General features: G+C 69.0%; 50 protein-coding genes and 1 pseudogene (2 of these 51 running past the window's edge). 28 read left to right on the top strand and 23 right to left on the bottom strand.

The window, feature by feature from the left end:
* The 6 genes from AC1G9L_RS10245 to AC1G9L_RS10220 form a co-directional block, all read left to right on the top strand.
* Positions 1-374 carry the final stretch of an amino acid permease gene (locus AC1G9L_RS10245; RefSeq protein WP_019802502.1) on the top strand. Its footprint begins 1,099 nt before the window's first position, so 374 of the gene's 1,473 nt are visible here — the last part of the coding sequence; the start codon falls outside the window, past its left edge; the stop codon is at positions 372-374.
* Positions 375-459: 85 nt separating this feature from the next.
* A complete protein-coding gene (locus AC1G9L_RS10240) occupies positions 460-1,893 on the top strand; it encodes an amino acid permease (protein WP_019802501.1) in 1,434 nt (477 codons plus the stop codon).
* A 260-nt stretch (positions 1,894-2,153) separates the two neighbouring features.
* On the top strand, positions 2,154-2,795 hold the full coding sequence (locus AC1G9L_RS10235) for a methylthioribulose 1-phosphate dehydratase (protein WP_019802500.1): 642 nt from the start codon (positions 2,154-2,156) through the stop codon (positions 2,793-2,795).
* Positions 2,796-2,889: 94 nt separating this feature from the next.
* Complete coding sequence (locus AC1G9L_RS10230) at positions 2,890-3,456, top strand: 1,2-dihydroxy-3-keto-5-methylthiopentene dioxygenase (protein WP_010340791.1); 567 nt, start codon at positions 2,890-2,892, stop codon at positions 3,454-3,456.
* Positions 3,457-3,459: 3 nt separating this feature from the next.
* Positions 3,460-4,191, top strand: coding sequence for an acireductone synthase (mtnC, locus tag AC1G9L_RS10225; RefSeq protein WP_481070926.1), 732 nt, complete (start codon positions 3,460-3,462; stop codon positions 4,189-4,191).
* A complete protein-coding gene (locus AC1G9L_RS10220; protein ID WP_481070924.1) occupies positions 4,167-5,282 on the top strand; it encodes a C13 family peptidase in 1,116 nt (371 codons plus the stop codon). The genes mtnC and AC1G9L_RS10220 overlap by 25 nt, the downstream gene beginning before the upstream one ends.
* A gap of 439 nt (positions 5,283-5,721) precedes the next feature.
* On the opposite strand, the gene zipA is transcribed toward AC1G9L_RS10220, so the two are convergent.
* From zipA to AC1G9L_RS10190, 6 genes are all read right to left on the bottom strand, one after another.
* Positions 5,722-6,459, bottom strand: coding sequence for a cell division protein ZipA (gene zipA, locus AC1G9L_RS10215; protein ID WP_010342533.1), 738 nt, complete (start codon positions 6,457-6,459; stop codon positions 5,722-5,724).
* Between the two features lie 111 nt (positions 6,460-6,570).
* Positions 6,571-10,074, bottom strand: coding sequence for a chromosome segregation protein SMC (gene smc, locus AC1G9L_RS10210; protein ID WP_481070922.1), 3,504 nt, complete (start codon positions 10,072-10,074; stop codon positions 6,571-6,573).
* A gap of 319 nt (positions 10,075-10,393) precedes the next feature.
* Positions 10,394-10,843, bottom strand: coding sequence for a 50S ribosomal protein L9 (gene rplI / locus AC1G9L_RS10205; protein ID WP_010342531.1), 450 nt, complete (start codon positions 10,841-10,843; stop codon positions 10,394-10,396).
* 191 nt (positions 10,844-11,034) lie between these two features.
* Positions 11,035-11,265, bottom strand: a complete 231-nt coding sequence (rpsR, locus tag AC1G9L_RS10200) for a 30S ribosomal protein S18 (RefSeq protein WP_002804494.1) — start codon at positions 11,263-11,265, stop codon at positions 11,035-11,037.
* Between the two features lie 11 nt (positions 11,266-11,276).
* Positions 11,277-11,711, bottom strand: a complete 435-nt coding sequence (gene rpsF, locus AC1G9L_RS10195; RefSeq protein ID WP_010342529.1) for a 30S ribosomal protein S6 — start codon at positions 11,709-11,711, stop codon at positions 11,277-11,279.
* Positions 11,712-12,205: 494 nt separating this feature from the next.
* Positions 12,206-12,553, bottom strand: a complete 348-nt coding sequence (locus AC1G9L_RS10190; RefSeq protein WP_010342528.1) for a HesB/IscA family protein — start codon at positions 12,551-12,553, stop codon at positions 12,206-12,208.
* A 133-nt stretch (positions 12,554-12,686) separates the two neighbouring features.
* On the opposite strand from AC1G9L_RS10190, the gene asnS reads away from it, so the two are divergent.
* Genes asnS through AC1G9L_RS10165 form a run of 5 tightly spaced genes read left to right on the top strand, consistent with a single transcriptional unit; the run spans position 12,687 to position 15,702 of the window.
* Positions 12,687-14,081, top strand: coding sequence for an asparagine--tRNA ligase (asnS, locus tag AC1G9L_RS10185; RefSeq protein ID WP_019800122.1), 1,395 nt, complete (start codon positions 12,687-12,689; stop codon positions 14,079-14,081).
* 2 nt (positions 14,082-14,083) lie between these two features.
* A complete protein-coding gene (locus tag AC1G9L_RS10180; RefSeq protein WP_019800123.1) occupies positions 14,084-14,461 on the top strand; it encodes a hypothetical protein in 378 nt (125 codons plus the stop codon).
* Positions 14,458-14,763, top strand: a complete 306-nt coding sequence (locus AC1G9L_RS10175; RefSeq protein WP_019800124.1) for a hypothetical protein — start codon at positions 14,458-14,460, stop codon at positions 14,761-14,763. Before AC1G9L_RS10180 ends, AC1G9L_RS10175 begins: the two co-directional genes overlap by 4 nt.
* The gene (locus tag AC1G9L_RS10170) at positions 14,760-15,074 is read left to right on the top strand and encodes a hypothetical protein (RefSeq protein ID WP_019800125.1); all 315 of its coding nucleotides are present in this window, start codon (positions 14,760-14,762) and stop codon (positions 15,072-15,074) included. Before AC1G9L_RS10175 ends, AC1G9L_RS10170 begins: the two co-directional genes overlap by 4 nt.
* A gap of 7 nt (positions 15,075-15,081) precedes the next feature.
* On the top strand, positions 15,082-15,702 hold the full coding sequence (locus AC1G9L_RS10165) for an FMN-binding negative transcriptional regulator (protein ID WP_019800126.1): 621 nt from the start codon (positions 15,082-15,084) through the stop codon (positions 15,700-15,702).
* Between the two features lie 76 nt (positions 15,703-15,778).
* Here AC1G9L_RS10165 and AC1G9L_RS10160 read toward each other — a convergent pair whose 3' ends face one another.
* Entirely contained in the window at positions 15,779-16,489 is a 711-nt protein-coding gene (locus AC1G9L_RS10160; protein ID WP_019800574.1) for a response regulator, read from the bottom strand.
* Between AC1G9L_RS10160 and AC1G9L_RS10155 the strand changes: the two genes are divergently transcribed.
* The gene (locus AC1G9L_RS10155; RefSeq protein ID WP_209244803.1) at positions 16,482-16,682 is read left to right on the top strand and encodes a hypothetical protein; all 201 of its coding nucleotides are present in this window, start codon (positions 16,482-16,484) and stop codon (positions 16,680-16,682) included. The genes AC1G9L_RS10160 and AC1G9L_RS10155 overlap by 8 nt on opposite strands.
* A 301-nt stretch (positions 16,683-16,983) precedes the next feature.
* Here the strand turns inward: AC1G9L_RS10155 and AC1G9L_RS10150 are convergent, their stop codons facing one another.
* The 8 genes from AC1G9L_RS10150 to AC1G9L_RS10115 all read right to left on the bottom strand — a co-directional run bounded on the left by AC1G9L_RS10150 (position 16,984) and on the right by AC1G9L_RS10115 (position 21,704).
* Positions 16,984-17,901: a hypothetical protein gene (locus tag AC1G9L_RS10150; protein WP_481071093.1), complete on the bottom strand. Its 918-nt coding sequence runs from the start codon at positions 17,899-17,901 to the stop codon at positions 16,984-16,986.
* Between the two features lie 171 nt (positions 17,902-18,072).
* Positions 18,073-18,870, bottom strand: a complete 798-nt coding sequence (locus AC1G9L_RS10145; protein WP_481070919.1) for a hypothetical protein — start codon at positions 18,868-18,870, stop codon at positions 18,073-18,075.
* 43 nt (positions 18,871-18,913) lie between these two features.
* Complete coding sequence (locus AC1G9L_RS10140) at positions 18,914-19,102, bottom strand: hypothetical protein (RefSeq protein ID WP_019800578.1); 189 nt, start codon at positions 19,100-19,102, stop codon at positions 18,914-18,916.
* Positions 19,095-19,553, bottom strand: a complete 459-nt coding sequence (locus AC1G9L_RS10135; RefSeq protein ID WP_019800579.1) for a hypothetical protein — start codon at positions 19,551-19,553, stop codon at positions 19,095-19,097. The genes AC1G9L_RS10140 and AC1G9L_RS10135 overlap by 8 nt, the downstream gene beginning before the upstream one ends.
* Positions 19,553-19,813, bottom strand: a complete 261-nt coding sequence (locus tag AC1G9L_RS10130; RefSeq protein WP_019800580.1) for a hypothetical protein — start codon at positions 19,811-19,813, stop codon at positions 19,553-19,555. The genes AC1G9L_RS10135 and AC1G9L_RS10130 overlap by 1 nt, the downstream gene beginning before the upstream one ends.
* Before the next feature lie 46 nt (positions 19,814-19,859).
* Positions 19,860-20,486, bottom strand: coding sequence for a DUF2589 domain-containing protein (locus tag AC1G9L_RS10125; protein WP_010342517.1), 627 nt, complete (start codon positions 20,484-20,486; stop codon positions 19,860-19,862).
* A gap of 12 nt (positions 20,487-20,498) precedes the next feature.
* The gene (locus AC1G9L_RS10120) at positions 20,499-21,077 is read right to left on the bottom strand and encodes a DUF2589 domain-containing protein (protein ID WP_209230850.1); all 579 of its coding nucleotides are present in this window, start codon (positions 21,075-21,077) and stop codon (positions 20,499-20,501) included.
* A gap of 87 nt (positions 21,078-21,164) precedes the next feature.
* On the bottom strand, positions 21,165-21,704 hold the full coding sequence (locus AC1G9L_RS10115; protein WP_019800583.1) for a glycoside hydrolase family 108 protein: 540 nt from the start codon (positions 21,702-21,704) through the stop codon (positions 21,165-21,167).
* Positions 21,705-21,897: 193 nt separating this feature from the next.
* Here AC1G9L_RS10115 and can point away from each other — a divergent pair, with 193 nt between their 5' ends.
* The 9 genes and pseudogenes from can (at position 21,898) to AC1G9L_RS10070 (ending at position 31,920) form a co-directional block, all read left to right on the top strand.
* Entirely contained in the window at positions 21,898-22,560 is a 663-nt protein-coding gene (can, locus tag AC1G9L_RS10110; RefSeq protein ID WP_010342513.1) for a carbonate dehydratase, read from the top strand.
* 38 nt (positions 22,561-22,598) lie between these two features.
* A complete protein-coding gene (locus tag AC1G9L_RS10105; protein ID WP_010342512.1) occupies positions 22,599-23,120 on the top strand; it encodes a 3-hydroxyanthranilate 3,4-dioxygenase in 522 nt (173 codons plus the stop codon).
* A 31-nt stretch (positions 23,121-23,151) separates the two neighbouring features.
* Positions 23,152-25,296, top strand: coding sequence for an FUSC family protein (locus tag AC1G9L_RS10100; protein WP_481070916.1), 2,145 nt, complete (start codon positions 23,152-23,154; stop codon positions 25,294-25,296).
* 124 nt (positions 25,297-25,420) lie between these two features.
* On the top strand, positions 25,421-26,692 hold the full coding sequence (gene kynU / locus AC1G9L_RS10095) for a kynureninase (RefSeq protein ID WP_481070914.1): 1,272 nt from the start codon (positions 25,421-25,423) through the stop codon (positions 26,690-26,692).
* A 46-nt stretch (positions 26,693-26,738) separates the two neighbouring features.
* Entirely contained in the window at positions 26,739-28,103 is a 1,365-nt protein-coding gene (locus AC1G9L_RS10090) for an FAD-dependent monooxygenase (RefSeq protein WP_019802557.1), read from the top strand.
* A 334-nt stretch (positions 28,104-28,437) separates the two neighbouring features.
* Positions 28,438-29,103: pseudogene (locus tag AC1G9L_RS10085) on the top strand (DUF6708 domain-containing protein).
* Positions 29,104-29,157: 54 nt separating this feature from the next.
* Positions 29,158-30,597, top strand: coding sequence for an exodeoxyribonuclease I (gene sbcB, locus AC1G9L_RS10080; protein ID WP_019802559.1), 1,440 nt, complete (start codon positions 29,158-29,160; stop codon positions 30,595-30,597).
* Positions 30,594-31,280 carry a TIGR02453 family protein gene (locus AC1G9L_RS10075; protein ID WP_019802560.1) on the top strand — a complete coding sequence of 229 codons (687 nt, stop codon included), beginning with the start codon at positions 30,594-30,596 and terminating at the stop codon, positions 31,278-31,280. The genes sbcB and AC1G9L_RS10075 overlap by 4 nt, the downstream gene beginning before the upstream one ends.
* A 103-nt stretch (positions 31,281-31,383) precedes the next feature.
* Positions 31,384-31,920, top strand: a complete 537-nt coding sequence (locus AC1G9L_RS10070; RefSeq protein WP_019802561.1) for a DUF2939 domain-containing protein — start codon at positions 31,384-31,386, stop codon at positions 31,918-31,920.
* A 437-nt stretch (positions 31,921-32,357) separates the two neighbouring features.
* On the opposite strand, the gene AC1G9L_RS10065 is transcribed toward AC1G9L_RS10070, so the two are convergent.
* The 5 genes from AC1G9L_RS10065 to AC1G9L_RS10045 all read right to left on the bottom strand — a co-directional run bounded on the left by AC1G9L_RS10065 (position 32,358) and on the right by AC1G9L_RS10045 (position 41,288).
* Positions 32,358-33,170, bottom strand: coding sequence for a fused MFS/spermidine synthase (locus tag AC1G9L_RS10065; protein WP_481070912.1), 813 nt, complete (start codon positions 33,168-33,170; stop codon positions 32,358-32,360).
* A complete protein-coding gene (locus tag AC1G9L_RS10060; RefSeq protein ID WP_019800111.1) occupies positions 33,167-34,132 on the bottom strand; it encodes a 5'-nucleotidase in 966 nt (321 codons plus the stop codon). Before AC1G9L_RS10060 ends, AC1G9L_RS10065 begins: the two co-directional genes overlap by 4 nt.
* Positions 34,133-34,268: 136 nt before the next feature.
* On the bottom strand, positions 34,269-35,039 hold the full coding sequence (locus AC1G9L_RS10055; RefSeq protein WP_481071091.1) for an NAD kinase: 771 nt from the start codon (positions 35,037-35,039) through the stop codon (positions 34,269-34,271).
* A 225-nt stretch (positions 35,040-35,264) separates the two neighbouring features.
* Positions 35,265-36,158 (bottom strand): hypothetical protein, encoded by an 894-nt coding sequence (locus AC1G9L_RS10050; protein WP_481070910.1) that lies wholly within the window; start codon positions 36,156-36,158, stop codon positions 35,265-35,267.
* Between the two features lie 12 nt (positions 36,159-36,170).
* Positions 36,171-41,288 (bottom strand): NAD-glutamate dehydrogenase, encoded by a 5,118-nt coding sequence (locus tag AC1G9L_RS10045; protein ID WP_481070908.1) that lies wholly within the window; start codon positions 41,286-41,288, stop codon positions 36,171-36,173.
* Positions 41,289-41,529: 241 nt separating this feature from the next.
* Here AC1G9L_RS10045 and AC1G9L_RS10040 point away from each other — a divergent pair, with 241 nt between their 5' ends.
* Genes AC1G9L_RS10040 through AC1G9L_RS10030 form a run of 3 tightly spaced genes read left to right on the top strand, consistent with a single transcriptional unit; the run spans position 41,530 to position 46,649 of the window.
* Positions 41,530-42,183, top strand: coding sequence for a TetR/AcrR family transcriptional regulator (locus AC1G9L_RS10040; RefSeq protein WP_010342499.1), 654 nt, complete (start codon positions 41,530-41,532; stop codon positions 42,181-42,183).
* Positions 42,180-43,463, top strand: coding sequence for an efflux RND transporter periplasmic adaptor subunit (locus AC1G9L_RS10035; protein WP_104609489.1), 1,284 nt, complete (start codon positions 42,180-42,182; stop codon positions 43,461-43,463). Before AC1G9L_RS10040 ends, AC1G9L_RS10035 begins: the two co-directional genes overlap by 4 nt.
* A 12-nt stretch (positions 43,464-43,475) precedes the next feature.
* On the top strand, positions 43,476-46,649 hold the full coding sequence (locus tag AC1G9L_RS10030; RefSeq protein ID WP_010341461.1) for an efflux RND transporter permease subunit: 3,174 nt from the start codon (positions 43,476-43,478) through the stop codon (positions 46,647-46,649).
* Between the two features lie 336 nt (positions 46,650-46,985).
* Here the strand turns inward: AC1G9L_RS10030 and AC1G9L_RS10025 are convergent, their stop codons facing one another.
* Positions 46,986-48,134, bottom strand: a complete 1,149-nt coding sequence (locus tag AC1G9L_RS10025; RefSeq protein ID WP_481070906.1) for an acyl-CoA dehydrogenase family protein — start codon at positions 48,132-48,134, stop codon at positions 46,986-46,988.
* Between the two features lie 126 nt (positions 48,135-48,260).
* Here AC1G9L_RS10025 and AC1G9L_RS10020 point away from each other — a divergent pair, with 126 nt between their 5' ends.
* From AC1G9L_RS10020 to AC1G9L_RS10005, 4 genes are all read left to right on the top strand, one after another.
* Complete coding sequence (locus AC1G9L_RS10020; protein ID WP_019801113.1) at positions 48,261-49,250, top strand: metalloregulator ArsR/SmtB family transcription factor; 990 nt, start codon at positions 48,261-48,263, stop codon at positions 49,248-49,250.
* Entirely contained in the window at positions 49,247-50,392 is a 1,146-nt protein-coding gene (locus AC1G9L_RS10015; RefSeq protein ID WP_481070904.1) for a homocysteine S-methyltransferase family protein, read from the top strand. The genes AC1G9L_RS10020 and AC1G9L_RS10015 overlap by 4 nt, the downstream gene beginning before the upstream one ends.
* Positions 50,393-50,465: 73 nt before the next feature.
* On the top strand, positions 50,466-53,228 hold the full coding sequence (gene metH, locus AC1G9L_RS10010) for a methionine synthase (protein WP_019801030.1): 2,763 nt from the start codon (positions 50,466-50,468) through the stop codon (positions 53,226-53,228).
* A gap of 73 nt (positions 53,229-53,301) precedes the next feature.
* Positions 53,302-54,219: an NAD-dependent epimerase/dehydratase family protein gene (locus AC1G9L_RS10005; RefSeq protein ID WP_481070903.1), complete on the top strand. Its 918-nt coding sequence runs from the start codon at positions 53,302-53,304 to the stop codon at positions 54,217-54,219.
* 400 nt (positions 54,220-54,619) lie between these two features.
* On the opposite strand, the gene AC1G9L_RS10000 is transcribed toward AC1G9L_RS10005, so the two are convergent.
* Positions 54,620-55,468, bottom strand: coding sequence for a transporter (locus AC1G9L_RS10000; protein ID WP_481070901.1), 849 nt, complete (start codon positions 55,466-55,468; stop codon positions 54,620-54,622).
* A gap of 40 nt (positions 55,469-55,508) precedes the next feature.
* Positions 55,509-56,340, bottom strand: partial view of an acyltransferase family protein gene (locus AC1G9L_RS09995; RefSeq protein WP_481070899.1) — the 3' end only. The gene runs 1,304 nt beyond the window's last position; the window shows 832 of its 2,136 coding nt (coding positions 1,305-2,136); its start codon lies beyond the right edge, outside the window; it ends in the stop codon at positions 55,509-55,511.

The following is a 56,340-nucleotide window of genomic DNA, read 5'->3' as shown; positions in this document are numbered from 1 at the left end:
TGTTCGGTAAGGTCCATCGCCGCTTCCACACGCCCTACGTCGGCACGGTGGTGGTCGGCGTGCTCGCTGCGCTGCTGGCCGGGCTGATTCCGCTGGACGTGCTGGGCGAACTGGTGTCGATGGGCACTCTGCTGGCCTTCGCCACTGTTTGCGTCGGCGTGATGGTGCTGCGCTTCACCCGTCCCGACCTGCCGCGTCCGTTCCGGGTACCGCTGTTCTGGGCGGTGTGCCCGCTGGGCGCGCTGTTCTGCGTGGGCCTGTTCTTCCAGGCGTTCCAGGAGCATTGGAAAGTGTTCGTCGGCTGGACCCTGATCGGCCTGTGCATCTACTTCTTCTACGGCATCCGCAACAGCCGCCTGGCCGCGAAGGCCTGATCCGCTCCCCCGAAGACCGGCGTCCGCGCCGGTCTTCGCGTTCGTCCCCTCTTCCTCGCGCGCCGCGCCCGGCTGGAACCGCTCCATGCTCAAACAACTCTTGGCCACCAAACACCCCCACGCCAGTCACGAGGACGCCGGCGGGCTGGGCCTGCAACGCGCGCTCGGCCCCTGGGGCCTGACGGCGCTGGGCATCGGCGCGGTGATCGGCGGCGGCATCTTCGTCATCACCGGGCAGGCCGCGGCCAACCACGCCGGGCCGGCGATCATGCTCTCGTTCGTGCTGGCCGCGGTGTGCTGCGCGTTCTGCGCGCTGGCCTACGCCGAGTTCGCGGCGATGGTGCCGGTCTCCGGCAGCGCCTACACCTACACCTACGCCACCTTCGGCGAACTGGCGGCCTGGTTCATCGGCTGGATGCTGGTGCTGGAGTACGGCGTGTCGGCCTCGGCGGTGGCGGTGAGCTGGACCGGCTATTTCCTCAGCCTGCTCGACCACTTCGACATCCATCTACCGGCGGCCCTGGTCAACGCGCCACTGGACGGCAAGCTGCAGCCCACCGGCGCGATCGCCAACCTCCCCGCCGCCGGCATCGTGCTGCTGCTGACCTGGCTGTGCTACGTCGGCATCCGCAAGTCCTCGGCGATGAACATGGCGATGGTGGTGCTGAAGAGCGGCCTGATCGTGCTGGTCATCGCCGCCGGCTGGAAATACGTGGACCCGGCCAACTGGCACCCGTTCATCCCCGCCAACGAAGGCCCGGGCAAGTACGGCATGGACGGCGTGCTGCGCGGCGCGGCGATGGTGTTCTTCGCCTACATCGGCTTCGAGGCGGTGTCGGTGGCGGCGCAGGAATCGCATCGGCCACAACGCGACCTGCCGATCGGCATGATCCTGTCGCTGGTGATCTGCACCGTGCTGTACATCGCCATGGCCGCAGTGATGACCGGGCTGGTGCCGTTCGCGCAACTGGGCACCGACGAGCCGGTGGTGACCGCGGTCGCCGCGCATCCGCAGCTGGGCTGGCTGCGCGTGGTAGTGGAGGTCGGCGCGCTGATCGGCCTGTCGTCGGTGGTGCTGGTGATGATCATCGGCCAGCCGCGCATCTTCATGATCATCGCCCGCGACGGCCTGCTGCCGCCGGTGTTCACCAAGATCCACCCGACCTACCGCACCCCGCACGTCAACACGGTGATCACCGGCATCGGCATCGCCCTGCTGGCGGCGCTGTTTCCGCTGGACGTGCTGGGCGAACTGACCTCGATGGGCACCCTGATCGCCTTCGCCGCGGTCTGCGCCGGCGTGCTGATCCTGCGCCGCACCCAGCCGGACCTGCCGCGTCCGTTCCGCATCCCGTTCGCCTGGCCGATCTGCATCGCCGGCGTGCTCAGCTGCCTGGCACTGCTGTCGGCGATGACCGCGCACAACTGGATGCTGATGGCCGGCTGGACGGTGATCGGCCTGGCGATCTACTTCGGCTACGGCTACCGCCACAGCCGCCTGCGCGGCAGCCAGGGCTGAGCGCCATAAGCCCCTCTCCCTCCAGGAGAGGGGTTCGGTGAGGGTACGGCGCGCAAAGCGCTGCACCCAGCTGGCGACACGTGGCTTCGCCCGGACCCTCATCCGCCCCTGCGGGGCACCTTCTCCCAAGGGGAGAAGGGAGAAGCCAAAGCCCCTCTCCCCCCGGGAGAGGGGTTGGCGTGAAGGTAAGGCATGAGCAGATGCGCTTGGATCCAGCCACCTGTCATCCCAATCCAACCCCCAAGCCCTACACTACGCGCATGAACGCACTGCCCTACGATTCCGAGCGCCTGCGCACGCTGGCGCACCTGCTGATCGACAACATCCGCGAACTCTCGCAGGCCGGCTGGACTCCCGCCACCAGCAGCAACTTCTCGCACCGCCTGGACGAGCGCCACGCGGCGATCACCGTCTCCGGCCGCGACAAGGGCCGGCTGGTGGAGGACGACATCATGGTGGTGGACTTCGACGGCCAGGCCGTCGGCCGTCCGCTGCGCCCATCCGCCGAGACCCTGCTGCACACCCAGTTGTACCGGCGCTTCCCCGAAGTCGGCTGCATCCTGCATACGCATTCGCCGGTGCAGACCATCGCCTCGCGCCTGTACGCACCGCAGGGCCATATCCGCCTGGAAGGCTACGAGCTGCTGAAGGCGCTGCACGGCAACCAGACCCACGAGACCGCGGTGGACCTGCCGGTGTTCGCCAACACCCAGGACATGACCGTGCTGGCGACGCAGGTCGACGCCCTGCTCGACCGCACGCCGCTGTGGGGCTACCTGATCGACGGCCACGGCCTGTACGCCTGGGGCCGCGACATGGCCGAGGCGCGACGCCACCTGGAGGCCTTCGAGTTCCTGCTGCACTGCGAGCTGGAGCTGCGCAAGCTGCGCGCCGCCGGCTGAGCCGCCGCGGCGCGACAGCGTTCCAGCGCCGCAACGGCCGCCAGCCGCGCACCTGCTACCCTTTTCGTTCCCCCTGCCGCTTTCGCCCGCCGCCATGAGCCGACTCCGCATCTTCGCCGACACCACTCCCGACACGCCGCTGTTCGACAGCCGCGATGGCGACGCGATCGCCGCCGAACTGCGCAAGATCGGCGTCACCTTCGAGCGCTGGCAGGCCAACCAGCCGATCGAGGCCGGCGCCTCGCCGGAAGCGGTGATGGCTGCCTACAAGGCCGACATCGACCGCCTGGTCGCCGCCAACGGCTTCAAGACCGTGGACGTGGTCAGCATCGCCCCCGACAACCCGCAGCGCGAGGAGATGCGCAAGAAGTTCCTCGACGAGCACTTCCACAAGGAAGACGAGGTGCGTTTCTTCGTCGCCGGCTCCGGTCTGTTCACCCTGCACGTGGACGGCAAGGTCTACGAGATCGAGTGCGTGCAGAACGACCTGATCGCCGTGCCCGACGGCACCCACCACTGGTTCGACATGGGGCCGGAACCGCGCTTCGTCGCGATCCGCTTCTTCACCGAGCCGGACGGCTGGGTCGGCCACTTCACCGGCACCGACATCGCCCAGCGCTTCCCGCGCTACGAGGCGAAGCTGCGCGGCGAGGCGCACTGAGCGATGACCGATCCGCGCGTCGTTCTCACCGACATCGAAGGCACCACCAGCAGCATCTCCTTCGTCAAGGACGTGCTGTTCCCGTACGCGCGCCGCGCCCTGCCCGGCTTCGTGCGCGAGCATGGCCAGCAGCCGCAGGTGCGGCACTGGCTGGATGCCGTCGCCAGCGAATGCGGCGGCATCTGCACCGATGCGGTGATCGTGGAGACCCTGCAGGGCTGGATCGACCAGGACCGCAAGCACACCGCGCTCAAGGCGCTGCAGGGCATGATCTGGGAGGCCGGCTACCGCGATGCCGACTTCACCGCGCACATCTATCCCGATGCCGCCCCGGCGCTGCGCCGCTGGCATGCCGACGGCCGCGCACTGTACGTGTACTCGTCCGGCTCGGTGCCGGCGCAGAAACTGTTCTTCGGCCATAGCGACGCGGGCGACCTGCGCGCGCTGTTCTCCGGCTGGTTCGATACCGAGATCGGCGGCAAGCGCGAGCAACCCAGCTACACGCGCATCGCCGAGGCGATCGGGGTGGCGCCGGCGCAGATCGTGTTCCTGTCCGACGTGGTCGCCGAACTGGATGCGGCCCGCGCCGCCGGCCTGGACACGGTGCTGATCGACCGCCGCGACGATTACCCGCAACCGCGCCAGGGCGAGGCCTGCAACGGCCACCGCCGCGCGGAGAGCTTCGCCGACCTGGGCTTCTCAGAACACGCATGCGCCGGCCTGCCGCTGCCCTGAGGGCCGTCCTGGCGGCGTGGCAGCGACCGCTCGTTTTGCTGCGACGCCGCTTGCTGCCGGCCGCGCTGCTGGCGCTGGCCCTGCCTGCCTGCCATTCCGATGCCGGCGCCATGCCGGCCGGCGCGGCCGACACCGCGCAGGACGAGGCGGCGCAGGACGAGGCGGCACCGGATCCGGTCGACCAGGCGCAACTGCGCCAGGCGCTGGGATCGCTGCAGGCGCAGCGCCCAGGCATTCCCGACCTGTACGTGGTCGGCTTCGCTGGCGACGCCAGCGAGGACGTATTCCGCAACGAAGTGCTGTACCTGCGGCAGATGTTCACGCAGCGCTTCGGCGCCGCGGGCCGCATCGCCACCCTGATCAACCACGGCGACAACCTGGGCGCGCACGCCTACGCGCCGCAGGCGTCCTACGACAACCTGGCCGATACGCTGGACCGCGTCGGCAAGCTGATGGATCCGCGCGAGGATGCGCTGCTGCTGTTCCTGACCAGCCACGGCACCGACAAGCACGAGCTGTACCTGCAGTTCGGCCCCGGCGAGGATGCCGAGTACGACACCATCACCCCGCAGGAACTGCGCCGCCTGCTCGACGACGCCGGCATCCGCAACCGCATCATCGTGATCTCGGCCTGCTACTCCGGCGGCTTCGTGCCGGCGCTGAAGACCGCCGACACCCTTGTGATCACCGCCGCACGCCGCGACCGGCCCTCGTTCGGCTGCGGCAACACCGCCAGCGCCACCTATTTCGGCCGTGCCTGGCTGATCGACGCACTGGCGCGCACCAACGACATGATCGAAAGCTACAGCCTGGCCAGCGCCGAGATCAGCGCACGCGAACAGGCCGAAGGCGAAGCGCCGTCGTATCCGCAGTTGTACGTGGGTGCGCGCATCGGCAGCTGGCTGCAGCACTGGCGCGCGCAGTTGCCGAACGCCGCCGCACCGCCCTATCCGTATCCGGAACCCGATGCGGACGACGCAGCGACTGCGGCCGATGCCGAACCGGACCACGCGCCCGGGACCACGCAAGCCACTGCTCCCTCGACGCCTGCAAAACAGGCCCGACCATCGACTGCCGCTCCCGCGCAGTGAGCCGCCCTGCTGCGTCGAGCAGCGCACGTACAGCCCGTCGGGGGCGCTCCAGCGCTCGGTGCCGCCCGGGGCCTGGAGCAGGAGTCCGCAGCGACCCACAGATGAGATTGATTCGCGTTCGATCGCCGATCGCGCGCGGCCGCTACACTGCGCCCCGCAGCAAGCCCGCCAGCCTTGCGCCAGCCAGCTGCGCACCGATCCGCCCGCCAGCCTTCGCTCGCCAGCCAGGATCCTCTCGTCTCATTGGCCTCCTTCATGGAGGTTTTTTTTGTTTCATGCCGATGCCACACCGGCAGTACGCCGGGCCGCGCCGCAGCGGCGGTCCACACCCGATCGGCAGGTCGATGATGTGGCTGTTCGGAGCAGTGACCGGGCCTGGAGCGTGTACGATTGCCCAATCCCGCCTCCCCAATCCCGCGCCGCGCCGCTGGCGCGGCGCTTACCAGCGCGGCGCCTTCGTCAACGGCGGCGCCTGGTGCTGGCGGTCGTAGGCGCGCAGGTCGTCGCGGATGTGGGCGATGCGCTGGCGGCCCAGGGCGTTGCGGCTGTCGTCCAGGACCACGCCGTCGAGCAGTTCGCCCATGCGCTGCACGGTCGGCAGCATCTTTTCCCAGGCGTCGAGCGCGGTCATCGGCGCCGGCAACGTCAGGAAGAAGGCGATCGCCGGGGTCTCCATCTCGCGGATGTGCGCCATGTCGAAGCTGCCCGGCTTCATGATGCTGGCCATGCTGAAGATCGGGCCGCGCTCGGGATGCCCCTCGACCAGGCGGTGGAATACGTTCATGTGGCCGAAGGTCAGGCCGGTCTTCTCCGCGGCCACCACGATGTCCTCGCCGCGCAGCACCTGCCCGGCGCGGGCGGCGACGTACAGGGAGACGATCTTGTCGAAATCCTGGCTCGGGCGCTTGCCGAGCTCGGCGCCCGGCGCTTCCGCCGCGGGCAGGCCCAGTTCGGGCTGGCGCGCGTCGCCGTCGACACCATCGGCAGCCAGCGCGTCATCGCCGACCGCCGGGGCGGCGTCGCCCAGCGAGGGTTCGCGGCGCGGCGCGGCCGGATCGGCCGGCTCCACGCGCCGGCCCTGGCTCGGTTTCTTGGGGCGGCCGAACAGGAAGATCGCCGCAATCAACAGCAAGCCGGCGGCGAGGATGCCGATGCGTAGCATTGCCATGTCGGACATTCAGGGGTTACTCCGGCAAGGGTACACAGGGGGAACGTAGCGGCTTGCGCACGAGGTCTGTCCCTACAGCGACAGCGCCTCGACGCGCATCACGCCCTTTAGCATGTCACGTCAGGCCGCGCCCGCCAAACGCGCGGCCTCCTCGAGGTCCACGCTGACCAGGCGGCTGACGCCCGGTTCGCGCATGGTGACGCCGCTGAGCTGGTGCGCCGCCTCCATCGTCGCCTTGTTGTGGCTGACGAACAGGAACTGCACCTTCTCGCTCATTTCCTTGACCATCGCCGCCAGGCGGCCGACGTTGGCCTCGTCCAGCGGCGCGTCCACCTCGTCGAGCAGGCAGAACGGTGCGGGGTTGAGCTGGAAGATCGCGAACACCAGCGCCACCGCGGTCATCGCCTTTTCGCCGCCGGACAGCAGCGAGATGCTGGACACGCGCTTGCCCGGGGGCCGCGCCATGATCGCCACGCCGGTGTCCAGCAGGTCCTCGCCGGTCAGTTCCAGGTAGGCGTGGCCGCCGCCGAACAGGCGCGGATACAGCGCCTGCACGCCGGAGTTGACCCGGTCGAAGGTGTCCTTGAAGCGGCCGCGGGTTTCGCGGTCGATCTTGCGGATGGCGTCTTCCAGGGTCTCCAGCGCGGTATTGAGGTCGACGTCCTGCGCTTCCAGGTACTCGGCGCGCTGCGCGGCCTCGCCGTACTCGCTGATCGCCGCCAGGTTGACCGGCTCCAGCCGGCGCATGCGCGCGTCGATCTGCTGCACCGCCTGCTCCCACTCGGCCGGGTCGGCATGTTCGGGCAGGCCATTGATCACGTCCTCGAGCACGAAACCGGCCTTGACCACCGCCGCCGACAGTTGCTCGGCGCTGAGCACCAGCGCCTGCTGGTCGAGCCGGCGCTGGGCGATGCGTTCGCGCTGCGCCAGCGCCTGTTCGTCGCGCTGCTGGCGGGTCTGCTCCAGCGCACGCAGTTCGTTGTCGATGCCGTCCAGCAACGCGCGCGCCTCGCCGAGCGCGCGATCGGTACGCACGCGCTCTCTGAGCGCGGCCTGGTGCTCGGCCTCCAGCGCCAGCACCGGCGAATCGCCCTCGTTCAACTGCGCGCTGAGTTCGCCCAGGCGCGCGTCCAGTTGCCCGCGCTGGTTGCCCATGCGCTCCAGCGCCTGGCTCAGCGAGGCGATCTGGGTGCGCTGCGACTCCAGGGTCAGGGCCAGCGCGTGCGAGGCTTCGCGCACCCGCCCCGCAGCGTCGCGGGCCAGGTCGCGCGCTTCGGTAAGCTGGCGGCGCTCGCTTTCCAGCGCGTGCCGCACCGACTCCAGGTCGCCCATGCTGGTGACCGCGTCTTCCAGCTTGGAACGCGCCTCGCGCGCCTGCTCGCGGCTGCTGTCCAGGGTTTCCAGCAGCTGCGCGACCTCCAGCTCGATGCGTTCGATGCGGGTGCGCGCGGCGTCGACCTTGCCTTGCTGGCTCTGCAACTGGCCGGCCAGTTCGGAAGCGCTGCGGTGCGCCTGGTACAGCTGGCGCTGCGCGTCCTCGCGCTGCTGCTCGCCGGCCAGCAACTGCGCGCGCATCTCGCCGAGGCGGTGTTCGAGATCGGCCTCGCGCTCCTGCAGCGTCTCGATCTGGCCGCGCAGGCTCTGGATCTCGCGCTCGCGCAGCAGCGCGCCCTGCTTGGCCGCGCCGGAGCGCGACACCCGCAGCCAGCCCTGGCCCAGGCGCGCGCCGTCGCGGGTGACGATGGAGTCGCCCTCGCCCAGTTGCGGCAGCAGCGCCCGCGCTGCACTCAAATCTTCGGCCGCGTGCAGCCGCGCCAACAGCCGGCGGATCGCGATCGGCCCCTGCACCTTGGCCGCCAGCGAGGTCGGCGCGAAGGTCTCGGCCGCCTCCTCGCCGCTGACCAGGGCGATGCGGCCTTCGCCGAGTTCGCCCAGCGCGTCGACCAGTTGTTCCGGCGCCTCCACCAGCACGCCTTCGATCAACTGCCCGAGCGCGCCTTCGACCGCGTTCTCCCAGCCACTCTCGACGTTGAGCCGTTCGCCGACGCGCGCCGCCGAATCCAGCCCGCGCGCCTGCAGCCAGGCCACTGCCGCGCCCTGCTCCTGGCCGAGTGCGGCCTGCTGCAGGGTTTCCAGCGACGACAGCCGGCCGCGCGCGGCCTGCGCCTGCTTGCGCACGTCGGCCAGTTCGGCCTGCGCGGTGCGCTGCTGGTCCTGCAGCGCCGCCACCGCCTGCTTGCGCGCCTCGACCTGCTCGGTCAGGCCGTCCAGCGCGGCGCGCTGGGTCTCGTGCTGCAGTTCCAGTTGCGCGAACGCCTCGGCCAGCGCGTCCAGGTCCAGCCCGGCGCGCTCGGCCAGCAGCGCCTCGCGACGGCGCTCGGCCTCCAGCGACTGCCGATCCAGGTAATCGACGCGGGTGCGCTCCACTTCGCCGGCACGCGAGGCTTCGGCGGTATTGCGCTGGTGCGATTCCCAGCGCTGCTGCCAGTCGGCCAGGCGCGCCTCGGCCTCGCGCAGCGCTTCCTGCTTGTATTCGTTGTCTTCCTGCAGATGCTCCAGCTGCGGGCCGGCCACGTCCACCGATTCGCGCAGCAGCGCCAGCTTGGCCTCGTCGGTGCCGATGTGCTGGCCGAGTTCGGCCAGCGCCGTTTGCGTCTCGTCGCGCGCCTTGTGCAGGCGCTGCGACAGGTCGCGCTGATGCTGGATCTGCTGCTCGATCCGGGCCAAGGTGCTGCCGACCTTGTAGACCTCGGCCTGCGCGGTGCTCAGCGCCTCGGCGGCCTCCTCGCGGCGCACGCGGCCGGTCTCGATGCGCGCTTCGGCATCCCGTTGTTCGGCGATCAGCTGCTGCAGGCGGGTCTCTTCCTGGCCCAGCGCCTCGCGCAGGCCCTGCAGGCGGCCGTCCAGGCCGCGGTATTCCAGCGCCTTCCACTGCGCATCCTTGATCCGCCGTTCCTCCTGCAGCGCCTGGTACTGCTCGGCCTGGCGCGCCTGGCGCTTGAGGTGCTCGAGCTGCTTGCCGATCTCCTCGCGCAAATCGCCCAGGCGCTCCAGGTTCTCGCGGGTGTGGCGGATGCGGGTCTCGGTCTCCTTGCGCCGCTCCTTGTACTTGGAGATGCCGGCGGCCTCCTCCAGGTACACGCGCAGGTCTTCCGGGCGCGCCTCGATGATCTGGCTGATCATGCCCTGCTCGATGATCGAGTAGCTGCGCGGGCCCAGGCCGGTGCCCAGGAACAGATCGGTGATGTCGCGGCGCCGACACTTGGTGCCGTTGAGGTAGTAGCTGCTGCTGCCGTCGCGGCTGACCTGGCGCTTGACCGAGATCTCGTTGAACGAGGCGTACTCGCCGGCGATGGTGTGGTCGGTGTTGTCGAAGATCAGTTCCACCGTGGCCTGCGACACCGGCTTGCGCGCCGAGGAACCGGAGAAGATCACGTCCGTCAGCGAATCGCCGCGCAACCGGCTGGCCGAGCTTTCGCCCATCACCCAGCGCACCGCGTCGATGATGTTCGACTTGCCGCAGCCGTTCGGACCGACGATGCCGGTCATGTTGGTCGGCAGGTGCAGCGTGGTCGGATCGACGAAGGACTTGAAGCCGGACAGCTTGATGGTCGACAGGCGCATGGTGCGGGCAATCCATGGCAGACGCCGCCGGCATTCCGAGCTGCGCTGCCGCTAGTGAAGATCCAGGTGAGGTCCTGCGTCCAACCCATTGATGCGGCTACAACGCCGGGCCGACATCGGACACGAGTCGCTGAGTATAGCGGCCCCTGCGCGGCACTGGGGCGGCCGGCGCCGGGCGGCGGCGATGCGACGGCGGTCGCATACGCGGGCGACCGCGACCCACCGGCCAGGGCAGCACGGCACACTCAGGTGGCGCAGATCGGCAAAAACGACACGGGCACCTTGCGGTGCCCGTGTCGGTACAGCGATGACGCAGGGATCAGGCGTCGGCTTCGACCACGACCTTGACCGTGGTTTCCACGTCGGCGTGCAGGCGCACCAGCACCTCGTACTCGCCGATGTTGCGGAACGCGCCTTCGCCCAGCACCACTTCGCCCTTCTCCAGCGGCATGCCGGCGGCGGTGAAGGCCTCGGCGATGTCGCGCGGGCCGACCGAGCCGTACAGCTTGCCTTCGGTGGAGGCGTTGGCCTTGACGGTCACGCTGGCACCTTCCAGCTTGGCGGCGCGGGCTTCGGCGTCGTCGTGGATCGACTTGGCCTTGGCTTCGTACTCGGCGCGCTTGGCTTCGAACTCAGCGATGTTGGCGGCGGTGGCCGGCACGGCCTTGCCCTGCGGCACCAGGTAGTTGCGGCCGTAGCCCGGCTTGACGTCGACCTTGTCGCCGAGGCCACCCAGGTTGGTCACTTTCTGCAGAAGAATCAGTTGCATGGTCTTGCTCCGTTATTCGTTAGCGTCGGCACGCGGCCGCCGCAACGGGTGCTGTCCGAATAGGAGAAGCCGGGATTGGGGATTGGGGAGTCGGGATTGCGCCCGACGGCACCGCACTTTTCTAATCGCCAGACTTCGCTTGAATGCCCGCACCGGACGGTGCGGGCCGTATCGCTCCGGGAAACCCGGAATTAGACGTCGTGGTTGTCCGTGTACGGGATCAGCGCCAGGAAACGCGCGCGCTTGACCGCCGTGGCCAGCTGACGCTGGTACTTGGACTTGGTGCCGGTCACGCGGCTCGGCACGATCTTGCCGTTCTCGGTGAGGTACTGGCGCAGGGTGTTGAGATCCTTGTAATCGATCTCCTTGACGCCCTCGGCGGTGAACTTGCAGAACTTGCGACGACGGAAGAACTTGGACATGAGCGTGCTCCTTAGGCGGCTTCGGCGGCGTCGCCGTCGGTTTCGGTGGCGGCGGCGGGCGCATCGCCCTCTTCGTCGTCGCGACGACGGCGCTCACCGCGCTCGGGCTTGTCGGCCTTCTCGTCCTTGCTCTTCATGATCAGCGACTGCTCGGTGTCGGCGCCGTCGCGCTTGATCACCAGGTGGCGCAGCACTGCGTCGTTGAAGCGGAAGCTCTCGACCAGCTCGCTCAGCACGGCCTGGTCCACTTCGATGTTCAGCATGACGTAGTGGGCCTTCACCAGGTTCTGGATCGGGTACGCCAGCTGGCGGCGGCCCCAGTCTTCCAGACGGTGGATGGTGCCCTTGCCGTTCTCGACCAGCGACTTGTAGCGCTCGATCATGGCCGGGACCTGCTCGCTCTGGTCCGGGTGGACCAGGAACACGATTTCGTAATGACGACTCATGGTGTGTACCTTTCGGATGTGGCCTTGCGGCCGGACAGCCCCCCGCGGTGCGACGGCGGTGGGGCAAGGACTCCTGCCGGGAAGGCAGGAAGCCGCACATTATGACCGAGATGCCCGGTCACCAACAAGCCAGCCGTTCCCGGCGCGGGACAGGGACGCCACCGCAGTGTACGAAGCCAATCAAATCAATGACTTGAACCAAACCATATCCACATGCAGGCGATGCTGGCCGCACTGCAAACAACGGAACAGTCACGCGACCGTCGGCAATACACCAGGGACACAGAAACTGCGGGGCGTCGCCGGCGCAGTAGAACAGCCCCTAGTAGCGCCATGCGCGGGTTTCGCCGCAGCAGTTGCAGACGCCGCCTTCCTGCGCGAAGCACAGCGCATAGGCGTTGGGGTGACGCAGAACTCAGGCAGTTGCATGCGACAACCGGGGCGCCCTGCCCCGCGCCCTCCGCAAGGAGGCTACCCAGCCGCAGCGGCGACGCTCAGGGCGCGCCGGCGTGCGCGGCGTCGGTGGTGAAGCTCTCGCCGCAGCCGCACTCGGCGGTGGCGTTGGGGTTGCGGAACACGAAGGTCTCGCCCAGGCCCTGCTTGGCGAAGTCGATCTCGGTGCCGTCCACCAGCGGCAGGCTGGTCGCATCGACGTAGATGCGCACGCCGTCCTGCTCGAACACCGCATCGTCCGCACGCGCCTCGCGTGCCAGGTCGGTGACATGGCCCCAGCCGGAACAACCGGTGCGCTCGACGCCGAAACGCAATCCCAGGGCGCCGGGCGTCTGCGCGACAAAGCGCTGCACGCGGGCGTGGGCGACGGGGGTGAGACGGATGGCCATGACGAACTCCGGCGACTGCGAACGGACATTATAGGAAGGACGGCGGCCGATCGCCGCATGCCTCGCAAGCGCCGCGCTTCAGCCAGTACACTTGCCCCTTCCATATCGAGTCGCTGCGGCGAGGATTCAAGTCATGACGGTGGTGAGCGTTGCACATGCGCTGGCCGGGAAGATCCCGGAAGGCGGCGAAGTCACGGTGCGGGGATGGGTGCGCACGCTGCGCGGATCTGCCGGACTGGCTTTCATCAACGTGACCGACGGCTCCTGCTTCGCCCCGATCCAGGTGGTGGCGACCGACGCGCTGCCCAACTTCGACGAGGTCAAGCGGCTCACCGGCAGCTGCTCGCTGATCGCCAAGGGCGTGCTGGTGAAATCGCAGGGCAAGGGCCAGTCGTACGAGATCCAGGCCAGCGCGGTCGAGGTGGTGGGTTGGGTCGAGGACCCGCTGACCTACCCGATCCAGCCCAAGCCGATGTCGCCGGAGTTCCTGCGCGAGGTCGCGCACCTGCGCCCGCGCACCAACCTGTTCGGCGCGGTGACGCGCATCCGCAACTGCCTGGCGCAGGCGGTGCACCGCTATTTCCACCAGAACGGCTACAACTGGATCAGCACGCCGATCATCACCACCTCCGACGCCGAAGGCGCCGGGCAGATGTTCCGCGTCTCCACCCTGGACATGGCCAACCTGCCGCGCGACGCGCAGGGCCAGGTCGACTTCGGCCGCGACTTCTTCGGCAAGGAGACCTTCCTGACCGTGTCCGGCCAGCTCAACGTCGAGGCCTACTGCCTGGCGCTGAGCAAGGTCTACACCTTCGGCCCGACCTTCCGCGCCGAGAACAGCCACACTACCCGCCACCTGGCCGAGTTCTGGATGATCGAGCCGGAGATCGCCTTCGCCGACCTGGCCGAGGACGCGCGCGTGGCCGAGGACTTCCTCAAGTACCTGTTCCGCGCGGTGCTGGACGAGCGCGCCGACGACCTGGCGTTCATCGCCGAACGCGTCGACAAGACCGCGATCAGCAAGCTGGAGACCTTCATCAACTCGCCGTTCGAGCGCATCGAGTACGGCGACGCGATCGGCCTGCTGCAGAAGTCCGGGCAGAAGTTCGAGTTCCCGGTGGAATGGGGCCTGGACCTGCAGACCGAGCACGAGCGCTGGCTGACCGAGCAGCACGTCGGCCGTCCTGTGGTGGTGACCAACTACCCCGAGCACATCAAGGCCTTCTACATGCGCCTGAACGACGACGGCAAGACCGTCGCGGCGATGGACGTGCTGGCACCGGGCATCGGCGAGATCATCGGCGGCAGCCAGCGCGAGGAGCGCCTGGACGTGCTGGATGCGCGCATGCTGCAGTTCGGCCTGGATCCGCAGCACTACGGCTGGTACCGCGATTTCCGCCGCTACGGCACGGTGCCGCACGCCGGCTTCGGCCTGGGCTTCGAGCGCCTGGTGGTGTACGTGTGCGGGCTGAGCAACATCCGCGACGCCATCCCCTACCCGCGCGCGCCGGGCAGCGCCGAGTTCTGAGCATGGCCGGCGACGCCGCCACCACGGTGACCATGTACCGCCCGCTCGGACCGGAAGAGTTCGAGCTGCTGCGCGCCAGCGGGTTCCGGCGCTGGCCTCCGCGTTTGCCGGAGCAGCCGATCTTCTACCCGGTGACCAACCAGCGTTACGCCGAAGAGATTTCAGCGCGCTGGAACGTCAAGGACAGCGGCATCGGCTACGTGGCGCGCTTCGCGGTCCGCGCAGACTTCGTTTCTGCTTACCCGGTGCAGAAGGTTGGCGGCGCACACCACACCGAGTGGTGGATTCCGGCCGAAGACTTGGACGCGCTCAACGACAACATCGTCGGCCCGATCGAGATCATCGGCCGGTTCGACGGCAGCGAGCCAGCCCAGCCATGATCCTGTTCTTCGCGCTGTGCTTCGTCGGCGTGGCGATCGCCGGGGCCAGCGCGTTCCTGATCTTCTGGCCGCTGACCCTGGTGCACATCCGCGACCGCCATCCGCCGCTGGTGACGGCGTTCGGGCCGGGCGCCTTCCTCAAGCCGGTCGCGCTGGGCTGGCTGCTGGCGCGGCGCTACCGCCCGCTCGGCGACCGCGGGCTGTCCGGCCTGGCGACACCGGCCTGGCTGTCGCTGATGACCATCTTCTTCGGCCTGGGCATGGCCGCCCTGCTCTGGCTGCTTTCCCTGGTGATTCCATGACTTCAGATTCTCCCGCCCACGATCAGTGGTACCTGGCCAGCCTAGGCCGTCTGCTGGTGTGGGCGCGCCTGCGCGTGCGCGACGCCGGCACCGCCGAGGTGCTGGACAGCGACGGCAATACCCTCAGCTACGACAGCGAGGACACCGCCCGCGCGGCGCTGTTCGACGCCGAGTTCGTCGCCTTCGATGGCCTGGACGAGGACGATGCGCGGGCGCGCGGCTTCTCGCTGGGCGAGGTGTCGCCGCCGCAGGCCGACGACGATGCCGGCCTGCGCGGGCGAATGACCCAGACCCTGGGCGCGCGCGCCTGATCCGGCGATGCACGTTCCGCCCGCCTTCGCCGAAAGCGACCTGGGCGCGCTCGATGCGCTGATCGCGGACAACCCGTTCGCCACCCTGGTCACCGTCGCCGATGGCCTGCCCTGCGCCACGCCGTTGCCGGTGCTGTACCGGCGCGACGGTGAACGCATCCTGGTCGAAGGCCATTGGTCGCGCGCCAACCCGCAGGCGCGGCACGCCGGGCCGGCCTTGCTGATCGTGCACGGCCCGCACGCCTACGTTTCGCCAAGCTGGTACCCGGACAAGGAAGCGATGGCGCGGGTGCCGACCTGGAACTACGCCACTGCGCACCTGCACGGGCAGTTGCACCCTAGCGACGACGAAGCGCTGCTGGCCGATGTGGTGGCGCGGCTGAGCGAACGCCATGAGCGCGCGCTGGGCAGCGAGTGGCGCTACGAGCCGGACAACGACGCGCACCGGCGCCAGTTGCGCGGCATCGTCGGTTTCCGTTTCCAGGTCGAGCGGGTCGAGCTGAAGTTCAAACTCAGCCAGAACCATCCGCCGGCGAACCAGGCTGCGGTGCGCGAGGCGCTGCAGGCCCAGGCGAACTCCGGCGCGCAAGCCGTCGCGGCGCTGATGCACGCGCGACGCCCGGACTGACCCCACGTCGCCACGCAGCGGCTGACGGGACCTCGCACCGTCGCCACCCGGCTGCGCCGCCGCGGCGTGCGCCGCCTCACCCGCAGCGGCTGGCCGGCCCCTGGCGGTCGTGCTCGGCACGACGCGCACTGGCCCTGCCGCCTTCCAGCGGCGACAGGCCTTCGCGGATCGCATAGCGCGTCAGTTGCGCGATGCTCTGCATGCCCAGCTTGAGCATGATGTGCTCGCGATGGGTGCCGATGGTCTTGACGCTGATGTGCAGGCGCGCGGCGATCTCTTTGGTCGACAGCCCCTCGGACAGCAACTGCACGATCTCGCGTTCGCGCGAGGTCAGCAGCGTGTAGGCCGAGACCGCGTCGCCGGGCGGACAGCGGTACTCGCTGACCAGCGACTGCGACAGCTGCGGGCTGATGTACAGCTGGTCGTTGCCGACCTGCTGGATCGCGCGCAGCAATTCGTGGAAGGTGCTGTTGCGCGCCAGGTAGCCCTTGGCGCCGGCATCGATGACCGCGCGCACGTTGGCCGCGGCGTCGGAAGCGGCAATGCAGATCGCCTTGCTGCGCGGGCTGCGCTGCAACAGCCGGCGGGTGGCCTCGATGCCGTTGAGGCCAGGCAGCATCACGTCCATCAGCACGACATCCGGCTGCCGTCGGGTCACCAGTTGCACGCACTCCAATCCATCGACCGCGTGGCCGACCACCTCGATGCCCGACGTGTTGTTCAACAGGGCGACCATGCCCTCCAGCACGATGCTGCGTTCGGCGGCAATCACGATACGTGTGTTCATTCTCTACCTGTGTTCGCAATGGATCTCCAACGCGCGACCGCGCGGTAACCCGCGTCCCATGCAGCGCGACGCGCCCCTTTTCTTCAACCGATGCGACAGCGCTGAACCCGCGCTTGCGTTGCGCCCCCAGCTTGTCACGCTGCGCGATGGCAGCCATCGGGTTCAGGCTGATATGGGCGAGCAGGACGGCTGAAATTGTGCGAATTACCGCATTCGTCCAGTTTCGTAGACAGAATCTCGTGCTAGCGCGCTCGGCCTGTGACGCAGACCGAAGTCCTGCGTCGCGATCGATGCTGAGGACGCGCGCGGTGCGGACGCCACGCGACTGCCATCCGGGCACGTCCAACGCGCGGCTTCGCCGCGCGACAGGAGGTCTGATGGAGCGGCGCGCGTCCCGTCCTGCGGGATCCGCCACGATGGAGCTTCCCGGCCACGCCAGTCGCAGCCGCACGCCGTTCCTGCGTGTGGGTCCGGTTAGCGAGGAAAGGCGCGCTTCAGTCGGACGACGCTGACGGCGGCGGCAGCCGCGCGGCTTCCACCTGCAGCATCGCGCGGGCGAACTCGGCGAGACGTTGCTGGATCGCCGCCGGCGGCGTGCCCGCCTCGATCGACTGTTGCAGCGCCATCAGTTGCGCGGCCAGTTCGCCCTGCCAGCGCATGCGCTCGGTGTCATTGCTGGCGCGCTGCACCTCGAGCGAGGCCTGCGCCTGCGCCGAGGTGTCGCCGCGCACCAGCGTTTCCATGGCATCGACCAGGCGTTGCAGCAGGCGGTACACCGCCGTGGCGGAAAAGCCGCCCAGCATCGCCAGGGTCGGCTTGCCGAAGCTGCGCATGCTGCCGGTCTCGAACAGGTCCGGCGGCAGCACTTCGACCAGGATCAGGCCGGCGATCAGGCCCAGGATCATGCGCGCGCCATAGGAGGCGTCGTACTTGGGGTCGTAGTTGGCGTCGGCGACGTAGCGGTGCACCTGGAACAGCGAGGAGAACGAGGCGCCCAGGCCGGCGCAGAACAGCAGGAACAAGGCGTTCCACAGCAGCACGCTGCCGGACGAATCCAGGAATCCCAGGCGCACGTTGTCCGCACTTACCTTGCTGGACAACGCCGTGGCCACCACCAGGAACAGGAACATCAGGGAGGTGGCAGTGAGCGCGCGCACCAGCGGTAGCGGGCCGAGCAGGGTCGCCCAGTGCGGGCGGCGGCGCTCGGCATCGAGCAGGAACACCGCCTGCGGCGTCGCCGGGCGGATCAGTTGCGCCAGCCGCCGATGGGTCACCGCCAGTTCGTGCGCGCGCACCTCGATGTCGCTGTCGCCGGCCGCGCCCTCCGATGAGCCGACGCTCACCAGCACCGACAGGCGTGCGATCAGTTCCGGCGGCACCGCCAAGCCGTGCTCGAGCGCATAGCGGGCCATCGCTTCGCACTCGGCGAGCAACTGCGGCAGGATGCCCGGCGGCGGCAGCCGCGGCACGCCACTGTGGGCCGCGGTCAGCCGGCGCCGCAACGCGCCGGCCAGCATCTTGATCCAGACGTTCATTGCGCCACTCCTGGACGGAAACGGCGGCCGGCGCGCATGCGCCACGGATTACCGGCTGGCGGACACGCGCTTCAGCGGCACGAGTTGTGGGGACTTCCCGGCCTTGCCCGCGATCTGGAGACTGACGCCCCCGTCCGGCGTTGCACGCAAGACCAGCCGGCCGTCGCTCAGTTCCGCGCAGTGCCCCTTGTCGTTCATGTCCAGCGAATACACCGCCGCATCCGCGCGCATGCCAACGTAGCGCGCCTGCACCTTGCAGCCCCAGGGCGTGCCGTAGTGCAGTTCCACCGTGGGACTGCCTGGCGCCTGCGGGCTGGGAGAGACCGTCACCTCCAGTGTCGGCTTTTCGAGGATCTTTCCGCCAGAGTCCAGCCCCTGCCATGTGCCCGTCAGCGGACTGGGCCGACCAGGATCGGTGTGCAGCACCACCAGCAGGGCCTTGCCGTCGACGAACAGCCGCAGGTCGTCGCCACTGCGCTGCACGCGCAGCGGCTTGCCCATCAACTTGTCGCAGTAGGCTCCCCCGTTGATCGAGTCCAGAACGAAGCCGCCAGCACGCTGCGGCTTGACCAGCGCGTTGCAGTTCTGCGGCGAGCCGAAGGCGAGCCTGGCCTGGCCGCTGTCCTGGATCAGGCGCAGCGCGACCAGATTCTCCGCACCCGGCGGTTGTGCTTCCAGCGTCAGGGTGCCGCTCCACTGGCCAGCCGGCAGCGCCTCGGCGTTGGCCGCCGCGCCCGGCTTGGCCGCAGTGGCCGCCTGCAGCGCGGCGCCGGCTGCGGATGGCAAGGCCAGGCACAGCGCCAGCCAAACCGGGAAATGTGCAACATCACGCGAACGGATACGCATGCGACTCTCCTCTGGAAACACGAAAGGGAAACGAACGGTGCGGTCAGTGCAGGCCGCGCCAGACCAGTGCCACCACGGCCGCCGCCAGCAACAGGGCCGCAAGCAGCCACAGCGCCCGCCGTTGACGCCGGCGCAAGCGCTGCGCGCGGGCCAGCGAGCGCAGATCGATGTGCAGCTCTCGGCACCACAGGTCGGTGTCGTGCCGCGACAGCAGGAACCCGTGTCTACGCATGTGCCGTCTCCTGGTCGGGGTCGTGCGGGGTGGCCGGTTCGGACAGGTGCCACAGCTTCAGCTGCTGCCCGTCGAAAAGCACCTCGCCGACCGGGGTATGGGTGCCGCGGAACAGGATCTGCAGACGGTGGCCGGGCCGGCGCGGCCTTCGCGGCGACACCTGCAGCAGCAGGCGCGGCGCCTCGTTCGGCATCTCCACCACCTCCAGTTCCACATCGAAAGACAGGGCCAGTTCGCCGATCTGCGGCAGTTGCCATGCACGCAGTTCCCACAACGGGATCTGCAACGCCGGCGGCTCGGTTTCCTCCGTCACCACCTGCACGGTCTCGGCGGCGCCGAAGCATGCGCGCAGTGCCCGCGCGTGGCGCGCCCGGCAGCGCCGCTGCGCCTCCAGCAAGGCCGCCGACAATCCCTGCAGCAGCAGGTCGAAGTCGCAACGCAGCCTGGCCATCAGTCGTCCTTCAGCCAGCCGGGCTTGCGCGGGAAGCCCACGTGGTAGCACAGCCACTGCATCACCACCTGGTGCTCGCCGATCTGCAGCACGGCGAAATTCTTCTCGGTGCCGATGATCGCGCCCTTGGGCGAATCGCTCAGACATCGGTTGAGCAGGGCCCGGGCGGCTTCGATCTGCTCGGGCGTTTGCATCTGCGTCGGGTTGTCGCTACCGACCACGACCCGCTTGACGAACTTGACTTCAGTGAGGTCGAACATGGTTGACGAGTCCCCCGACGAGATGGTTCAACGGATCGCTAGCGGATTACGGGGTGACCGCAACCGGCTTGCCGACCTTGCGCGGGGCCACCGCGGTCTGCAGGATGTCCAGCACCCGCGCCAGGCCTTCCGGCGGCCCCTTGTCCGCGGCATGCACCGAGACGTGGTACTTGGCCGAGTTGTCCGAGCTGCGCGTGTTCTCCTTGCTCGTGGCCACCGAGCCCTGGATGTGCACCTTGGCCTTGAACAGGCCGAAGCCGTATTCCACGTCCGCCGACATCGACGCCGACGCATCGGTCTTTTCCTTCGAGGAGAAGGACGACTTCACTTCCATGTCGAAGGTGACGTCCACGGTCTGGATGCTCAGGCTGGGCACGTTGACGATGGCCAGCAGCGGCACTTCCAGTTCGACCTCTTCCTCGGCAATGCCGCCGGCATTGTCCGGATCGTCGACCGGCCGCTTGAAGCGGAAGCTGGCGGTGCGGGTCGCGCCGGTGCCCTGCGGATCCTTGGGATCGGTCGGCGGCAGGAAGCCGATGACGCGGATGAAATCGGCGGTGGCGCGGGCCAGCTTGACCTGCGCGTCGCAGGCCGCATCGAGCGGTCCGCCGATCAGGTCGCCCATGGGCAGACCCTTGAATTGACTTGACATGTTGACGAGTTCGTCAGCCATTGCAGTGACTCCTTAGTTGGTGGGATTGGTTACATCGTCCGTGCCCGCGACGTCCGGCTTGTCGGCCATGACCGTCTTGAACACGCCCTGCGTCTGCGCCAGATGGTTGAGCAATCTGGCCGCTCCGTCAGTCGGTTCGGTGCCTTCCACGCGCAACACGACGTGGACGGCACTCTGGCGCTGGCTCCGCGCGCTGGCGCTGGTATCCACGCGCACGCTGGAACGGGTGGCGGTGCGCTTGGCCTGCCAGGCCGCCTGCGGGCCGGGCGGTTCCGGCGCGAAGAAGCCGTCGGCGGACTGCAGGCCGCCGAGGTCGCCGAGCTGCGCATCGAAGCTGATCTCCACGTCCTTGATCCGCAGCACGTTGGTCGAGACCAGCGGCAGCAGCGGCGCGCGGTAGTAGTCCTCGTCGCCCTCGGCCGCCTGCGGGTGCTGCGACGGCAGGCGGATGATCACGCTCTTGGGCCGGTGGAACTCGTCGAAGTAGTCGCCGAGGTTGGCCATCTGGTGCTGCTCGATGCGGTCCTGCGCCTCGATCACCGCGCCGGCCAGCGCTTCGATCAGGTCGTTCAATGCGGTCGGTCCAGCCATGGTCGCTCCGGGAGAAGGAAGGCCACCGTCGGCGACGGCGGCGGATCGGCGGCGCGCGCCGGGCGCGCTCGCTCAGGTCAGCTCAGATCAAGTCAGGTCGGGAAAGGAGTCGGTGCGCGCCAGCCAGCCCTTGAGGAACTTGCCCAGCGGCGGCTTGGCCGCGACCAGGCGCTGGTAGTAATCGCGCCGGCCCTGCTTGTAGCGTGCGTACAGATCGCGCTGGTCGGCGGCCTTCAGCGCCGCCAGGGTGGCCGGGCCGAACTTGCCGTCCTCCGGTAGCTTCAGCGTCGGCGTCTGCGCGTTGAGCACGCGCTGCAGCAGCTTGATGGCGTTGTTGCCGGCGTTGACCTGGAAGTCGAACAGAATGTTGGCCAGCGGCTGCAGCGCGATCTCGTCGCCATGCACCGCATTCCAGTAGCAGGCCTTGTAGATCACCCCGGCCTGCGCGTCGGTGAGCGCACGCAGATTGTCCAGGGTCGGCTCCAGTTGCAGCAGGCTCTTGGCGTACAGGCGAAACGTGGCCAGGGTGACGCCCTTGTTGGTGGCACCGCCCGGGTCCACCGGATCGTTGACGAAGCCGCCCTCGTGCTTGAGCAGGGTCGGAAAGAATGCGTTGAAGTCGGCCATGGGATCCTCCGCTGATGCCCGGTGTGGGCGTGGAGGAAGTCTGCGCAGCGGCCCGCGTCGGCGGGATCGGCAAAAGCCCGATCCGGCGGCGCCTGCGCACTGAGCCGCCGCGCGCATCCGCAAGCCGGACATGCAGGCGCTGCATGGGCGCGGGCCGCGCGCCGGCCGCGGGCTTCTGGGATAATGGCCGGCAATGAGCAAAATCGCCGAACTCCTGCGCAACAACCGCGCCTGGTCCGATCGCATCAGCCGCGAAGACCCGGATTTCTTCAGCCGCCTGTCCAAACAGCAGACGCCGGAATACCTGTGGATCGGCTGCTCCGATTCGCGGGTGCCGGCGAACCAGATCATCGACATGGCACCGGGCGAGGTGTTCGTCCATCGCAACATCGCCAATGTGGTCGTGCACACCGACCTCAACTGCCTGTCGGTGATCCAGTTCGCGGTCGAGGTGCTGAAGGTGCGGCACATCCTGGTCGTGGGCCACTACGGCTGCGGCGGCGTGCACGCGGGCCTGACCCGCGCGCGGCTGGGCCTGGTCGACAACTGGATCCGCCACGTCACCGACGTGGCCGAGAAGCACGAGCAGTGCCTGCAGCAGGCCGGCGACCTCAACGTGCAGCATGCGCGCCTGTGCGAGCTCAACGTGCTCGAGCAGGTGGTCAACGTCAGCCGGACCTCGATCGTGCTCGACGCCTGGGCGCGCGGCCAGGAACTGACCGTGCACGGTTGGGTCTACAGCCTGCGCGACGGCCGCGTGCACGACCTGGGCATGGAACTGGACCGCATCGAGGACCTGGTCCCGCGCTACGACGCCGCCCTGGCGCGGATCGGCCAGGACCGCGAGGACCGCTGAGCGGTCCGCCGCTCCGTCCCTTTCCGCAAGGAACCCCCATGCTCCCCGGCCCGCTCAACCTGCACGCCTGGATCGACGCCCACCGCCACCTGCTCAAGCCGCCGGTGGGCAACAAGTGCCTGTATGCCGGCGACTTCATCGTCATGGTGGTCGGTGGGCCGAACGCGCGCAGCGACTACCACTACGACGAAGGCCCGGAGTGGTTCTACCAACTCGAAGGCGAGATGGTGCTGAAGATCCAGGAAGACGGCGCGGTGCGCGAGATCCCGATCCGCGCCGGCGAGACCTTCCTGCTGCCGCCGAAGGTACCGCACTCGCCACAGCGCGGGCCCGACTCGGTCGGCCTGGTGATCGAGCGGCGACGCCTGCCGCACGAGCAGGACGGCCTGCTGTGGTTCTGCGAGCGCTGCAACCACCTGCTGCACGAAGCCTACTTCCCGCTGCAGGACATCGAGACCGACTTCCCGCCGGTGTTCGCGCGCTTCTACGCTTCCGAAGCGCTGCGCACCTGCGCCCGCTGCGGCCACGTGCATCCGCTGCCGGCGGCCGCCGCGCCGTGATCGCCTGGCGCCCGCGCCATTCGGGACCGCAATGCTGCGCAGCCTGATCGCGCTCAAGCCGCGCGACGTGCCGGTGCGCGTGGCCCTGCGCAACACCGCCGCGGTGGTCGCGCCGCTGGCGCTGGGCGTGGCCGCCGGCCATGCCGAGCTGGGCCTGGCGGTGTCCACCGGCGCGCTCAACACCATGTTCTCCGACCAGCCCGGCCCGTATCGGGCGCGGATGCAGCGCATGCTGATGGCGGCGCTGGCGGCGGGCGTGGCCGCGTTACTGGGCATGCTGATCGGCGCGCACACGGTCGCGCTGGCGCTGAGCGCGCTGCTGCTCGGCCTCGGCGGCGGCCTGCTGGTGGCGTTGGGCCCGGTGGCGGCGCGGGTCGGGCTGACCAGCATGATCCTGCTGGTGGTCAGTGCCGACGTGCGCCTGCCGCCGCTGCAGAGCGTGGGCGTGGCCACGCTGATCTTCGCCGGCGGCGTGCTGCAGATGCTGATGGCGCTGGCGGCCTGGCCGCTGCAGCGCTACCGCCCGGAGCGCTTCGCCCTGGCCGACCTGATGCGGCAACTGGCCGGCATCGCCCGCCAGCGGCCGAGCGCCACCGCGGCGCCGCCGGCCACCGAGGCGGTGCTGGAGGCGATGGTGATGCTGCACGGCGAACACCGCTCGCGTGGGCGTGCGGTGCAGGCGTTCCGGGTCATCGCCGAATTGTGCGAACGCGCGCGGCTGGAACTGCTGACCCTGGCCGACCTGCACGGACGCCTGGAGCCGGCATCGCCGGCGCGGCTGCCGATCGAACGCGTGCTCGAGCGCAGCGCAGTGGTGCTGGACCAGCTCGCGCACGCACTGGACAGCGCCGAGGACCCAGACGCGGCCACTGCGTCGATGACCGGATTCGACGATCTGGTGGACGCGCTGGCGCAGGTGCAGGCGCAGGCCGAGGACACGCGCGAGCGACGCCTGCTGCGCATCGCGGTGGCGCGCGCACAGGGCCTGGGGGGCCAGCTGCGCGCGCTGGCACGCAACGGCCGCTGGGCCAGCAGCCGCGGCGAGATCCAGGCCGAACTGGCCGAAGCGCAGTTGCCGGCGGCACTGCGCCCGCTGGCGCCGCTGCAGACCTTGCGGGCGAACCTGAATCTGTCTTCGGTGGCGTTCCGGCATGCGCTGCGCTGCGGGGTGTGCCTGGCGCTGGCGGTGTTGTTCACGCGCTGGCAGGCGATCCCGCACGGCTACTGGATCCCGATGACCACGGCGATCGTGCTCAAGCCGGATTTCGGCGGCACCCTCAGCTTCGGCGCGCTGCGCGTGGCCGGCACCTTCGCCGGGCTGCTGCTGGCCACCGTGCTGGCCCACTTCGTGATGGACGGGGTGGTGGTGCGGCTGCTGTTGCTGACCGTGTTCTGCCTGGGGTTCCGCCTGCTGACCCAGGTCAACTACGGGCTCGGCGTGGCGTCGCTGACCGGCATGCTGGTGCTGTTGCTGTCGTTCGAGGGCATGGCCCCGGGCGAGGCGATCGGCGAGCGCATCCAGGCCACCGTACTCGGCAGCGCGCTGGCGCTGGCCGCCTACGCGCTGTGGCCGACCTGGGAACGCAAGCACATCCGCGCGATCCTGGCGCAGTTGCTGCTCGCCTACCGCGACCATCTCGACGCGGTGCTGGAAGGCCGCCTGCAGGCGCTGCCGGAGACCCGCGCGGCCTCGCGCACCGCGCGCACCAACGCGCAGGCCTCGATCGAACGCCTGCGCGGCGAGCCGCGGCGCAAGCGCAACTTGCGCGAACTGACCCTGGCCGAATCGGTGCTGGCCAACGGCAATCGACTGATCCGCGCCTCGCTGGCGCTGGAGGCGGTGCTGCGCGATGCGCCGCCACCGCCGCCGCTGCCGGAACTGCAGCACTTCCGGCAGCAGGCGCATGCCGCGCTGACCGAGCTGGCCGAGGGCCTGCGCAGCGGCACGCCACCGCCGCAGGCCAGCCTGCGCGCGGACGAGCGGCGCCTGGCCGAGGCGCTGGCCGCGCAGCCGCAGGACGGCAGCGACGGCGGCGCCCTGTCCGCACTGGGCGACACCAGCGACCGCGTCGCCGACAGCATCGGCACCCTCACCCACCTGGTCCGCAGTGCGCTGCTGCCGGCGACCGCGGCCACCAAGGAACATCCACCGGCGACCGCGCACCGCAGCGGGTGAACACCGACGCGGCCTACGCGCTCGGCAAGGCCCGCGCGGCAGCGCCCGCCCACGCCGCCCGGCAGTCACCTCACGTCGTCCCGCACGCTCTAGACTCTCGCCCTGCTTCCCGGAACCAATGCCGATGAACGAGATCCTGTCCCGCCAGCACGCCATCGCCCTCGACGCCGCCGATCCGCTGCGGGCCCTGCGCCAGGAATTCCTGTTCCCGCAGCACCAGGGCGCGGACCAGGCCTATTTCGTCGGCAACTCGCTGGGCCTGCAGCCGCGCGGCGCGCGCGCCGCGGTGCAGGAGGTGCTGGACAAGTGGTCGTCGCTGGCGGTGGAAGGCCATTTCAACGGCGATACCCAGTGGATGACCTACCACGAACTGCTGGCCGCGCCGCTGGCGCGGCTGGTCGGCGCGCATCCGCACGAAGTGGTGGCGATGAACACGCTGACGGTGAACCTGCACCTGCTGATGGTCAGCTTCTACCGGCCCACCCGCGAGCGCCCGGCGATCCTGATCGAGGCCGGTGCGTTCCCCTCCGACCAGCACGCGGTGGCCTCGCAGATCCGCTTCCACGGCTTCGACCCGGCCACCGACCTGATCGAAGTGCAGCCCGACGGCGCCGACGGCACCGTGTCGCTGGCGGCGATCGAGCGCGCCATCGCCGAACACGGCCCGCGCCTGGCGTTGGTGCTGTGGCCGGGCGTGCAGTACCGCACCGGCCAGGCCTTCGACCTGGCCGCGGTGGCGCGGCTGGCACGTGCGGCCGGCGCCGCGGTCGGCTTCGACCTGGCCCACGCCATCGGCAACGTGCCACTGCACCTGCACGATGCCGCCCCGGACTTCGCGGTGTGGTGCCACTACAAATACCTCAACGCCGGCCCCGGCGCGGTCGCCGGCGCCTTCGTGCACGCTCGCCACGGCCACGGCGACACCCCGCGCTTCGCCGGCTGGTGGGGCCACGACAAGCGCACCCGCTTCCGCATGGCGCCCGAGTTCGTTGCCGCGCCTGGCGCCGACGGCTGGCAGCTGAGCAATCCGCCGATCCTGAGCATGGCGCCGCTGCGCGCCTCGCTGGACCTGTTCGAGCGCGCCGGCGCGGACGCGCTGCGGCAGAAGTCGCAGCAACTCACCGGCTACCTGGAGACGCTGATTCGCGCCCGCCTGGCCGATACCCTGCAGATCATCACCCCGTCCGACCCGGCGCAACGCGGCTGCCAGCTGTCGCTGCGCGTGGCCGGCGGCCGCGAGCGCGGCCGCGCCCTGTTCGAGTACCTGCAATCGGTCGGCGTGCTCGGCGACTGGCGCGAGCCGGACGTGATCCGGATCAGCCCGGTGCCGCTGTACAACCGCTACCGCGACGTCTACCGCTTCGTCGAGGAAGTGGAAACCTGGGCCGGCGTCTGAGCCGCCTTCTTCGCGCGGCCAGCCGCCGCGTCTTCCGGACACCGCATTGAACGCATCCCCCCGCAGCATCACCCTGATCGGCGCCGGCCTGGCCGGCTCCCTGCTCGCCATCCTGCTCTCGCGCCAGGGCTGGCAGGTCACCGTCTACGAGCGCCGCGGCGACCCGCGCGTGCACGACTACGAGCGCGGCCGCTCGATCAACCTGGCCCTGGCCGAACGCGGCCTGCACGTGCTGCGCCAGGCCGGCGCCGATGCCGCGGTGATGGCCAAGGCGGTGATGATGCGCGGGCGCATGGTGCATTTCGCCGACGGCCAGCAGCAGCTGCAGCGCTATGGCCGCGACGACAGCGAGGTGATCTGGTCGGTACACCGCAACGATCTCAACATCACCCTGCTGCAACTGGCCGAGCAGGCCGGCGCGCGCATCCATTTCTACCGGCGCCTGCACACGGTGGATTTCGACGCCGGCTATGCGCGTTTCATCGACGACCGCGACGACCAGCCGCACGACATCCGCTTCGACAGCATGATCGGCGCCGACGGTGCCGGCTCGGCGTTGCGCGCGGCGATGCAGCGCAAGGCGCCGATGGCCGAGCACATCGAGTTCCTTGACCACTCGTACAAGGAACTGGAGATCCCTCCCGGCGCCGACGGCGGCTTCCGCATCGAGCCCAACGCCCTGCACATCTGGCCGCGCGGGCACTACATGTGCATCGCCCTGCCCAATCACGAAGGCACCTTCACCGTCACCCTGTTCCTGCCCAACAAGGGCGAGCCCAGCTTCACCACGGTGCGCAACGGCGAGGAGGCGCTGGCGCTGTTCGCGCGCGATTTCGCCGATGCGCTGCCGCTGATGCCGCAACTGGCCGAGCACTGGGAGCAGCACCCGCCGGGCCTGCTCGGCACGCTGCGCCTGGAGCGCTGGCACCTGGGCGGCCGCGCGGTGCTGCTGGGCGACGCCGCGCACGCGATGGTGCCGTTCCACGGGCAAGGCATGAACTGCGCGTTCGAGGATTGCGCGGCGCTGGCCGCGCATCTGCAGCGCGAGCCGGACCTGGCTCGCGCCTATGCCGCCTTCGAGGCCGAGCGCAAGCCCAATGCCGGCGCGATCCAGCAGATGGCGCTGGAGAATTACGTGGAAATGCGCGACCGCGTCGGCGACGCCGGCTTCCTGCTGCAGCGCGAACTCGGGCAGGCACTGCAGGCGCGGCACCCCACCCGCTTCGTGCCGCACTACACCATGGTCACCTTCCTGCGCACGCCGTACGCGCAGGCGCTGGAACGCAGCGAGGTGCAGCGCGACATCCTGGTCCAGGCCACCCAGGGCCACAGCGATCTGTCGCGGATCGACTGGGACTGGCTGGAACGGATGGTGCACGCGCGGCTGGCGCCGCTGGAGGGGGCGCACTGATCCGGCGTACCCTTGCAAGGACAGTGGCAACGGAGGAAGTGTGGCAACGAATACAAGCCGATTCACCCCGAAAAATCCGCATTGGTATGAGGACCTCGCGCCGCGCGCGTCGGCAATCGATTTCGATGAGCGCCTGGATAGCCCGTGCCTCGATGAGGATCTGAATCACCTCGATGAGAACTACCTGGAGATTTCGCGCACCTCGTCGGTCATCAGGGGACTGGGTGTCTTGGTCGGAGGCGCGTTTCTCCTGAGTGTCGCCGGGTTCTTTCTCCCGCTCCTGATCAAGCTGAGGCACGAGTACCTCCACGAAGCTCCGCTACTCGGGCTGTATATGTGCGTCATGCTGGTCGGCGGAATCGTGGCGGCGGGAGGGATGCTCCTGTACGACTGCCTGCTTCCAAGAGACACGCCGATCCGGTTCAATCGTCACACCAGGAAAATCTACGTCTACGAATACATGGCGTCATTAAAACGTCTAAAGCGCTGGCGCAAGGAGATCAAGATCCATGACTGGGAACAGATCGAGGCGGAGATCGCCAAGGTTTCCGGATCGACAGGAAAGACCTACGTCGTCCGGCATGCACTGATCCTGGTGATCTGCAAGGCCGGAACCAATGAGGTGATCGACCGCATCTCACTCAAGGGCAATGACGTCACCGTTGAGACCTTATACCAACTGTGGTCCTACCTCCGGCGGTTCATGGCGTCCGGACCGACTGGCGTTCCTGAACTGCAGCCGAGAGAGCAAACGGTCGGCTTCGTCCAGAGCCTGTTCCACTTCATGCCCTACCTCTCTCCAACCGAAACAGGGCGCCGCTTCCGCAGCAAGATGCGCTGGCTGGATTATCCGATCATCTTCCTGACGGTGTGGTTTTTCTGGATATGATTGCCGCTGGGTGTCTGTCACTACATCGCGATGAAGTGCGCTCCGGAGCCACAATGGCCGGCGGACGTGGATGAAGAGAGTCGCCGGGGCAAAGAAACCGCGCTTTTTTGACACACCTGACGTCGCCGCCCCTTCCATCTGCCTTGCCCCGCCATTCGCCCCTCCATGCCAGACAGCTTCCTCTTCTACGACCTGGAAACCTTCGGCGCCGATCCACGGCGCACGCGCATCGCGCAGTTCGCCGCGGTGCGCACCGATGCCGAGTTGAACGTGATCGAGGAGCCGATCAGTTTCTTCGTCAAGCCGGCCGACGACCTGCTGCCCTCTCCGGTCGCCACCCTGATCACCGGCATCGCCCCGCAGCAGGCCTTGCGCGAGGGCGTCAGCGAAGCCGAGGCGTTCGCGCGCATCGCCGAGCAGATGGCGCGACCGCAGACCTGCACGCTGGGCTACAACTCGCTGCGCTTCGACGACGAGTTCGTGCGCCACGGCCTGTTCCGCAACTTCTACGATCCCTACGAACGCGAGTGGCGCAACGGCAATTCGCGCTGGGACCTGCTGGACATGCTGCGACTGATGCACGCGCTGCGTCCGGAGGGCATCGTCTGGCCGCAGCGCGAGGACGGCGCCACCTCGTTCAAGCTTGAGCAACTGGCGCTGGCCAACGGCGTGCGCGACGGCGATGCGCACGAGGCCCTGTCCGACGTGTACGCCACCATCGGCATGGCCCGGCACTTCCGCCGCAGCCAGCCGCGGTTGTGGGAGTACGCGCTGAAGCTGCGCGACAAGCGCTTCTGCGGCAGCCTGCTCGATGCGGTGGCGATGCAGCCGGTGCTGCACGTGTCGATGCGCTACCCGGCCGCGCGCCTGTGCGCGGCGCCGGTGCTGCCGTTGGCGCGCCATCCGCGCATCGACAGCCGGGTGCTGGTGTTCGACCTGGAAGGCGACATCGAGCCATTGCTGCGCTATTCGCCGGAACAGATCGCCGACCGCCTGTACACCCCGCAGGCCGACCTGCCCGAGGGCGAACAGCGCATCCCGCTCAAGGAAGTGCATCTGAACAAGGCGCCGGCACTGGTCGCCTGGGCACACCTGCGCGAAGCGGATTTCGCCCGGCTGCGGCTGGACCCCGCGCAACTCCTGGCCAAGGCAGAGTGCCTGCGCGAGGCCGGCCCGGCGCTGGCGGAGAAGGTGCGGCGGGTGTTCGCCAGCGAGCGCGCCGCAGTACCGGCGGATGTCGACGCGTCGCTGTACGACGGCTTCCTGGCCGATGGCGACAAGCGCACGATGGCCCAGGTCCGCGCCACGCCACCGGCGCAACTGGCGGCGCTGGAAGGCCAGTTCCGCGATCCACGCCTGCCCGAGCTGCTGTTCCGCTACCGCGCGCGCAACTGGCCGCAGAGCCTGTCCATCGCCGAGCAGGCGCGTTGGGACGACTACCGGCGACAGCGCCTGCAACAGGACAGCAGCCTGTCCGAACTGAACTTCGACGCGTTCTACGCGGAACTGGCCGGTTTACGCCTGGCTCACCCGCAGGATGCTACCAAGCAAGCCCTGCTCGACCAGTTGGCCGCCTGGGGCCACGACCTGCAACGCAGCCTATGACCAGCTATTTCAGCGACGCCAGCTTCAAGTTCCTGCGTGCCCTGGCGCGGCACAACGACAAGGCCTGGTTCAACGACAACCGGCACAAGTACGAAGAGCACGTGCGCCAGCCGTTCCTGCGCCTGATCACCGACCTGCAGCCGGACCTGGCCCAGGTCAGCGAGCATTTCCGCGCCGATCCGCGCGGCGTCGGCGGCTCGCTGTTCCGCATCCACCGCGACGCGCGCTTTTCCCACGACAAATCGCCGTACAAGACCTGGCAGGGTGCGCGCCTGTTCCACGAGCGGCGCAAGCAGGTGCCGGCGCCGTCGTTCTACATCCACCTGCAGCCGGGCGAGAGCTTCGTCGGTGCGGGGCTGTGGCATCCGGAGCCGGACACCCAGCGCAAGGTGCGCCAGTTCATCTTCGACAATCCCGGCAGTTGGAAGGCCGCCGCGCATGCGCCGGCGCTGCGCCGCCGCTTCGACTTCGAGGAAAGCGAAATGCTGGTGCGCCCGCCGCGCGGCTTCCCGGCCGACTTCGAGTGCATCGACGACCTCAAGCACAAGAACTGGGTGTTCTGGCGCCAGCTCAACGACGCCACCATGACCGGCCCACGGCTGCGCACGCAGATCGCCGCCGACCTGCAGACGCTGGGCCCGTTCGTGGACTATCTGTGCGCGGCGCTGGATCTGGAGTTCTGAGACGACAGCGCTTCGCGTACGCGACGGGCGTCATGGATCGCGTCGGTCGCGGCTGAAGCCGCTCCTACAAACGCGAGCACCCGCTCCGACCCGAGGACATCCCATGAAGAAATGGCTGGCATTGCTGTTCCTCGCCCTGTTCGCCCTCGGCGGCTACGTCGTCGCCGGGCCGTACCTGGCCATCCGCGGCATCGACCAGGCGTTGCGCGAGCGCGATGCGGCGGCGCTGGAGCGCTATGTCGACTTCCCCACCCTGCGGGTGAACCTGAAGGCCCAGGTGGACGACGCGCTGGTGCGCCGCGCCGGACCCGACATGCAGTCCAGCCTGTTCGGCGGCGCACTGCTGTCACTGGCCGGCGGCCTCGGTGGGATGAGCGTGGATGCGCTGGTCACCCCGGCCGGGATCGGCGCGCTGATGCAGGGCGACGCGCTGTGGAAACGCGCCAGCGGCGACACCGTCGGCGGCGACACCTACGCCGCGCCGCGCCCGCCGCAACCGCTGCGCCAGGCCGAACACCGCTTCGAATCGACCACGCGCTTCGTCGCCACCGTGCACACCGCCGACGGCACCGCGGTGCCGTTCGTGTTCACCCGCGAGGGCCTGCAGTGGAAACTCAGCAACATCCTGTTGCCGTTGTAGGCGGTGGCGGCGGCTTGCGGCTGGGCTGTGGTCGCCTTTCGGAGCATCTCCAGCAACCCGTTTTGCTGGGATCGTGCTGTCTCGTAGGAGCGGCTTCAGCCGCGACGAAGCAGCCCGTGCGTGGCTGTCGCGGCTGAAACCGCTCCTACGGGTGCGCCCTGTCTTGATCGGAGGCGACCTTCAGTCGCGACGATCGAAACGCGTATGTCTCATCAGGCAGTATGCATAGCCTCGGGATCTGCGCTCGCTTGCGCAGGCGGGGACGCAGCTGACTCGTGTTGCGGACGCATCGATGCGCGGACTCTTCCATCAAACGAGCGGGAATTCTTGCAAATCGCAACTGAGCGCAACGTGTTTGCCAGCAATGGCGTGCAACGTCAGCCAGGCGCCGTGTGCGATGCACGCGCAATCAATGACCCGATACCGCCAGTCCTCGCCTAGCGCGGCGCGCCCGACCCCGTCCTGCCCGCCAGCGCCTGCTGCACGCGCCGGAACGGCGTGCGCAGTTGCCAGCGTGCCGACCACGGCAGGCGCGCCAGGGCCGCGTGCGCGTCCAGCGCCGGCAGCGCACCGCTCCAGGCGAACACCACGTGGTTGTCCATCTGCGGCTCGTCCAGACGCAGCACGCGGCCGCCGAACAGCGCACGCAGATGCATCAGATGGCGGCGGGTGTCGGTGTCGTACAGGTTCACCGCCAGCACCCCACCCGGTGCCAGCGCCGCGTGGCAGTCTTCGTAGAAGCCGCGGCTGAGCAGCGCGGCCGGGATGCCGTCGGCGTCATAGGCGTCGAGCAGCAGCAGGTCGTAGCGATCGCGCCGTTGCCGCAGCAACCGCGCGCCGTCGCCGTGCACGGCCTCGAAGCGCGCGTCGTCGTTCGGGATGCGGAACGCCGCGCGCAGGGCCAGCACGTCGGCGTCGGCCTCGATCGCCTCGATCCGCGCCTGCGGCAGGTGCCGATAGCAGAACTTGGCCTGCGAACCGCCGCCGAGGCCGACGATGCCGATCCGCCGCGGATCCGGGCGCAGCAGCAGCGCACCGAGCATGCTGCGGGTGTAGCCCACCTGCAGCACGTCCGGCCACCAGGTGTACATGCGGCTCTGGGTCACTTCGCCCTTGAACTGCAGGCTGGTGTAGCGCCAGCCATGGCGCACGTAGGGTCGCCCGGGACGCAGGTCGGTGGGCGCGTCCGCTCCCTGCCGCAGCAGGCGGCGCAGCGCGGCCCAGCGGCCGCCGCCGGGCGCCGCACTCACGGCTTGACGATGTCGTTGGCGACCCCGTGCGGCACATGCCCGGCGGCGACGCGCTCGCGGGCGGCGCTGTCGATGTTGTGCTGCGAATCGTCGAAGAAAATGTCCGCGCCGAACGCCTGCAGGAACGGGCCCTTGTGGCGGCCGCCGAGGAACAGCGCCTCGTCCAGGCGCACGCCCCATTCGCGCAGGGTGCGGATCACCCGCTCGTGCGCCGGCGCCGAGCGTGCGGTGACCAGCGCGGTGCGGATCGGCGAGGCTTCGCCGGCCGGAAACGCGGACTGCAGCGCATGCAGTGCCGACAGGAAATTGCGGAACGGCCCGCCGGTCAGCGGCTCGCGCGCGTTCTCGCGTTCGTAGCGACCGAACGCCTCCACGCCCTGCTCGCGCGAGAAACGCTCGCCCTCGTCGCCGAAGATCACCGCATCGCCGTCGAAAGCGATGCGCAGCTGCGTGGACAGGCGGTCGGCGTCGATCGCGCCAGCCGCCGCGGCCGCTTCCTGCGCGTGCTCGCCCGGCGGCTTGGGCAGGATGGTCGCCGCAGCGATGCCATGGCTGAGCGCGCGGCGCACCGACTCCGGGTTGGCCGACAGGAACAGGTCGGTGCCGAATGGCTTGACGTAGGGCCAGGTCGCCTCGCCGGAGGTGAAGGTGGCACGCACGATGCCCAGGCCGTAGTGCTGGATCGAATTGAAGATGCGCAGTCCGGTATCGGCGGAATTGCGCGAGAGCAGGATCACCTCCACCGGCGGCGTCTCCGGCGGCGTGCCCTGGTTCAACGCCAACAGCTTGCGCACCACCGGAAACGCCACCCCGGGCGCCAGCACATCGTCCTCGCGCTCGCGCTGATACGCGCTGTACGCCTCCACCCCCTCCCGCTCGAACAGGGCATGGCCCTCTTCCAGATCGAACAAGGCGCGAGAGGTGACCGCGACGGTGAGCAGACGGGGGGAGTTGTCGGACATTTTTGGGCTGGGAGTGGGGAATCGGGAATGGGGAATGGGTAAAAGCGGTTTACAGGCGTGGAATTTATCCAGGGAAAGGGAATTGCTAGGAAACCGCTCTTGCGATTCCCCATTCCCGATTCCCCACTCCCAGCCCCTACACCATAAATTGCTCGCTCAAGATCCGCTCCTCCAGGTTGTGTTCCGGATCGAACAGCAGGGTGACCAGGCGGTCGCGGGATTCGCGGATGGTGACTTCGACCACGTCGCGGGTCTCGTGCGAGTCGGCGGTGGCGCTGACCGGGCGCTTGTACGGGTCCAGCACGCGGAAGCGCACTTCGATGTCGGCCTTGAGGATCGCGCCACGCCAGCGCCGCGGCCGGTACGGGGCGATCGGGGTCAGCGCCAGGGTGTGCGAGCCCAGCGGCAGGATCGGTCCGTGTGCGGAGGAGTTGTAGGCGGTGCTGCCGGCCGGGGTGGACACCAGCACACCGTCACAGATCAGTTCGTCGACGCGGGTCTGGCCGTTGAGGTCGATGCTCACGTGCGCGGCCTGGCGGGTCTGCCGCAGCAGCGAGACCTCGTTGTAGGCCAGCGAGCCGGTGGTGGCGCCGGATTCGGTCTGCGCCAGCATTTCCAGCGGCCGCAGCTTGGCCGGTTCGGCCAGGGCCAGGCGCGCGACCAGGTCGTCGTCGCGGAACTGGTTCATCAGGAAGCCGACCGTGCCCAGCTTCATGCCGAACACCGGCTTGCCCAGGCTGCCGTGGCGATGCAGGGTCTGCAGCATGAAGCCATCGCCGCCGAGCGCGCACAGCACGTCGGCGTCGGCCGGCTCGCAGTCGCCGTAGCGTGTCACCAACTGTTCGCGCGCGTGCTGCGCCTCCGGCGCGACGCTGGCGAGGAAACAGATGCGGGGCGAGGACGGCAGGACGGAAGCATTCATGGCCCCGATCATACCCGCGGCGCCATGACTGGCGCGCGCCGGCGCACCGGCGACACCTATTTGCGGTCGCAGCGATGGCGCTGTCTGCGCGCGCCGCGGATGGCGCGTGCGCCTGCGCTGCGCTTGCGATCGGCCCCTGCGTCGGAACGCGTCCGCAGTCCCTACGATTGCCGTCCGGGCCTGCGGCCGAGCCTTGTCGCGCGGTCCGGCCTATCTGCCGGACAGGTAATCGTCGCGCGCGGTGCGCGCGGCCTGCTCCTGCATCGCCTGGCGCACCGGCGCCGGCACCAGCGGGGTCAGATGCGCCCGCACCTGCTGCGCCAGTTCCACCGACCTGATCTCGCCCATGCCCTCCTGCTTGCGCGCATCGGCCAGGCACAGCCAGTACCAGGCGCGCGCCTCGTCCCTGCACGCCTCCGGGCCGCAGGCCTGGATCCAGGCAAGTTCGGGCTCCCAGCCAGCGCCCGCGCACCAGCCGGGACGGCTCCATTCGGCCAGCAGCGCGGCGTGGTCGGGCGTGGCGCCCACGCCCAGAAAACGACGGCGGCCATACTCGCGCAAGGCCACGCTGCAGCCACAGATGTCCAGCCAGGTGCGGGCATGGACCGCACGCTTCAGTGCAGCCAGCGCTGCGGCCTGCTCGCCCTTGGCGTCCAGTTGCAGAAACAGCGCATAGGCCGCATCGCCAACGGATGCCCTGGACAGTGCGCGCAAGCGCCTCAGGTCGCCCTGCCGCGCCTGCTGCAGTGCCTGTTGCAGCCGCACCTCCAGCGGGGGCTGCCGTGCCTGGAGGATGATCCACAACAGGATCAGCGCGGGGATGACCAGGAACCACATGATGCGTCTCGAAAGAAGGCGCTGCAGGCGCATGCGCGCCGCATGGCACGGATGGGATCGGCTAGCTTTACAGGATCGCCCTGCGGTGCGCAGCACGGTCGACAGCAGCAGCGGGGTGTTGCCGAACTGGCAATCGACGCGAGCAACAGTGCAATGCGGCGTGCCCGCCAACGGCGCGTCGCCGCAAATGCAGGCGACCGCCCAGGCGGTACCACGCAGTGACGCGGTACCGCTGTGGGCCAGGTTCGCGAGCGCGGACCTGGCCATCGACACACGACCTCAGACGCCGTGCGCCGCCAACTGGCCCAACCGCTGCACCGCCACCGACACGGTCGGGTAGTCCAGGGTCTTCTGCGCGGCCAGTTCCTGCAGCATGCTCAGTGTGAAACGCAGGCTGCTGTCGTCGCGCTGCAGCCAGTGCTGCACCTTGGCCTCGGCGCTGCCGCCCGGCAGGCTCAGCGCCTGGCCGGCCAGCGCGCTGTGGTGCTTGGCCAGTTCGTCGCGCAACACGCCGCGGGCCACCGCATGCCAGCGGCCGTTGACCTCCAGCGCGTCGATCTGCTCGAACAGCCACGGCAACTGCAGCGCCTCGCCCAGGCGGAAGTGCACCTTGGAGACTTCCACCGGCTTGAGCTTGCGGGTGCGCGCCATTTCGATGATGTCGAACGCCGGCTCCAGGAAGCGCAGTTCCGACAGCTGCTGCGCCAATGCCGGCGGCAGGCCCTTGTCCTGCCACTCCTGCACCAGGGCCTCGTAGCGCGGACGCTGCGAATCGGGCAGCACGCCGGAGGCGACGCGGATGTCGTTGAACGGCTCGTAGTAGCGCTCCACCGCCGCGGTGATGCCCGGCATCGGGCCCGGACGGAACAGCAGCCAGCGCACGAAGGCGCGCTGCAGCGTCCAGATCACCTCCAGCGCGTCGATCTGCACCGACTCGGGCACCTTGCCGTCCAGCGCGTCGATCTGCGTCCACAGCGCGCGCGCATCCAGCGTCTCGCGGCTGATGGTGTAGGCCTTGGCGACCTCGGCGATGCTGCGGCCGGTGTCTTCCTGCATGCGCATCAGGAAGGTGGCGCCCATGCGGTTGATGGTGGTGTTGGTCACCGCGGTGGCGATGATCTCGCGCTTGAGGCGGTGCCGCTCCATCGCGTCGGCGTACTTCTTCTGCAACGGCTGCGGGAAGTAGCGCTGCAGTTCCTTGGACAGGTACGGGTCCTCGGGGATGTCCGATTCCAGCAGCTGCTGGAACGCAACCAGCTTGGAGTAGGACAGCAGCACCGCCAGTTCCGGCCGGGTCAGCCCCTGGCCACGCGCCTTGCGTGCGGAGATCTCCGCGTCCGAGGGCAGGTATTCGATCTGCCGGTCGAGCAGGCCCTGCGCTTCCAGGGTGCGGATGAAGTGCTGCTTGGAACCCAGGCGCTTGACGCTCATCCGCTCCATCAGGCTCAGCGCCTGGTTCTGGCGGATGTTGTCCCACAGCACCAGTTCGGCGACCTCGTCGGTCATCGACGCCAGCAGCTTGTTGCGCGCCTCCAGGGTCAGCTTCTTGGCCTGCACCACGTCGTTGAGCAGGATCTTGATGTTGACCTCGTGGTCGGAGGTGTCCACGCCGGCCGAGTTGTCGATGAAGTCGGTGTTGAGCAGCACGCCGACCTGCGCGGCCTCGATGCGGCCGAGCTGGGTCAGGCCGAGGTTGCCGCCCTCGCCCACGATCTTGCAGCGCAGTTCGCCGCCGTTGACGCGCAGACCGTTGTTGGCGCGGTCGCCGACGTCACCGTGGGTTTCGCTGGCGGCCTTGACGTAGGTGCCGATGCCGCCATTCCAGAACAGGTCCACCGGCGCCTTGAGGATGGCGTTCATCAGGTCGTTCGGCGAGAGCTGCTTGACCCCGGCCTCTAGGCCCAGCGCCTCGCGCACCGGCGCGCTGATCTCGATCGACTTGAGCGTGCGCGGATAGATGCCGCCGCCGGCGCTGATCAGCTTGGCGTCGTAGTCGGCCCAGCTGGAGCGCGGCAGCTTGAACAGGCGCTCGCGCTCGGCGAAGGACGCCGCCGCATCCGGGTTCGGGTCCAGGAAGATGTGGCGGTGGTCGAACGCGGCCAGCAGGCGGATATGGCGCGACAGCAGCATGCCGTTGCCGAACACGTCGCCGGACATGTCGCCGATGCCCACGCAGGTGAAGTCCTCGTTCTGGCAGTCGCGGCCCAGCGCGCGGAAGTGGCGCTTGACCGACTCCCAGGCGCCACGCGCGGTGATGCCCATGCCCTTGTGGTCGTAGCCGACCGAGCCGCCGGAGGCGAACGCATCGCCCAGCCAGAAGCCGTGGTCCAGCGCCAGGCCGTTGGCGATATCGGAGAAGGTGGCCGTGCCCTTGTCGGCGGCGACCACCAGATACGGGTCGTCCTGGTCGTGGCGCACCACCTGCGGCGGCGGCACGATCTTGCCGCCGACGATGTTGTCGGTGATGTCCAGCAGGCCCTGGATGAACAGCTTGTAGCAGGCGATGCCCTCGGCCAGCACCGCATCGCGATCACCGCCGACCGGCGGGCGCTTGCAGAAGAAGCCGCCCTTGGCGCCGACCGGCACGATCACCGTGTTCTTGACCATCTGCGCCTTGACCAGGCCCAGCACCTCGGTACGGAAGTCCTCGCGCCGGTCGGACCAGCGCAGGCCGCCACGCGCCACGGCGCCGAAGCGCAGGTGCACGCCCTCCACGCGCGGGCCGTACACGAAGATCTCGCGGTACGGACGCGGCTTGGGCAGGTCCGGCACCTTGGCCGAATCCAGCTTGAAGCTGATGCAGTGGCCCAGCCCGCCGTCGGCCGTGCGCTGGTAATGGCTGGTGCGCAGGGTCGCCTCGATCACGCCCTTGAAGCTGCGCAGGATGCGGTCCTCGTCCAGACTCGCCACCTGGTCGAACAGCTTCAGCAGCGCCGCCGAGACCGCCTCCAGCTGCGCCTCGCGATTGCCGCTGCGCGCATCGATCACCGGCTGCAGCGCCTTCAGCGCGGCTTCGTCGCCGTTGGCCAGCAGGCGCAGCTGCGCCGCCAGCGCGGCCTGGCCCTCGGCGATCTGCGCCTTGCTCTCGCTGCCGGTGGCCGGGTCGAAGCGCGCCTCGAACAGCTCCACCAGCAGCCGCGCCAGCAGCGGATAGCGGTTGCAGGTCTCTTCCACGTAGGCCTGCGAGAACGGCACGCCGGTCTGCAGCAGGTACTTGCAGTAGCCGCGCAGCACCGCGACCTGGCGCCAGCTCAGGCTGGCGCCGACGATCAGGCGGTTGAAGCCGTCGTTCTCGGCGTCGCCGCGCCAGATCCGCACGAAGGCCTCGCACAGCGGCGCGTCGGCGGCTTCCACGTCGATGCTGCCGGTCAGCGGCTCGACCTCGAAGTCCTGGATCGACAGCGGCGTGCCATCCACCACCAGCCGGTACGGGCGCTCGGAGATCACCCGCAGGCCGAGGTTCTCCATCATCGGCAGCACGTCCGACAGCGGCAGGTCGTCGTGCTGGCGGTACAGCTTCAGGCGCAGACTGTCGGCGCCGTCGCGGCGCAGCGCCTGCAGGCTCAGGTGCAGGTCTTCGGGGCCGCGCAGCGCGGCCAGGCGCTCGACGTCGCGCGCGGCGATCTGCGCGGTCGATTCTTCGATGTAGCCGGCCGGCAGCGCGCGGCCATAGCCGGCGGCCAGGCGCAGGCCGTCGCGCTCGCCGCGGCTGGCCACCAGCGCCTCGCGCAGGTCGTCGTGCCAGTTGCGCAGCAGGTGCGCCAGGCGCGATTCCAGTTCGGTGGTGTCGAACTCCAGCGCCTCGCCGGGCTTGGGCCGCACGATCATGTGCAGCTGCGCCAGCGGCGACTCGCCCAGCACCACGTTCGAATCGATGTACTCGCCGTGCAGCGCGTCCTTCAGCAAGGCCTCGATGCGCAGGCGCACGTCGGTGTTGAAGCGCTCGCGCGGGATGTACACCAGCGCGGAAATGAAGCGGCCGTACTTGTCGCGGCGCAGGAACAGGCGGCTGCGCACCCGCTCCTGCAGGCCGAGGATGCCCATCGCGGTGCGGTACAGCTCTTCCTCGTTGGACTGGAACAGCTCCTCGCGCGGCAGCGTCTCCAGGATGTGGCGCAACGCCTTGCCGCTGTGGCTGCTCGGGGTCAGCTCGGACTTGCGCATGACCGAGTCGAAGCGCTCGCGCACCAGCGGGATCTCCCATGGGCGGCGGTTGTAGGCACTGGAGGTGAACAGGCCGAGGAAGCGCTGCTCGGCGACGATGCGGCCCTTGGCGTCGAACTCCAACACGCCGATGTAGTCCATGTAGCCGCTGCGGTGCACCCGCGAGCGCGCGTTGGTCTTGGTCAGGATCAGCGCTTCCTTGGTGCCGGACTCGCTGAGGCCGTGCGCAGCCAGCGTGCGCACCGGCCGCGCCGGCGACTTGTCCTGCCCGCGCAGCAGGCCCAGGCCGCTGTCCTCCAGCGGCGCCAGCACGTCTTCGCCGCCCTGCTTCTCCACGCGGTACTCGCGGTAGCCGAAGAAGGTGAAGTGGTCGGCCGCGGCCCAGCGCAGGAATTCCTGCGCCTCGCGCCGGCCCTTGTCGTCCACCGGCAGGCGGCGCGTGGTCAGGTCGTCGGCCAGCGCCAGCATCTTCTCGCGCATGCCGCCCCAGTCGCGCACGATGTTGCGCACCTCGCCGAGGATGCGCCGGATCGCCGCTTCCACCTGTGCCATGTCCTCCGGCGGCTGGCGGTCGATCTCCAGCGCCATCAGCGATTCCGGCTTGCCCTCGCCCACGCTTTCCAGCGTGCCGCCCTTGTCGCGCTGCATGCGCAGCACCGGATGGCCCAGCACGTGCACGCCGATGCCCAGTTCCGCCAGCGCCATGCTCACCGAGTCGACCAGGAACGGCATGTCGTCGTTGACGATCTGCAGCACCGTGTGTGACGACTCCCAGCCGTCGTCCTTCAGGTTCGGATTGAACACCCGCACATTGACCGTGCCCGGCTTGCGCTTGCGCGCGAACTCCAGCATCGACGCGGCCAGCGCCGCCCACTCCTGCGCGCTGTGGTGGGGGAACTCGTCCTCCTCCATGCGCTTGTAGAACTCTTCGGCGAACGTCTGCGCCTCGTCCTGGCGGCCGGCCGGATAGCGCTTGCGCAGCGCCGCGAACACCGGGGTCAGGCTGAAACCGCTGGCGGCTGGCGCCGCGTCGATCACCTTGGCCGTGGCCGGAACGGTCGCGGCCAGCTTGGGCGGCGTCGCGGCCTTGCGCGGGGCGGCGGGCTTGGCTGCAGGCTTGGCGACCGCCTTGGTCTTGGCAGGCGCCTTGGCCGGCTTGGTGGCGGACGGGGTCGCGGAGGTGCGGGTGGCGGCCGAGGATTTGGAACGGGAAGCGGCGTGTTTGGGTTTCATGACGGAGAGCAGCAGCGATGCTCGATGGGAAAGCGCGAATTGTACCGGTGCGTCGTTCAACTACCTTGCTGCATCGCAAACCGAGCGCGCTGCGAAGGCGACGCGCCAGATCGTGCAAAGCGGTCGCAACACCATCATCACGCCGCGGTCACCATGCTTTGCCGACCACGCTGTTGTCAGCAAGAACGCCCCGGTGTCAAGGCTGTTCTAATTCTAAACTGGACGGTATAGTCCACAATCGATGAACACCCCCCTCGCCTCTGCCGCCCAGCGCCAGGCGCGCGACCAGCGCGTGTACGCCGCCGTGCGCGAGTTGCTGGCCGAGGAAGGCATGGGCCTGAGCATGGAGGCGGTGGCGGCACGCGCCGGCTGCTCCAAGCAGACCCTGTACAGCCGCTACCGCAGCAAGCAGGGCCTGCTGCGGCGGGCGATGCAGGATCACCTGGACCTGGCCACCGCGCACCTGGAGCCGGTGCAGGACGACCTGCGCGGCAGCCTGCTGCGCTTCGCCTGCGAATACCTGGAGCAGTTGTCGGAGCCGCGGGTGCTGCAGAGTTGCCAGCTGATCGCCGCCGAGTCGCGGCACTTCCCCGACGAAGCGCGCGCCATGTTCCGCGACAGCGCTGGTGCGCTGATGCAGCGCCTGGGCGAATGCCTGCGCGGCGCCATGGCCCGCGACCAGCTCCGGCATGACGATCCGCACTTCATGGCCGAACTGCTGTTGAGCATGATCGTCGGCATGGATTTCGAGCGTCAGCGCTTCCACAGCGCGCATCGCGGCGACGCCGCCGCGCAGCGTGCCTGGGCCGAGTTCGCCGTGGACGGCTTCCTGCGCGCGTTCGCCGCCACCCCTTCCCTTCCTTCTACAAAACCAGACCGGAGTACCACCCGATGACCTCCCCGTTGCGTTCTCTCGCCCTGGCCTGCGCCGTCGTGGTGGTGTTGGCGTCCTGCAAGAAACAGGAGCAGCAGCAGGCCATGCCGCCGCCGGAAGTGGGCGTGCTGCAGGCACAGCCGCAGACCGTCCCGCTGCAGCGCGACCTGGTCGGCCGCCTGTCCGCATTCCGCAGCGCCGACGTGCGCGCCCGCGTCGCCGGCGTGCTGGAAAAGCGCCTGTACACCGAAGGCACCGACGTCAAGGAAGGCCAGCCGCTGTTCCAGATCGACCCGGCGCCGCTGCGGGCGACCCTGGCCTCGGCGCAGGGCCAGCTGGCCGCGGCCGAAGCCACCTACGCCAACGCCAAGGCCGCCGCCGCCCGCGCGCGCAGCCTGGCGCCGCAGGCCTACGTGTCCAAGTCCGACCTGGACAACGCCGAGGCCACCGAGCGCAGCTCCGCCGCCTCGGTGCAGCAGGCCCGTGCGGCGGTCGAAACCGCGCGCATCAATCTCGGCTACGCCACCGTCACCGCGCCCATCGCCGGCCGCGCCGGCAAGCAGCAGGTCACCGAGGGCGCACTGGTCGGCCAGGGCGACAGCACCCTGCTGACCACCATCGACCAGCTCGACCCGCTGTACGTCAACTTCTCGATGAGCGCCGACGAACTGGCGCAGCTGCGTCAGGCGCAAACCGAGGGCAACGTCGCCCTCAACGCCGAGGACAAGTCCACCGTGCAGATCAAGCTCGGCGACGGCAGCACCTATGCGCATGCCGGCACGCTGGACTTCTCCGGCGCCGCGGTCGACCCGAGCACCGGCTCGGTGACGCTGCGCGCGTTGCTGCCGAACCCGGACCGGGTGCTGCTGCCCGGCGCCTTCGTCAGCTTTGCGGCCAACCTGGGCGAGCGCAAGGACGTGTACCTGATCCCGCAGGCGGCGGTGCTGCGCGACGCCAAGGGCCCCTACGCCATGGTCGTGGGCAAGGACGGCAAGGTGGTGCGCAAGGATCTGACCACGGCCGGCCAGCAGGGCGACAAGTGGATCGTCAGCGGCGGCCTGCAGAGCGGCGACCAGGTCGTGGTCAGCGGCCTGCCCAAGGTCAAGGAAGGCGCACCGGCCGTGGCCAAGCCGTGGGACCCGAACGCCGCCGCGCAGGGCCAGGGCCCGGGTGCCGGCGCGGCACCCGGCCAGGGCGCGCAAGGCGCCGCGGCGCCGGCCAAGGGCGCCGCCCCGGCGCAGGGCGCAGCGCACGGCGACACGCCGGACGCCGCCTCGCATTCCGACCAGCCGAAGCAGTAACGGACTCCCCCCATGCCTAAGTTCTTCATCGAACACCCGGTCTTCGCCTGGGTGGTGGCGATCCTGATCTCGCTCAGCGGCGTGATCGCCATCCTCAATCTCGGCGTCGAGTCGTATCCCTCGATCGCCCCGCCCCAGGTCACCGTCACCGCCACCTATCCCGGCGCCAGCGCCAGCACCACCGAACGCTCGGTCACCCAGGTGATCGAGCAGCAGCTGACCGGCATCGATCACCTGCTGTACTTCAGCTCGTCGTCGTCCTCCAGCGGCACCGCCACCATCACCCTGACCTTCGAGACCGGCACCGACGCGGACATCGCCCAGGTGCAGGTGCAGAACAAGGTGTCGCTGGCCACCCCGCGCCTGCCCTCGGAAGTGACCGCGCAGGGCGTGGTGGTGGCCAAGGCCAACGCCGGCTTCCTCAGCGTGATCGCGCTGCGTTCGGACAACCCGTCGATCGACCGCGACGCGCTCAACGACATCGTCGGGTCGCGCGTGCTGGAGCAGATCTCGCGCGTGCCCGGCGTCGGCAGCACCCAGCAGTTCGGTGCCGAATACGCCATGGACATCTGGCTGAACCCGGAGAAGCTGCAGGGTTACCACATGTCCGCCAACGACGTGTACACCGCGATCCGCGCGCAGAACGTGCAGTTCGCGGCCGGCTCGCTGGGTTCGGATCCGGCGCCGCAGGGCCAGTCGTTCACTGCCACGGTCAGCGCCGAGGGCCGCTTCACCTCGCCCGAGCAGTTCGAGAACATCATCCTGCGCGCCGACGGCAACGGCACCGTGGTGCGGCTGAAGGACGTGGCCCGGGTCGCGTTCGGCCCGACCAACTTCGGTTTCGACACCCAGTACAACGGCAAGCCCACCGGCGCCTTCGCCATCCAGCTGCTGCCGGGCGCCAACGCACTGAACGTGTCGGCCGCGGTCAAGGCCAAGATGGACGAGTTGCAGCCCAGCTTCCCGCAGGGCGTCACCTGGTTCACGCCGTACGAGAGCACCACCTTCGTCAAGATCTCGATCGAGGAAGTGGTCAAGACCCTGGCCGAGGCGATCGTGCTGGTGTTCCTGGTGATGCTGGTGTTCCTGCAGAACTTCCGCGCCACCATCATCCCCACCCTGGTCATCCCGGTGGCGCTGCTGGGCACCTTCCTGGGCATGTGGGCGATCGGCTTCACCATCAACCAGCTGACTCTGTTCGCGATGGTGCTGGCGATCGGCATCGTGGTCGACGACGCGATCGTGGTGATCGAGAACGTCGAACGCATCATGTCCGAGGAGCACCTGGCGCCGAAGGCGGCCACGCACAAGGCGATGACCCAGATCACCGGCGCGGTGGTGGCGATCACCGTGGTGCTGGCGGCGGTGTTCATTCCCTCGGCGATGCAGCCGGGTGCGGCCGGCGCGATCTACAAGCAGTTCGCGATCACCATCGCCATGTCGATGGCGTTCTCGGCGTTCCTGGCGCTGAGCTTCACCCCGGCGCTGTGTGCGGCGTTCCTCAAGCCCACCCACAACGACAACCCGAACTGGGTCTACCGCACCTTCAACAAGTACTACGACAAGCTGTCGCATCGCTACGTCGGCGCGGTCGGCAGCACCATCCGCCGCGCGCCGCGCTGGATGGCGGTGTTCGCCCTGCTGTTGGTGCTGTGCGGCTTCCTGTTCACGCGCATGCCGGGCAGCTTCCTGCCGGAAGAGGACCAGGGCTTCGCGCTGGCGATCGTGCAGTTGCCGCCGGGTGCGACCAAGACCCGCACCAACGAGGTGTTCGCGCAGATGCGTGGCGTGCTGCAGCAGCAGAAGGCGGTCGAAGGCATGCTGCAGGTGGCCGGCTTCAGCTTCCTGGGCCGCGGCGAGAACGTGGGCATGGGCTTCATCCGGCTCAAACCCTGGGATGAGCGCGACATCGCCGCGGGCGATCTGATCCAGCAGTTGAACGGCATGTTCTACGGAATCAAGGACGCGCAGATCTTCGTGGTCAATCTGCCGACCGTGCAGGGCCTGGGCCAGTTCGGCGGCTTCGACATGTGGCTGCAGGACCGTAGCGGTCAGGGCGAGGAAGCCCTGCTGCAGGCGCGCAACATCGTGCTCGGCAAGGCCGCGCAGCGCCAGAACGCGCTGGCCGGCGTACGTCCGAACGGCCTGGAGAACTCGCCGCAGCTGCAGTTGAAGGTGGACCGCGTGCAGGCGCAGTCGATGGGCCTGTCGGTCAGCGACATCTACCAGTCCATCCAGCTGATGCTGGCGCCGGTGTACGTCAACGACTTCTTCTACGAAGGCCGCATCAAGCGCGTCAACATGCAGGCCGACGCGCCGTTCCGCACCGGTCCGGAGTCGCTGCGCAACTTCTACGTGCCCAGCAGTACGTCCACCGATAGCAGCGGCCTGCCGCAGATGATCCCGCTGAGCACGGTGGTGAGTTCGGACTGGATCTACAGCTCGCCGTCGCTGAGCCGCTACAACGGCTACTCGGCGGTCAACATCGTCGGCAACCCGGCGCCGGGCGGCAGCTCCGGCCAGGCGATGAGCGCGATGGAGGACATCGTCAACAACGACCTGCCGCCGGGCTTCGGTTTCGACTGGAGCGGCATGTCGTACCAGGAAATCATCGCCGGCAATACCGCGACGCTGCTGCTTGTGCTGTCGATCGTGGTGGTGTTCCTGTGCCTGGCGGCGCTGTACGAGAGCTGGTCGATCCCGGTGTCGGTGCTGCTGGTGGTACCGATCGGCGTGCTCGGCGCGGTGGCGTTCTCGCTGCTGCGCGGCCTGCCCAACGACATCTACTTCAAGATCGGCCTGATCACGGTGATCGGTCTGGCGGCCAAGAACGCGATCCTGATCGTCGAGTTCGCGGTGGAGCAGCGGGCGATGGGCAAGACCCTGCGCGAGGCCGCGGCCGAGGCGGCGCACCTGCGCTTCCGCCCGATCCTGATGACCTCGTTCGCGTTCATCCTCGGCGTGCTGCCGATGGCGATCTCCACCGGCGCCGGCGCGAACGCCCGCCACGCCATCGGTACCGGCGTGATCGGCGGCATGCTGTTCGCCACCGTGCTGGGCGTGCTGTTCATCCCGCTGTTCTTCGTGATGGTGCGGCGCATGCTCGGCGACAAGCTGGACGAGCCGTCGAAGGAGTTCACGCAGATGCAGGAGGCGGGCCTGTCGCGGCACCAGCCGGATCGCTGAGGAGCCGGGAGTGGGGATTCGGGAGTGGGGATTCGTCAGGCGAGTCCCGCTCCCGGTCCTGATGCCTCTCTGTAGAAACAAACAAAAGCGGCCGCAAGGCCGCTTTTTGTTGTCTGGAACCAGATGGGGAAGCGCAACCCAAAACTCCACGCACTGAGAGCGCCTTGAAGGCTGAGCGCTCCTCGTGGGAGGGACTTCAGTCCCGACGCATTGCAGCCCGAACGCCGCTCATCCCTTTTCCGCGAAAAGAAAAAGCGGCCTCGCGGCCGCTTCTCCTGATCCCTCAACCGATTCGGGAACCGGCGAATCCCCAATCCCGAATCCCCACTCCCGGCGTCACCGCAACCCGGTCTCGTTGCGCGCGATCACCAGGCGCTGGATCTCGCTGGTGCCTTCGTAGATCTCGGTGATCTTGGCATCGCGGAAGTAACGCTCCAGCGGCATCTCCTTGGAGTAGCCCATGCCGCCGTGGATCTGCACCGCCTGGTGGGTGATCCACATCGCCGCCTCGGAGGCGGTCAGCTTGGCCACCGAGGCCTCGGTGGTGAAGCGCTGGCCCTGCCCCTTCAGCCAGGCCGCGCGCAAGGTCAGCAGCAGCGCCGCGTCCAGCTTGCACTTCATGTCGGCGATCTTGGCCTGGGTCATCTGGAACGCGCCGATCGGCGAACCGAACGCCTTGCGCTCCTTGACGTACTCCAGGGTCGCCTCGTAGGCGGCGCGGGCCAGGCCGATCGCCTGCGAGGCGATACCGATGCGGCCGGCGTCGAGCACGCTCATCGCGATCTTGAAGCCCTCGCCCGGCGTGCCCAGCACCTCGTCGGCGCTGGCCACGTAGTCCTGGAACTCGATCTCGCAGGTGGCCGAGGCGCGGATGCCCAGCTTGGGCTCGGTCTTGCCGCGATGGAAGCCCGGCTTGTCGGTGTCGACGACGAAGGCGGTGATGCCGCGCGCGCCCTTGTCCGGCTCGCTCATCGCGAACAGCACGATGTACTTGGCGACCGGGCCGGAGGTGATCCAGCTCTTCTTGCCTTTGATGACGAAGCTGCCGTCGTCCTGGCGCACCGCGCGGCACCGCATCGCGGTGGCGTCGGAGCCGGACTGCGGCTCGGTCAGCGCGAAGGCGCCGATCTCGCGACCCTCGGCGATGGCGCGCACATACTTCTGCTTCTGCTCCTCGTTGCCGTTCTTGAGAATGCCGGCGCAGAACAGCGAGTTGTTGACCGACACGATGGTCGAATGGGCGGCATCGCCGGCGGCGATCTCCACCATCGCCAGCACGTAGGCGATCGGGTCCATGCCGGCACCGCCGTATTCCTCCGGCACCTCGATGCCCATCAGCCCGTTCTCGCCCAGCAGGCGGATGTTCTCCAGCGGGAATTCGCCGGTGCGGTCGTGGTGCTCGGCGCTGGGGGCGATCCGCTCCTGGGCGATGCGCCGCGCCACGTCCTGGATCATCAATTGCTCTTCGGTAAAGCTGAAATCCACGTCGAACCCCTCCCGGGCTTGTTGGTGCGGCCATTGTAGCCGTGCCGACCATACGCTGGCGTGTGCAACTTGACCGGAACCGCCGCCCGGACCAAAATATCTCTATATCGCGATAGGAAGATATTTATGGATCTGGAGGACTGGTCGTCCCGGCTGAAGGTCTTCGCCGACGCCACCCGCGTGCGCCTGCTGGCGCTGCTGGAGCAGGAGGAGCTGACCGTGGCCGAGCTGTCGGCCATCACCCGCCTGGCGCAGCCGCGGGTCTCGACCCACCTGGCCAAACTCAAGGAAGCCGGGCTGGTGCGCGACCGCCGCGCCGGCGTGTCGGCCTATTATCGCTTCGACGAGACCCTGCTCGACCCGGCCCAGCGTGCGCTGTGGCTGGCGCTGAGTACCGGCAGCGACGACCCGCTGCTGCGCCAGGACGCCGAGCGCGTGGCCGCGGTGCTGGCCAACCGCGCCGCCGACCAGAACTGGGCCGACTCGGTGGCCGGCGACATGGAGCGCCACTATTCACCCGGCCGCACCTGGGAAGCGCTGGCGCGCACCGCCCTGCCGCTGCTGGAAACCGGCGACGTGCTCGACATCGCCTCCGGCGACGGCGTGCTGGCCGAACTGGTGGCGCCGCACGCGCGCCGCTACGTCTGCATCGACACCAGCGCGCGGGTGGTGGCCGCGGCCAGCGAGCGCCTGCGCCGGCTCGGCAACGTGGAAGTGCGCGAGGGCGACATGCACGCCCTGCCCTTCGCCGACGCCAGCTTCGACCTGGTAGTGATGATGCACGCCCTGACCTACGCCACCAAGCCGGCGCAGGCGGTGTGCGAATCGGCGCGGGTGCTGCGCCCGGGCGGGCGCCTGCTGCTGTGCAGCCTGGCGCGCCACGAACACAAGGCCGCGGTGCAGGCCTACGGCCACGTCAACCTCGGCTTTTCGGCCAAGGAACTGCGCAAGTTCGTCGGCAAGGCCGGGCTTGAGGTCTCCAGCCTGGAAACCGTGACCCGCGAGAAGCGCCCGCCGCACTTCGAGGTGATTTCGTTGATTGCGGGGAAGCCGGGAATCGGGATTGGGGAATCGGGAGTGGAGAAGGCAAAAGCCAAGGCGGAGGCCGGAGCATGAGTGGCGCGGCGGTTTCACCAATCCCCAATCCCCAATCCCCACTTCCGGGCCTGCCCTGGCTGAACCCGGAGCGCACGCAGAAACTGCTGCAGGCCCTCTCCAAGCGCATCCTGATCATCGATGGCGCGATGGGCACGATGATCCAGCGCCATGGGCTGCAGGAGGCCGATTACCGCGGTGAGCGCTTCGCCGAGGGCTACGACGCGCAGGCCGGGCACGTGCACGGCCCCGGCTGCGACCACGCCCCGCAGGGCCACGATCTGAAGGGCAACAACGACCTGTTGCTGCTGACCCGGCCGGAGGTGATCGCCGAGATCCACCGGGCCTATCTCGACGCCGGGGCCGATCTGCTCGAGACCAATACCTTCAACGCGACATCGATCAGCCAGGCCGACTACCACCTGGAACACCTGGTGTACGAACTCAACAAGGCCGGCGCGCAGGTCGCGCGCGCGTGCTGCGACGCGGTCGAAGCCCTGACGCCGGACAAGCCGCGGTTCGTGATCGGCGTGCTCGGCCCGACCAGCCGCACCGCCTCGATCAGCCCGGACGTCAACGACCCCGGTTTTCGCAACACCAGCTTCGACGAACTGCGCGCAACCTACCGCGAAGCGATCGACGGCCTGATCGACGGCGGCGCCGACACGCTGATGGTGGAGACCATCTTCGACACGCTCAACGCCAAGGCCGCGCTGTACGCGATCGAGGAAGTGTTCGACGCGCGCGGCGGGCGCCTGCCGGTGATGATCTCCGGCACCATCACCGACGCCTCCGGCCGCACCCTGTCCGGGCAGACCGCCGAAGCGTTCTACGCCTCGGTCGCGCACGGGCGGCCGCTGTCGGTGGGGCTGAACTGCGCGCTCGGCGCCAAGGACCTGCGCCCGCACGTGGAGACCCTGGCGCGGATCGCCGACGGCTACGTCAGCGCCCACCCCAACGCCGGTCTGCCCAACGCCTTCGGCGAATACGACGAGACGCCGGAGGAAATGGCGGCGACGCTGCACGAGTTCGCCGAGTCTGGGCTGCTGAACCTGGTCGGCGGCTGCTGCGGCACCACCCCGGCGCACATCCGCGCCATCGCCGAGGCGGTGCGCGGGCTGCCGCCGCGCGTGCCGCTGGCGGCGCAGGCGCAGGCCGCCTGATGAACGCCGCGCGCACCCTCGCCGTCGCCACCCGCGTGCGCGCCTGCACCTCCCCGTTTCCGGAACGCTGATCATGTCCTCCGCCCGCCACACCCGCTTGTCCGGCCTGGAGCCGCTGCTGCTGACCCCGGACCTGCTGTTCGTCAACGTCGGCGAGCGCACCAACGTCACCGGCAGCGCGCAGTTCCGCAAGCTGATCAAGGAAGAGCGCTACGAGGAAGCGGTGGAGGTGGCGCGCCAGCAGGTCGCCAACGGCGCGCAGATCCTCGACGTCAACATGGACGAGGGCCTGATCGACTCGGAGAAGGCGATGGTGCGCTTTCTCAACCTGATCATGTCCGAGCCGGACATCGCGCGCATCCCGATCATGGTCGACTCCTCCAAGTGGAGCGTGATCGAGGCCGGGCTGAAGTGCCTGCAGGGCAAGAGCGTGGTCAATTCGATCTCGCTCAAGGAAGGCGAGGCGCAGTTCGTCGAACACGCGCGCAAGGTGCTGCGCTACGGCGCCGCCGCGGTGGTGATGGCCTTCGACGAGGTCGGCCAGGCCGACACCTGCGCGCGCAAGGTGGAGATCTGCACCCGCGCCTACCGCATCCTCACCGAGCAGGTCGGGTTCCCGCCGGAAGACATCATCTTCGATCCGAACATCTTCGCCGTGGCCACCGGCATCGAGGAGCACGACAACTACGCGGTCGACTTCATCGAAGCCACCCGCGAGATCAAGCGCACCCTGCCGCATTGCCACATCTCCGGCGGTGTCTCCAACGTGTCGTTCTCGTTCCGCGGCAACGAGACCGTGCGCCAGGCGATCCATTCGGTGTTCCTGTACCACGCCATCGCCGCGGGCATGGACATGGGCATCGTCAACGCCGGCGGCATGCCGATCTACGACGAACTGGATGCGGAGCTGCGCGAGCGCGTGGAGGACGTGATCCTCAACCGCCGCCGCGACGCCACCGAGCGCCTGCTGGAGATCGCCGAACGTTACAAAAAAGCCGGGAATCGGGATGCGGGAACCGGGAATCGGGAAAAGCTGGCGTGGCGCGAGAAGACGGTGCGCGAGCGCTTGAGCCATGCGCTGGTGCATGGCATCGACGAGTTCGTCGAGGTCGATACCGAAGAGGCGCGGCAGCAGGCCGCGCGGCCGCTGGACGTGATCGAAGGTCCGCTGATGGACGGCATGAACGTGGTCGGCGACCTGTTCGGCGCCGGCAAGATGTTCCTGCCGCAGGTGGTGAAATCGGCGCGTGTGATGAAGAAGGCGGTCGCCTACCTGCTGCCCTACATCGAGGCGGAGAAGCTGCGCAGCGGCGACACCGGCAAGTCCAACGGCAAGATCATCATGGCCACAGTCAAGGGCGACGTGCACGACATCGGCAAGAACATCGTCGGCGTGGTTCTGGCCTGCAACAACTTCGACGTGATCGACCTGGGGGTGATGGTGCCCACCCAGACCATCCTCGACCGCGCCCGCGCCGAGAACGCCGACATCATCGGCCTGTCCGGGCTGATCACCCCGTCGCTGGAAGAGATGACCCATGTCGCCCGCGAAATGCAGCGGCAAGGCTTCTCGATGCCGCTGCTGATCGGCGGCGCCACCACCTCGCGCGCGCACACCGCGCTGAAGATCGACCCGCACTATGCGGCGCCGACGGTGTGGGTGAAGGATGCCTCGCGCGCGGTCGGCGTGGCGCAATCGCTGATCTCGCGCGACCTGCGCGCGGCCTTCGTCGCCGCCAACGATGCCGACTACGCCGAGATCCGCCAGCGCCACAAGAACCGCGGCGACGCCAAGCGCCTGGTGTCGCTGGCCCACGCGCGCGGCCAGCGCTTCGACGGCGGCTGGGACGCCTACACCCCGCCCGCGCCGCGCCAGCCCGGCCTGCACGTGTTCGACGACTACCCGCTGGACGACCTGGTCCCGCTGATCGACTGGACCCCGTTCTTCCAGGCCTGGGAACTGGCCGGCAAGTTCCCGGCGATCCTCACCGACGAGATCGTCGGCCAGCAGGCCAGCGAGCTGTACCAGGACGCGCAGACGATGCTGCAGCGGATCGTCGCCGAGAAATGGCTGACCGCCAAGGCCGTGTTCGGGCTGTGGCCGGCGCAGTCGGTGGGGGATGACGTTGTGGTCCTGACTGAACGGGAATCGGGAGACGGGAATGGGGAATCGTCGAGCGGGACTGCGCCGCTCGACCATTCCCGATTCTCCATTCCCCATTCCCTGCATTTTTTGCGGCAACAGGTCGACAAGCCCGCCGAGCGCCCGGACTTCTGCCTGGCCGACTTCATCGCCCCGCGCGACAGCGGCAGGCAGGACTGGATCGGTGCCTTCGCGGTCACCGCCGGCATCGGCATCGAGCCGCACGTGGCGCGCTTCGAGGCCGCGCACGACGACTACAACGCGATCCTGCTCAAGGCCCTGGCCGACCGCCTGGCCGAGGCGCTGGCCGAACGCCTGCACCAGCGCGTACGCACCGAGTTCTGGGGCTACGCCGACGACGAGACGCTGGACAACGAGGCACTGATCGCCGAGCGTTACCGCGGCATCCGTCCCGCACCCGGCTATCCGGCCTGCCCCGACCACAGCGAGAAGCAGACCCTGTTCGCGCTGCTCGACGCCGGGCGCAACGCCGGCATGTCGCTGACCGAGAGTTTCGCGATGCTGCCGACCGCGGCGGTGTCCGGTTACTACTTCAGCCACCCGCAGAGCCAGTACTTCGTGGTCGGCCGGCTGGGCAAGGACCAGCTCGCCGACTACGCCCGGCGCAAGGGCGTCTCGCTGCAACAGGCCGAGCGCTGGCTGGCGTCGAACCTGGATTACGATCCGGAGTGAGCCGGGACCCGCCGCCGCTGCGCGCACCATCGCCTGCCTCGGCATTCCTCAACCGCCTTCGCGCCCATCGCCGATGCCCATCTCCATCGCGTCCCCGCTGAAGATCGTGGTCACCGGCAGTGCCGGCCGGGTCGGCCGCGCGATCCACATCCGGCTCTCCCGCGAGCACCGCGTCAGCGGCGTCGACCGCACGCCCTGCTCCACCGCCGACTGGGTCGGCGACCTCGACGATGCCGCGCTGCTGGCGCGGGCGCTGCAGGGCGCCGACGCGGTGATCCACACCGCCGCGCTGCATGCGCCGCACGTCGCGCACGTGCCGGCGACGCGCTTCCGCCAGGTCAACGTCGACGGCACCCGCCGTGTGCTGGATGCCGCCGCGGCGGCCGGCGTGCACCGCATCGTGTTCACCAGCACCACCGCGCTGTACGGCAGCGCCGCCACGCCCGATGGCACCGCGGCCTGGGTCGACGAGACACTGGCGCCGCAGCCGCAGACCATCTACCACCACACCAAGCTGGAGGCCGAGGCGCTGCTGCGCGAGGCCGCCGACCAAGGCGGGCCGAGCGTGCGCATCCTGCGCATGTCGCGCTGCTTCCCGGAGCCGGTCAACGTGATGGCCGCGTTCCGCCTGCATCGCGGTATCGACGCGCGCGACGTGGCCGAGGCCCATGCCGCGGCATTGCGGCATGCCGGGCCGGCGAGCGCGACGTTCGTGATTTCCGGCACCACGCCGTTCCAGCGCGAGGATTGCGCCGAACTGCACCGCGCGGCGCCGGTTGTCCTGCAACGTCGCGCACCCGAGTTGGTGGACGCATTCAAGCAACGCGGCTGGACGCTCCCGGAGCGGATCGACCGCGTCTACTCGGCACAGCACGCGATGCAGGCGCTGGATTGGCGACCGCGCTACGGTTTCGAGGAGGTGCTGATGCAGTACGACCAGCACGTCCCGGAGGTGCTGCCGCCCGGCGATGGCACGGCCGCGCGCGAGTAAGCATGCGCCAGTAGGGGCAAGAATCTCGCGCACTCCAGCTCCACGAGACGCTTCGGGCCGCCCCTCACCCCAACCCCTCTCCCAACGGGAGAGGGGCACGCGTATTACCGCTCCTCCCTTCTCCCCTCGGGAGAAGGTGCCCCGAAGGGGCGGATGAGGGGACGGGCGCAGCCACGTCACCCCAGACACCACGAGACGCTTCGCGCCAACCCTCACCACACCCCCACTCCCGACAGGAGAGGTGCGCGCGTACTAACGCCGTTCCCTTCTCCCCTCGGGAGAAGGTGCCCCGAAGGGGCGGATGAGGGTACGGGCGCAGCCACGTCACTCCAGACACCACGAGACGCTTCGCGCCTACCCTCACCACATCTCCTCTCCCGACGGGAGAGGGGCTTCGGGCTCAGCGCAGCAACACCGAAATGCCGAGGCCGCCCTGCCAGTCCGGGGTCTGCGACGACAGGCCGCGCAGCACCGACACATCCAGTTGCACGCGCTTGGCGAACAGCCAGGTGACGCCGCTGCCGAGCGCGCGCATGTCGTCCTCGCCGCCGCCGATGCCGGCCTCGACGTAAGCGCTCAGGGTGTCCCCGGCGTAGAAGGTATAGCTCGGCGACACGCTCCAGCCGGAGCCGTCCTCACTGTCGCTGACATTGCCGTACAGCGCCAGGCTGCGCCCTTCAGGCAGGTCCCAGCCGGCGCTCACGCCCAGGTCGTAGCGGTGGCCAGCGTCGCCGTAGGGCGCGCGCCCGACCGGCAGGCTGGCGCTGCCGAGCAGCGCCCAGGTGAAGCCGTCGCTGGCGCTCGGCAGCGCCTGCTTGATGCCGACGCTGCCGTCGCCGCCGCTGTGCCCGCGCCGATCCTGCCCGCCACCGCGCACGCGTTGCCACACCTGGCTGTCGATCGCCAGTTGCAATTCGGTGCTCGCGCTCAGGCCGAACCGCAGGCGGCTGTTGGCGACGTACTCGGTGCTGCGCACGTCGCCGTCGCGGTCGTAGCTGCCGTCGAAGAACGCCTGCTCCCAGACCACCTGGCCGCGCTGCAGAGTGGTCGAGGCGAAGCCGATGCCGGGCCGGTCGAACGCGGGCGCGTCCTCGGCGCAGGCGACACCGGCGGCACCGGCCTGGGCGGCCAGCAGCAGCGCCCCGCGCAGCAGCGCATCGCCGCGGCGGCGCAACCGCGGCCGGCGACAGGCAACGGATGGCGGGACGACCGGCGATCGGCGCGGCGCGACGAAACGTGGAACGGGCATGCGCGAACTCCTTGCGACGCGGGAGGCGCAGGGCTGCGCCTCAGGGCACCGGCGGCGAGTTTGCCTGAATCGCAGCGAAATGGGACGTGAAGCCCGGCAGCAGCACGCGGTTGCCGTAGCCGCTGAGGTGGTCGGCGTCGAAGAACAACGGACGCCCGTCGCGGCGGCCGCTGCACTGCTGCGCGTCGCACAGCAGCGGCAGCGGATCCCACACCGAGGCATGCGGCATTTGCGCGGCGATGCGCTGCAGGCTCTGCAGCACCGGCGCGCGGTAGCGCTCCATGGTCGCGCGCGGGATCGGGATGCCGTGCGCGCAGATCGGATTGCCGCGATTGAACCAGTCCGAGCAGCGGTACGGCGGCGCGCGCAGCACCGGCTTGGGCGCCTCGAAGACGATGCGCACGCCGCGCTGCGCCAGCGGCTGCAACAGCGCCACCGCGGCCGTTTCGCCCGCGCTGCGCGCGGCCTGCGCCGCAGCGCCCTCCTGCTCGGCCATCACCGTCGTCTCGTCGAACAGGCGATCCTGGTCGGCCAGCCGCAGCACCCGCAGCGCGGGCAGGAACAGCACATCGCCGCTGCGCGCGTGCGCGGCGACGTCGGCCAGGGTGCTGCGTTCGTAGGCCTGGCAACCGGGATTGCCGGCCTGCCAGGCCTGCAGGCCGACGATCGGGCAACCGCCGACGCCGTACAGGCGCACCGGCACCCCGCTCTGCAGCGCGAAGCGTCGCAGCAGTTCGTTGTAGGCCAGCGCATGCGAGTCGCCGGCGACGAACAACTGGCCGCCATCGCGGTTGTGCAGCGTGCAGGCACCGCGCTCGAACAGCTTGGCGCTGCCCACCTGCACCGGCACCTGGCGGGTCTGCAGCGTGCAC

The sequence above is a fragment of the Xanthomonas sp. NCPPB 1132 genome (assembly GCF_056629235.1).
This window is presented reverse-complemented; position numbering and strand designations above follow the sequence as displayed.

What these genes read in the sequence shown, in the direction of transcription:
- AC1G9L_RS10070 (WP_019802561.1), top strand. Translation starts at nt 31,384, where the DNA reads ATGAAGAAATGGCTGGCATTGCTGTTCCTCGCCCTGTTCGCCCTCGGC.
- AC1G9L_RS10170 (WP_019800125.1), top strand. Translation starts at nt 14,760, where the DNA reads ATGACTTCAGATTCTCCCGCCCACGATCAGTGGTACCTGGCCAGCCTA.
- AC1G9L_RS10135 (WP_019800579.1), bottom strand. Translation starts at nt 19,553, where the DNA reads ATGGCCAGGCTGCGTTGCGACTTCGACCTGCTGCTGCAGGGATTGTCG.
- rplI (WP_010342531.1), bottom strand. Translation starts at nt 10,843, where the DNA reads ATGCAACTGATTCTTCTGCAGAAAGTGACCAACCTGGGTGGCCTCGGC.
- AC1G9L_RS10160 (WP_019800574.1), bottom strand. Translation starts at nt 16,489, where the DNA reads ATGAACACACGTATCGTGATTGCCGCCGAACGCAGCATCGTGCTGGAG.
- can (WP_010342513.1), top strand. Translation starts at nt 21,898, where the DNA reads ATGAGCAAAATCGCCGAACTCCTGCGCAACAACCGCGCCTGGTCCGAT.
- AC1G9L_RS10045 (WP_481070908.1), bottom strand. Translation starts at nt 41,288, where the DNA reads ATGAAACCCAAACACGCCGCTTCCCGTTCCAAATCCTCGGCCGCCACC.
- AC1G9L_RS10020 (WP_019801113.1), top strand. Translation starts at nt 48,261, where the DNA reads ATGGATCTGGAGGACTGGTCGTCCCGGCTGAAGGTCTTCGCCGACGCC.
- asnS (WP_019800122.1), top strand. Translation starts at nt 12,687, where the DNA reads ATGACGGTGGTGAGCGTTGCACATGCGCTGGCCGGGAAGATCCCGGAA.
- AC1G9L_RS10120 (WP_209230850.1), bottom strand. Translation starts at nt 21,077, where the DNA reads ATGGCTGGACCGACCGCATTGAACGACCTGATCGAAGCGCTGGCCGGC.
- AC1G9L_RS10190 (WP_010342528.1), bottom strand. Translation starts at nt 12,553, where the DNA reads ATGGCCATCCGTCTCACCCCCGTCGCCCACGCCCGCGTGCAGCGCTTT.
- AC1G9L_RS10125 (WP_010342517.1), bottom strand. Translation starts at nt 20,486, where the DNA reads ATGGCTGACGAACTCGTCAACATGTCAAGTCAATTCAAGGGTCTGCCC.
- rpsF (WP_010342529.1), bottom strand. Translation starts at nt 11,711, where the DNA reads ATGAGTCGTCATTACGAAATCGTGTTCCTGGTCCACCCGGACCAGAGC.
- AC1G9L_RS10030 (WP_010341461.1), top strand. Translation starts at nt 43,476, where the DNA reads ATGCCTAAGTTCTTCATCGAACACCCGGTCTTCGCCTGGGTGGTGGCG.
- AC1G9L_RS10220 (WP_481070924.1), top strand. Translation starts at nt 4,167, where the DNA reads ATGCGCCGGCCTGCCGCTGCCCTGAGGGCCGTCCTGGCGGCGTGGCAG.
- AC1G9L_RS10035 (WP_104609489.1), top strand. Translation starts at nt 42,180, where the DNA reads ATGACCTCCCCGTTGCGTTCTCTCGCCCTGGCCTGCGCCGTCGTGGTG.
- AC1G9L_RS10145 (WP_481070919.1), bottom strand. Translation starts at nt 18,870, where the DNA reads ATGCGTATCCGTTCGCGTGATGTTGCACATTTCCCGGTTTGGCTGGCG.
- AC1G9L_RS10105 (WP_010342512.1), top strand. Translation starts at nt 22,599, where the DNA reads ATGCTCCCCGGCCCGCTCAACCTGCACGCCTGGATCGACGCCCACCGC.
- mtnC (WP_481070926.1), top strand. Translation starts at nt 3,460, where the DNA reads ATGACCGATCCGCGCGTCGTTCTCACCGACATCGAAGGCACCACCAGC.
- AC1G9L_RS10235 (WP_019802500.1), top strand. Translation starts at nt 2,154, where the DNA reads ATGAACGCACTGCCCTACGATTCCGAGCGCCTGCGCACGCTGGCGCAC.
- rpsR (WP_002804494.1), bottom strand. Translation starts at nt 11,265, where the DNA reads ATGTCCAAGTTCTTCCGTCGTCGCAAGTTCTGCAAGTTCACCGCCGAG.
- AC1G9L_RS10015 (WP_481070904.1), top strand. Translation starts at nt 49,247, where the DNA reads ATGAGTGGCGCGGCGGTTTCACCAATCCCCAATCCCCAATCCCCACTT.
- metH (WP_019801030.1), top strand. Translation starts at nt 50,466, where the DNA reads ATGTCCTCCGCCCGCCACACCCGCTTGTCCGGCCTGGAGCCGCTGCTG.
- AC1G9L_RS10240 (WP_019802501.1), top strand. Translation starts at nt 460, where the DNA reads ATGCTCAAACAACTCTTGGCCACCAAACACCCCCACGCCAGTCACGAG.
- AC1G9L_RS10165 (WP_019800126.1), top strand. Translation starts at nt 15,082, where the DNA reads ATGCACGTTCCGCCCGCCTTCGCCGAAAGCGACCTGGGCGCGCTCGAT.
- AC1G9L_RS10050 (WP_481070910.1), bottom strand. Translation starts at nt 36,158, where the DNA reads ATGGCCAGGTCCGCGCTCGCGAACCTGGCCCACAGCGGTACCGCGTCA.
- smc (WP_481070922.1), bottom strand. Translation starts at nt 10,074, where the DNA reads ATGCGCCTGTCGACCATCAAGCTGTCCGGCTTCAAGTCCTTCGTCGAT.
- kynU (WP_481070914.1), top strand. Translation starts at nt 25,421, where the DNA reads ATGAACGAGATCCTGTCCCGCCAGCACGCCATCGCCCTCGACGCCGCC.
- AC1G9L_RS10140 (WP_019800578.1), bottom strand. Translation starts at nt 19,102, where the DNA reads ATGCGTAGACACGGGTTCCTGCTGTCGCGGCACGACACCGACCTGTGG.
- AC1G9L_RS10100 (WP_481070916.1), top strand. Translation starts at nt 23,152, where the DNA reads ATGCTGCGCAGCCTGATCGCGCTCAAGCCGCGCGACGTGCCGGTGCGC.
- AC1G9L_RS10040 (WP_010342499.1), top strand. Translation starts at nt 41,530, where the DNA reads ATGAACACCCCCCTCGCCTCTGCCGCCCAGCGCCAGGCGCGCGACCAG.
- AC1G9L_RS10060 (WP_019800111.1), bottom strand. Translation starts at nt 34,132, where the DNA reads ATGTCCGACAACTCCCCCCGTCTGCTCACCGTCGCGGTCACCTCTCGC.
- AC1G9L_RS10150 (WP_481071093.1), bottom strand. Translation starts at nt 17,901, where the DNA reads ATGGCCCGCTATGCGCTCGAGCACGGCTTGGCGGTGCCGCCGGAACTG.
- zipA (WP_010342533.1), bottom strand. Translation starts at nt 6,459, where the DNA reads ATGTCCGACATGGCAATGCTACGCATCGGCATCCTCGCCGCCGGCTTG.
- AC1G9L_RS10005 (WP_481070903.1), top strand. Translation starts at nt 53,302, where the DNA reads ATGCCCATCTCCATCGCGTCCCCGCTGAAGATCGTGGTCACCGGCAGT.
- AC1G9L_RS10180 (WP_019800123.1), top strand. Translation starts at nt 14,084, where the DNA reads ATGGCCGGCGACGCCGCCACCACGGTGACCATGTACCGCCCGCTCGGA.
- AC1G9L_RS10130 (WP_019800580.1), bottom strand. Translation starts at nt 19,813, where the DNA reads ATGTTCGACCTCACTGAAGTCAAGTTCGTCAAGCGGGTCGTGGTCGGT.
- AC1G9L_RS10230 (WP_010340791.1), top strand. Translation starts at nt 2,890, where the DNA reads ATGAGCCGACTCCGCATCTTCGCCGACACCACTCCCGACACGCCGCTG.
- AC1G9L_RS10000 (WP_481070901.1), bottom strand. Translation starts at nt 55,468, where the DNA reads ATGCCCGTTCCACGTTTCGTCGCGCCGCGCCGATCGCCGGTCGTCCCG.
- AC1G9L_RS10115 (WP_019800583.1), bottom strand. Translation starts at nt 21,704, where the DNA reads ATGGCCGACTTCAACGCATTCTTTCCGACCCTGCTCAAGCACGAGGGC.
- AC1G9L_RS10075 (WP_019802560.1), top strand. Translation starts at nt 30,594, where the DNA reads ATGACCAGCTATTTCAGCGACGCCAGCTTCAAGTTCCTGCGTGCCCTG.
- AC1G9L_RS10175 (WP_019800124.1), top strand. Translation starts at nt 14,458, where the DNA reads ATGATCCTGTTCTTCGCGCTGTGCTTCGTCGGCGTGGCGATCGCCGGG.
- sbcB (WP_019802559.1), top strand. Translation starts at nt 29,158, where the DNA reads ATGCCAGACAGCTTCCTCTTCTACGACCTGGAAACCTTCGGCGCCGAT.